Genomic DNA, 57,398 nt, shown 5'->3' with positions numbered 1-57,398 from the left:
GCCGGCAGCATGTTCGGGGAGAAGGCGCAGGCCGAGATCTTCAGTGGCGGCGACTTCATCGCGCCCCTCGTCAACGCCCCGCACGGCACAGCCCGGCGCGCCGCGGACGGCGGCTGGATCCTGAACGGCGTCTGGAAGTACTGCTCCGGCGCGCCGTACGCGACCCACCTGATCGGCAACACGATGATCGTCGACGATGACGGGAAACCGCCACGCCCACTGTTGTTCATCGCGCCCCGCGATCAGTGGGAAATGCTCGACGACTGGGGCTGGCAGCTGGGCCTCAAGGGCAGCGGGTCGCACAGCATCCGGATCTCCGACGGACACATCCCCAGCCACTTCGGCCTGGAGGTCAATTTCGAGGAAATCTCGGTGACCGGCGGCACCCCCGGGCGGGACCTGCACGAGCACCCGCAGTACGGCGGCGCGCCGGCCAGCTCGATGGCCCTGGAGGGCGCACACATCGCGGTCGGCATGTGCCAGGGCGCGCTTGACGCGTACACGGAGTTGATGTTTTCCCGCCCCACGATCCTCCCGCCGTTCCCGCCCAGGGTGGATGACCCCGACTTCCAGCTCTGGTACGGGCAGGCCAGCAGCATGATCGACGCCGCCGAGACGCTCGTGCTTGCCACGGCGCGGCGCTGGCACGAGCTGTCCGAGCAACCGCTCGGAGCGTTTACCGCCGAGGAGGACCTGCGGATCGCGTTGACCTGTCGAGAGGCCACGTCGCTGGCCTGGCGGGCCGTCGACGAGATCATCCAGCCGACGGGCGGCAGCACGTCCGTGCGTGAGGGGGAACGTCTCGAACGGGTCTGGCGGGACCTCTCCACCGGACGCACCCACGTCAGTTCCGCCGTGCTGCTCACCACCATGGCCAACCGCGCCTACACCCAGCTGCGGCTGCAGAGCGAGCGCCGGTGACGGCGATCGTGGCGCTGAGGTCCGTCCAGGGCGGCCGGCCCCGGACATCGCCCGCCTGCTGAGGCGACCGGGCGGGGCGCACCGGATCGACGACACGGATCCGCGACTGGATCCGTGTCCTCGCCCGGTGCGCCCCCGTTTGCCCGGCCGCTGAGCGTGCGTCCCCGCCGCGGCCGTGCCTCGCACACCCGGTGCGACCACGGTCCACCTGCATCCGCAACCAGGGCGTGCGGCACATGCCTGCCGGGCTGGACCTGACCATCGGGCGATGGCCCGTCAGCACGGGTTGGTGAGCATCGCACCACCCTGCGCCCGCTCCTTCGCCCTCGGCGGCGCCGGCAGGTCGGAGGCGGCGGTCGGCCGGGCCGGCCCGCGCTGGTCGGGGGCGCGGGCGCGCCGCCACGCTCGGGTCATCGACGTCCTGCTAACCAGCACGCCGTGGCGAAGGACGTCGTCCATACCGGAAAAGCCGCCAGCCGCTGCCTTCGCTCAGGAAGACAGCGGCTGGCGGCGTGGCCGCGGGCCTGGTCCCGGTGCTGGTCCTCGACGACCGGGACGGTTGGTCAGGCGCCGATCCGTAACCGCTCCGGTTCCGACTGCGGCAGCGCCTGCGCCGCCTGGCCGTCGTTGGCGGTGCCCGAATCCACCCGTCGCGCGTACTCGTCAAGCAGTTGCTGAGCCTGGTCGTTGGCCTGGCTGAATCGCGCGACCAGGTCCGCGCCGTCGACCAGCACGTCGTGCATGGCCTGCACACCCGCGCTCTGGATGGGCAGGAAGTTGCCCAGCACCGCGCCCCGGGTGGCGGGGGAGTCGGGGCTCATGCGGAGCTGGTCGATGGCGGCCCGCTCGTGCGGGTTCCGGTCGTACCAACCCTCGCTGGCGAGCAGGTCGATCGACGCCTCGGTGGAGGGGATGAACGTCCGCCCGTGGTCGTAGATGCCGCGGGCGTTGCGCGGGCTGTTCAGGAACTGCATGAGGGCCAACGCGCCGTCACGGGTCCGTTCGTCCAGCCCGTCGCGCAGCCACAGCGACTCACCGGCGATGACGCTGCCCGCGTAGCCGGCCCGCTCGTTGTGAGGCATCGGGCCCGCCTGCACGCGGAACCCGGCCCTGCGGGCCGCCCGGATGATGGGCCCGGCCTCGACCGAGGTGCTGACCAGCATCGCCGCGTCCCCGGCGGCGAACGTTTCCATGCAACCCCACCAGTCCGACGACTTGCCGGTGTAGAGGTAGTGGCCCGCCCGGTGCAGGTCCCGCCACCAGGCCGCGTAGGCCAGCATCTCCGGAGACGTGAAGTACACCTTCTCGCTACGGCCCGACCGGCCGTTGTCGTGGTCGGCGAGCAGCCCGCCCTGCTGGGCCACGGACTGCTGGAACAGCCAACCGAAATTGGGCCAGGTGATCCCGCCGCGACGCGCGCCGTCCCGTCCGGCCACGGCGGCGCACGCGGCCTCCACCTCCGACCAGGTGGCCGGTGGTTCGGCGATCCCGGCGGCCTGCAGCGCGTCCATGTTGGAGAACAGCAGAAGGGTGGAGGTGTTGCGCGGCATCGAGCGCAGCTCGCCGTTGAACGTGTGGTAGGCCCGCATGTTGGACACGATGTCGTCGAGGACCACGGGCTCACCGAGGATCTCCGCCCGCCCGCCCACCGCCTCGGTGACCGAGGTGAAGAACGGCCGCCCCTCCGGGTCGCGGAGGTCCTGGACCTCCTGCAGATACGTGTACTGGTACGAGGCGATGTGCGGCGCCGTTCCCTCGCGCGCGGCCCGCGCCATCTCCCGGGGGAAGGCCCCCACGTTGACAGCTTCGACGACAGCCCGGTACTGCGGGTGCCTGCGGTTGAACTCCTCCGCCTGTCTCCGGATCGGGTCGACGAGCTGTTGCCACATCGGCCAGCGATTCAGCCAGAGCTTGATCGTGAGCTTGTCGGCTGATTCCTGCATCAGTCCTGCCACCTCAGGTCGGCGCCGGGGATATTCATACGGTTCTCATGCTCTGCGCCGTCACCGGCGGTCGCATCTCCTCGCTTGCTTCGGAACTCCCGCAGGCGGGCACGCGTGAAGAGGACCTCCCCCGGCGCCGCGGGCCAGACTTCAGGTCCGGAGGCCGGACCGTAGTGGAGGTGTCCGCCATGACCGCACCCGTTCTCGCGCCCGGCGCGCCGGTGCACCTGCTCGTCAGGCGCCGCGCCGAGGCCGCGCCCGAAGCCACCGCCATATCGTGGGGTGACAACGCCGTCTCCGCGCGCGATCTCGACCGGCACGCCGCACGAATCGCCGCCGCGCTGACCGGCCTCGCCGGCCGCCCGATCGCCGTGCGAGTGCCCCCCGGGCCCGACCGGTACGCGGCACTGCTCGGGGTCCTGCGCGCCGGCGCCTTCCTGCTGTGGTCAGGCACCGGCGCGGCCGGCGAGCGCGGCCGCGCCATCCTCGACGCGGTACGCCCGGCTGCCGTGCTGACCGGCGGTACCGGCGACGAGCTGAGCGACTGGCACACCGAACACACCGGCGTCCCGCAGATCGACGTGACCGCCCTGCCGGACGTGACATCAACCGAACCGGACGTCTCGCCCCAGGACTGGGCCTACCTCGCGCACACCTCGGGCTCCACCGGCCGTCCCAAGGGCGTGCCACAGACGCACGCCGCGCTGGCACAGTTCAGCAACTGGTTCGCCACCGAGTTCGGGCTGGCCCCCGGCGTGCGAGTGGCGCAGTGGGTCGCCCCCGACCACGACCCCGCGCTGTGCGAGACCTTCGCGACGCTGGTGGCCGGCGCGGTGCTCTGCCCCGTGCCGGATCCGGTCCGCGCCCACCCCGGCCGCCTGCTCGCCTGGCTGGTCGCAGAGCGGATCGACGTCCTGCAAACCGTGCCGAGCTTCGCCCAGCAGCTGCTCACGGAGAGCACCGAACGATCCCGGGTGCCCCTGACTCTGCGACGGCTGCTGCTGATGGGCGAGGCCGTCCCGGAGAGCCTGGTCCAGGGACTCCAAGCCGCGGCGCCGGGAATGGCCCTGGCCAACATCTACGGCCCGACCGAGACCGTCGCCGCGACCTGGTACCAGATTCCGCCCGCCAGCCAGGGCGTCGTACCCATCGGGCGGCCGATTCCCGGCCGGGACGTGCTGCTACTCGACGAGCTGGACCGCGAGTGCCCGTCCGGCGTGGTGGGCGAAATCGTGGTCCGCAGCCCGTACGTGACCCCGGGCTACCTCGGCGATGAACCCGGCGATCCGGCCTTCCGCGCCGTGCCCGGCCGTGGTCCCGGACCCTGGTACCGCACCGGCGACCTCGGCCTGCGCCGCGATGACGGGCTGCTGGAGTTCCGTGGCCGCCGTGACCAGCAAGTGAAGATTCAGGGGCATCGGCTGGAACTGGCCGAGATCGAGTCCGTGCTGCTCGAGCACGGCTCCATCGCCGAGTGCGCCGTGCTCGCCGTGACCGGCGCCGACGGCATCGTCACCAAGCTGGCCGCGTACGTCGTGCCGCATGACGGGCCGAGCCCGGCCCACTGGCGCGCCCACATGCGGCAGCGCTTCGGCGACGTGATGCTGCCGATGGTCTTCCGGGTTGTGCCGCGCGCGCTGCCCCGCAACGAGACCGGCAAGGTCGACCGCCGCCTGCTGGCCGAACTGGGCCAGCAGGCGACGCCGCCGGCCGACGGCCAAGACAGCAGCTCAGGAGATGCGTCGCAGTGACCCCAGCGGCCAGAGTCACACCTAACGGCGTTCGGACCCGAGGAGAATCAATGGAAACAGTCACCACGCTGCCACGAGCGGAGCTGCTGCGGCGCGCGGTCGAGCTCGGCCCCCTGCTGAGGAACAACGCGCAGGCGTCGGAGGAGCAGCGGCGGCTCAGCATCGAGACGCTCGAAGCCCTGGGCGGCTCCGGCCTGCTGCGCATGCGGGTGCCGCAGCGCTTCGGCGGCTACGAGTCCGACATGCGGACCGTCACCGAGGTGCTGGCCGAGCTGGCGCGCGGCGACGGCTCCACCGCCTGGACCGCGTCGGTCTGGCTGATCAGCAGCTGGATGGTCGGCCTGTTCCCGGACTCCGTGCGCGAGGAGGTCTTCGCGGAGCCGGACGTGCGGATCAGCGGCATCCTCAGCCCGAGCGCCATGGCGGTGCCGGTCGACGGCGGCTACCAGGTCAACGGCAAGTGGTCGTTCAACACCGGCTGCCTGCAGAGCGCCTGGAACGTCAACGCCGCCGTCCGGCCCACCCCCGACGGGCAGTTCGAGCCCGTGATGGTCCTGATCCCGATGACTGACCTGCAGGTCATCGACGACTGGCACACCACCGGGATGCGCGGCTCGGGCAGTGTCTCGACGGTGGCCGAGAACGTCTTCGTGCCCGAGGACCGGCTGCTGCCGATGGGCCCGGTGATCGGCGGGGCGCACCCGCTCCAGCAGGATCCGTCGGCTCCGATGTGGCGGGCGCCGTTCATGCCGATCGCCTGCACCACGGTGGGCGCGGTCGCCTACGGACTGGCGCAGGCGGCCCGGGACGCGTTCCTCACCCGGCTGCCCGGTCGCAAGATCACCTACACCGACTACGACGAGCAGAGCGCCGCGCCGCTGACCCACCACCAAGTCGCCGGCGCGACGATCCGGGTGGACGAGGCCGGCTTCCACATCCTGCGGACCGCCGACCAGATCGACACGAAGGCGGCCACCGGCGAGCCGTGGACGCTCGAGGAGCGGGCCCGGGCCCGGCTCGACCTGGGCGCCGTGTGCCTGCGCGCCAAGGAGGCCGCCGACCTGCTGGCCGGCGCTAGCGGCGGCACCTCGCTCCAGCTCAACGTGCCGATCCAACGCATCGAGCGCGACATCAAGGCGCTGAACCTGCACGCGATCATGCACCCCGACACCAACTTCGAACTGTACGGGCGGGTGGCCTGCGGGCTCGCCCCCAACACCCAGTACCTCTGATCTCCTGCCAGGAGGAGCGACATGACCACTCAGCAGCAGCCGGCCACCGCGGACATCGCCCAGCGGGTCGCGGCTATCTGGACGGATGTCCTGGGCGATCAGCCGGGCACGTTCTTCGAGCTCAACGGGCAGTCCATCGCCGCCGTGCAGATCGCCGCGGCGGTCGAGGAGCAACTGGGTGTCACCCTCGACATCGGCGACCTGTTCGAGGACCCGGACCTGGAGACCCTCACCCGTAACATCCTGGCCCGCGTCGAGGGGTGAGGGGGATGGCCGAACTGACCCACGTCACCCCGGCCACCTCGCTCGACGACGTCGTGGAGATCCTGGAACGCGACGGAGCGGTGATCGTCGAGGACTTCGTCGACGCCGAGACCCTCGCCGGGCTCCGGGCGGACCTCGGGCCCGGCCTCGAGGCTTCGGCTTACAGCGAGAGTGGTTACGACGGGCAGAAGACCAAGCGGCTGTCCAGCCTGTTCCACCGGTCACCGCGCCACATGACCAGCGTGGTCACTCAGCCGCAGTACCTCGGCGCGGCCCGGCGCCTGCTGCAGCAGCCCACGCACATGTGGATCGGCAAGGTCCGGATGGAGGTGACGCCGAGCATTCAGATCAGCTTCACTCAGGCGATACGCATCGATCCGGGCCAGGGCCGGCAGCCGTTGCATCGCGACGATGCGATGCATCTGTGGCGGCATCCGGGACCACCGTGCCGGCTGCAGCTGATGCTGGCCATGACCGACTTCACCGCGGCGAACGGCGCGACCTTGGTCATCCCCGGCAGTCACCACTGGGACGACGAGCGGGCGCCGGCGTACGCCGAGACGGTCCCGGCCGTCATGCCCGCCGGTTCCGCGCTGCTCTGGCCGGGCGGTGTCTACCACGGCGGCGGAGCCAACACCACGGACTCGTCGCGGATGAGCCTCTCCGTCGCGCTCGACCTGGGCAACCTGCGGCAGGAGGAGAACCAGTATCTCGCGGTCCCGCGGGAGACCGTGCAGACCCTGCCGGAGGAGGTGCAGCGGCTGCTCGGCTGGGACCGCTGCCCGCCGGGCCTCGGCCAGGTCGAGGCGCAGGACCCGCACCTGCTGCTGGAGCGGACGCTAGAGGAGTTGGCCGTCCGGCCGCGTGGTGCGAATCCGTTGATGTAGCGCCCGCCCGGGGTCTCACCCGACCCGGTCGGTTCCGGCGGCGCGCCGATCGTGAGCCGGTCCGCGCCGTCACCAGGCGCAGCCGGTGCGCTCTGCGAGAGCAGGCGCACCGGCTGCGGCGTGTGACGCCCGGCGGATCTCGGCGGGCACGGCCCCGTCCGACGGTCGGACGGGGCCGCTCGCGACGTGTCGGGGTCGGCTCATCGATCCATTGACGGACCCGCCACGCTTTCGCAGCCGAGGCGTTCCCGCTCGGCGACGTACGCGGCGTTCAGGCGCTCGAAGGGGCCCGGGCCGTGACACGGCTTCGGCGGGGCGCCCAGGTGGCGGACCCGAAGCTCGTCCATGAGTTCCTCGATGAACGCCGGGCCCGCATCGCGCATGAACTGCTGCCGGCTGCGGAGCGCGTCGCCGCCCGGGCGCCAGTCGAGGCCCCAGTTGCCGAGCGCGTAGATGATCGGAAGGGTCTGGATACCAATTTCGGTGAGGCTGTAGCGCGCGCGCTGCCCCCGCGCGGCGGTGCCGCGGGTGAGGATCCCCGCCTCGACGAGCCGCACCAGGCGGTCGGCGAGGATGTTCGACGCGATGCCCTCGATCGACCCGGTGAGCAGCGCCCGGAAGTAGCGGCGGTCGCCGAAGATGACGTCGCGAAGCACGAGCATCGACCAGCGATCTCCGAGCACCTCGACGGCAGCGTTGATCGGACACCCGGACCGTGGTTCCACGCTTCCTCCTTGACAGGTATGTCGCCCTCCATATAGTAGTTGCAGAGCGCAATCACTATGGGAAGAGAAGACGATGGGCCGCTTCGTGTACTGGATGAACGTGTCCCTCGACCTGCGCATCGAGCAGGTTCCCGGGGACAACGGCGCCGGCGAGTGGCTGCGCATCGACGAGGAGCTGCACCGCGAGTTCAACGCGCAGGCGCGCGCCCTCACGCTCATGGTCCAAGGGCGCGTCATGTACGAGATCATGGAGGAATACTGGCCACGCGCCCGCGGGGACGTGTCGCTGCCGGACTTCCTGCGTGAATACGGCGAGATCTGGACCGCCAAGCCCAAGGTGCTCGTCTCCCGCACCCGCCACGACGCCGGTCACGACACCCGGATCATCGGCGGCGACGACGCTATCGAGCAACTCGCCGCCCTCCGAGCCACCACCGACGGCACCATCGGTGTGGGCGGCGCGATGCTGGCCACGCAGCTGCTCCGGGCGGGCCTTCTCGACGAACTGCTGCTCTTCACCCACCCGGCGATCCTCGGCTTCGGCCGGCCGCTCTTCGACGACTACGACGTTCCCATCGAGCTCGACCTGATCGAGCAGCGGTCGTTCAAGCAGGGCGTCACGATGCATCGCTACGCCATTTGCGACGCGAGCGAGACGAGCCCGTGACGAGGGTCCCGCCGGGTCTGCCGGGCGATCAATCGCGCGTCCCAGCAGCCTGATCCACCCTTCCGGAGAGACCGAGGTCGGCGGCGCGGGTGAGGTGGTCCCGGGTCCGGGCATCGCTCAGCAGCGGCTCGTCGAACTCCCGGGAACCCGATCCGGCAGCCTCCAGCACCCGGGTCAGGAACAGGAGCATGCTGTCGGCCGGCGGAAGCTGGTGAGACTCGGCGGTGCCGTGGACGGCCACGCGCACGGTGGGGGAGAGGTCGGGCGGCGCCGAGAACGGGCGCTCGAAGTCCACACCGGCGTCGGGGCCCAGCAGGTGCAGGGCGTTGCGATAGCCCGTGGTGAAACCGAACTGGCCGATGACCGTGCGGTCGCCGGGATAACCGGCCAGCACGCTGTAGGAGAGTTCCAGGCCGTCTGGAGCCCGATCGCCGACGATGACCTGGACGCGGTCCGGCTCGGCGCCCCACAGGACACGGCCCAGGGACGCGAAGTAGGGGCCCGTGTCCAGGAAGGCCCCGCCGCCCCGCGAGCGATCATGGCGGAAATCGGTGGCAGGCACCGGTGGGGTGAAGACGGCGACGGCCTTGGTGAACGTGGCGTCCAGTGCGCGGGCCCAGGCGAACATCGGATGGTACGAGTAGCAGGTCGCCTCGGCCAGGACCAACGACGACTCTCGGGCCAGGGCCATGGCCGACCTCGCCTCGGGCAGGGTCAGGAACGCGGGCTTGTCGACCACCACGTGGTTTCCGCATCTCAATGCCCACAGCACGGCCTCGGCGTGCTCACCGTTGGCCAGGGAGACGTAGACCAGGCCGGGCTTGCGGCCGGCCAGGGCGCGCCAGTTCGTGCCGTCGCGGCGGCTCGCCACGGTGATCGAGTCGAAGGGGAGCGCGGCAGCGGCGGGCAGGACCCGCCGCTGCGCGAAGCGCGACTTGCCGATCAGGAGGAAGTCCATGCGGCTCCTAGAGAAGGCAGGCCATCAGGCTGCGGGCCTCGACGTTGACGTAGTAGCCCATCGACACCAGGCGGTCCAGCAGGCCCAGCGTCATCCAGCGGTGGGTGGGCGGAACGTCCACCTCCTGGCCGGGCGGCAGTTCGATGACCACGTGGCGGGTGTCGGCTCGCAGGAAACGGCCGCCGTCCTCCGACTGCACCGAGTTGTGCCGCACCTGTGACCGCGCGTCGGAGAGGTATTCCACCAGCGGAGGGAGATCGGACGGGCTGCGGTAGCCGGGGGCCAGCTGGATGGTGGCGGCCAGCTCCAGCTTGTCTGTCAATCCGGGCTGCACCAACGCCTGCACCAGGAACTCGAGCGCGCCGGCCCGGCGCCGGCAGAGGAATGCGACAAGGTTGCCGGGCACCGGCTCCAGCATCGGCTGCGTCCAGCTGCTGACTTCGCGGCTGGTCGCGGTGACCTTCAACCCGACGATGCGGAAGTAGCCGCCGTCGCGGTGGCGGATGCCCTCGTCGTCGGCGATCCATTCGTCCATGTCGGACAGCGCGGTGCGGCGGACGTCGAGCGTGTAGACCTCCTTCTGGTCGATCATCCACGTCATGGCGTCGGCCAGGTCGGCGTCCGAGCGGTTCCGGCGATGCGACGCGACCACGGCCGCGTGGAAGTCGTTCTCGGGATCCGGGCCATCGCCACCGGCATAAGAAATACAGGCCAGCACCGTGCGGGCGTTCATGTTTACGTGTCCCGCGGCCAGTTGTCCCCGGATCTGCCCGAGGGTGAGCCAGGCGAAGTCGTCGAGCCGTGGCACGTCCACGTCCGGCGGGATCTCGACGATCATGTTGCGGTTCCGCTTGTGCAGGTACCACGACGCGTGCTCGGAGAGCAGCCGGTCGACCAGCACCCGGCCGCGCGAGGGGCGCAGGAAGTACTCCAGGTACGGTGTGGACCGGCCGCCGTGCACGCGCTGGTAGTTGCTCTGCGTGGCCTGCACGGTCGCCGCGTACTGGACCAGGCTGGTGTTGCCGGGCTCCATCTTGACCTGCATCAGGAAATGCGGCACGCCGTTGAACCGCTTGACCAGGATGCCCAGGATGCCGATGTCGGGCTGCACGATGATCGGTTGGTGCCATCCGGGCACGGGACCGAAGTTGGTACGGATCGCCAGGCCCTCCACGCTGAAGAAGCGACCCGAGGTGTGGACCAGCCGGTCACCCAGGCGCCACTCGGCGAGCGACGACAGCGGCACCTCCGTCACGTCGTACGTGGCGGAGGCGGACCGCTGCTTGAGGAACAGGTCGGCGTCGACCGGCCCCTCGGTGACGAGCGCCGAGGCGAGAAACCCGGCCTGCATCAGATCGGCTCCGACAGCGACGGCAACGGAAAGATGAGCTTCCCGCCGGCGGCGACGAACTCCCGCTCCCGCTCGATAAAGCCCTGTCGGTGCACCCAGGGCAGCACGAACAGCTGGTCGGGGCGGCGGGCCTTGGCGTCCTCCTCGGAGACGATCGGGATGCCGGAGCCGGGCGTGACCGCGCCGTGCTTCTCCTCGCTGACCTCGCCGATGCACGGCAGGTCGTCGGTGGTCAGGCCGCAGTACTGGAGAATGACGTTGCCCTTGGTGGATGCGCCGTACCCGATGGTCTGCAGGCCGGCCTTGCGCGAACGGTCGAAGAACGCGCGCACCTGATCGCGGTGGCCGGCGACGCGGCGGGTGAACGCCTCGTACGGCTGATCGGTGTCGAGCCGCAGCGCCGCCTCGCGCTGCCGGATGCGTTCGATGCCGGCGTGGTCGACCCGGTGCTTCGACGGGTCTTTGACCAGCGTGACGCAGAGGCTGCCGCCGTTCACGTCGGTGATCTCCGCAGTGGTCAGGGTGAGCCCGGCACGTGCCGCCATCCACTCGATCTGGCGCAGCTGGTAGTACTCCAGGTGCTCGTGACAGATGGCGTCGTACGCGGGAATCTCCAGCAGCGGCAGCGCGTAGCTCATCTCGATCATCCACACGCCGTCGTCGGCCAGGATGTCGCGTACCTCGGTCATGAAGCCGAGCGGATCGGGCAGGTCGTAGAACATCGCGATCGCAGTGACGATCTTCGCCTTGCGATCGCCGTACCGTTCGGTGAAGGCGTCCCTGGTGAAGAAGTCGGGGATCAGGGCGATGTCGTCCGGGTAGAACTCGCGCCACTTCTCGCCGGTAGGGTCGATGCCCACCCGGGTGACGTTCGACGGGTACGCCTTGAGCAGCGTCGCGTCGTTGCTGCCGATGTCGAGCACCAGGTCACCGGGGCTCAGCTCGACCATGCCGGTGAGCGTGGCTACCTTGCCGTTCAGGTGGTTGACCATGAACGGACGGATGCTGGAGCGGTAGCCGTAGTGCTCGCCGTACATCAGCGACAGGTCCGCGGTGTGCCGCATCTGCAGGAGTCCGCAGCCGCTCGGATCGCAGCGCACCAGCTCCAGCGGGGCGATCTGCACGTCCTCGCCGGGGCGGGGGAAGATGCCGGTGAGGGCCTGCATCCCCAGGTTCAGCACCGGCACCAGATTGGGGTTGCCGCAGATCCGGCAGGCGGTGCATTCGGTGACGACCGTGTCGGCGCCGATGGTCATGATGCCTCCGTTGGTGAGTGGCGGGCGGTCAGCCGATCGAGGGCCGAGACGATGTCGTTCGGGGTTGGGCAGTTCGTCGCAGCGGTCGCGTGGCGGGCGAATTCCGCACCCGCTGGAGCCTGGCGTGCGGCAGGCCGACGGTCAGGTAGCCGGCCTCGCCTACATGCGGGCCGGCGCCCCCTCTCAGGCAGCCACGACCGGCGTGCGCCGTTCGACCGCCGTGCGGAACAGCCGGGCCACCTGCTCGACCTCGGCGTCGGTGAGTGCTTGGTGCAGCGGGAGCAGCAGGGTGTTCGCGGCGGCGGTGTCTGTGCCGGGCAGGCGGGCGTCCGAGCCGTAGAGCGGGACGCGGTGCAGCGGCGGATAGCGGAACGTCGTGTAGACACCGTTGTCCAGCAGCTCCTCGGCGATGCCGTCGCGCAGCGCCGGGTCGACCTGAACCCAGTAGAAGTAGTGCGTGGACACGTGCCCTTCGGGCGGCCGCGGGCTGAGCCGCACACCCGGCAGGCCCGCCAGCATCCGGTCGTAGGCCGCACAGATCTCGCGGCGGCGCGCGACAAAGCCGGGCAGGCGGCGCAGCTGGACCTGGCCGATGGCCGCGGTCATGTCGTTCCCAATGAGCCGCTGGCCGACCTCGTGGATGGTCTGGTCCCACCAGCGGCGCGGATCGCGGGCCATCGCCGCGAAGGCGCCGCGGTCCTGCATGCCGTGGTAGGCTAGGCGGTGGGCGCGGCGGGCCAGCTCGGGATCGCGCAAGTAGATCATTCCGCCGTCACCGGTGGTGATGATTTTGCGCGAGTCGAAGCTCCAGATGCCGATGTCGGCGAAAGTGCCGCAGGCCTTCCCGTCCACCCGGGAGTAGACCGCGCAGGCAGCGTCCTCGACGAGCGGGATGCCGCGCTCCCGGCACAGCTCGGCGATCCCCACCACCTCGCCCGGGTGGCCGCCGTAGTGCAGGATCGTCACCGCCTTGGTGCGCGGGGTGAGACAGGCGGCGATGTCCCCCACCGACGGGTTCAGGGTGCGCGGGTCGACGTCGCAGAACACCACGCGGGCACCGGTGGCGGCGATCGTGTTGGCGTTCGCCACGAAGCTCACCGACGGCACCACGACCTCGTCACCCGGACCGAACTCGAGCAGCTTGGCGGTCAGGCCCAGCGCCGAGGTGGCCGAGTTGAGGAACAGCAACGTCTCCGGCGGTACGCCGACGTGCTCGCCGAAGGCGCGCTCGAACTCACGCGTCCGGGGGCCGTAGCCCAGCCAGTTGCTGTCGAAGGCCTCGCCGACGGCCGCGAGCTCCTCGGCGCCCACGCTCGGCTGAAACACGTTGATCATCGGCGTCCTTTCCGGCGTACTCGTCCAGCTGGGCCTGCGCCTCGGCGGTGGCCCGGGTGAAGCGGGCGGCCGGGTCAGTGGCTTCATGCTCTGCGACGGCGGCCGGCGGTCGCATCTTCGTCGATGCCGTCCGCGCCAGGACCGGGTCGCGAAGACCATGTGCATGTCGGTGCCGGCCAGCCGCGCCTTCTGCCCGACGGCGAGGGTGAACCCCTTGCCGCGCAACAGGTCCACGGCGGCGGCAGCCGGCCCTCCAGGTCGTGCACCTCGATGACCAGCTCCCCTCGGGTGCGCGCCGAACACCACCAGGGCAAGCGAAGAGGTGCGGCACCCGGTCCGCCGGTGATGGCATCGATGCGCAATCAGGCGTCCTGTCATCACACCTAATCGGGAGCTGCACATGACCACGGTGGAAACCGATGTCCGAGTCGAGTTGGACGGCGAGACGCTCGACGTGCCGCGGGTGCGCCAGGTTGCCGAGGAGCACGTGCCGGTCGTCCTCGGCCCGCAGGTGCTCAGCCGCGCCGCCGCGAGCCGTGAGCAGTTCGAGGAGACCGTCCGCCAGAACATCCCGGTGTACGGGGTGACGACCGGCTACGGCGAGATGATCTACATGCTGGTCGACACCGCCAAGGAGACGGAGCTTCAGACCAACCTGGTCCGCAGCCACAGCGCCGGCGTCGGCCCCCTGTTCGCCGAGGCGGAGGCGCGCGCCGTGGTCGCCGCCCGGCTGAACGCGCTGGCCAAGGGGCACTCCGCGGTGCGGCCCGAAGTGCTCGAGCGCCTCGCCCTCTACCTCAACGAGGGCCTCACCCCAGCCGTACCGGAGATCGGCTCGCTCGGCGCCAGCGGAGACCTGGCCCCGCTCGCACACATCGCCAGCACGCTGATCGGCGAGGGCTACCTGCTGCGCGACGGCGTCAAGACGCCGACCGGCCCGGTGCTGCGCTCGCTCGGCATCGAGCCGCTGCGGCTGCGTTTCAAGGAGGGCCTCGCCCTGATCAACGGCACCTCGGCGATGACCGGGGTAGGCGCCCTGCTGGCCGAGTACGCGCTGGCCCAGGCCCGGCACGCCGAGATCGCCGCCGCGCTGGTCATCGAGACGCTGCAGGGATCGATGAGCCCGTTCCAGCCGGAGGGCCACGACATCGCCCGGCCGCACGCGGGGCAGATCGCCAGCGCCGCCAACATGCGCACGCTGATGGCCGGCAGCAAGCTCACCGTCGAGCACGCCGACCTGCGCAAGCAGGTGGCAGCCAGCAAGGAGAACGGCAACGGCAACGGCGGGAACGTCTACCGCTCCGAGGTCTATCTGCAGAAGGCGTACTCGCTGCGGGCCATCCCGCAGGTCATCGGCGCGGTGCGGGACACCCTGTCGCACACCCGGCTCAAGCTCGAGATCGAGCTCAACTCGGCCAACGACAACCCGCTGTTCTTCCCCGGCAAGGAGATCTTCCACGGCGCGAACTTCCACGGCCAGCCGGTCGCCTTCGTGATGGACTTCCTGACCATCGCGCTCACCCAGCTCGGCGTGCTCTCCGAACGGCGCAGCAACCGGCTGCTCAACCGGCACCTCAGCTACGGCCTGCCGGAGTTCCTGATCAAGGGCGAGCCCGGCCTCAACAGCGGCTTCGCCGGCGCGCAGTACCCGGCCACCGCGCTCATCGCGGAGAACCGCACGATCAGCCCGGCCAGCACCCAGAGCGTCCCGTCCAACGGCGACAACCAGGACGTGGTCAGCATGGGCCTGATCGCCACCCGCAACTGCCGGCGCGTGCTGCGCAACAACAACATCATTCTCGCCCTGGAGTTCCTCGCCGCCGCGCAGGCCGTGGACGTCTCCGGCCGCCGGGACCGGCTCAGCCCGGCCGGCCGGATCACCTACGACACCATCCGGTCGCTGGTGCCCACCCTCGACGACGACCGCTACATGGCCGACGAGCTCGAACTCGTCGCCGCCGAGCTCGAGCGCGGCACGGTACTCAAGGCCCTCGGCGACGCCGGCGTCAGCCTGCACTGACAAGGAGAGATTCGTGACCGGCACGCGGACCGCGTATCGCACCTGCCCGCTCTGTGAGGCCGTTTGCGGCCTGCGCCTGACCCTCGACGGCGATCGCGTCACGTCGGTGACCGGCGACAAGGACGACCCGTTCTCCAAGGGCTACATGTGTCCGAAGGGCGCCACCCTGGGCCGCCTCGACGAGGACCCGGACCGGCTCACCGGCCCGATGGTGCGCGAGGGCGAGTCGTGGCGCCGGGCCGACTGGGACGAGGCGTTCGCGATCGTGGCCCGCGGCCTGGACAGGGTCATCGCCGAGCACGGGCGGGAGGCGCTGGCGCTCTACTACGGCAACCCGACCTTCCACACCATGGCCGGCATCCTCTATCGAGGCCCGCTGGCCATGGCGCTGGGCACCCGCAACGTGTTCTCGGCGAGCACCGTCGACCAGATGCCCAAGCACGTGGCGTCCGGGCTGATGACCGGCGACCCGTGGGCGGTGGCGGTGCCCGACCTCGACCGCACCGACCACCTGCTGATCATCGGCGCCAACCCGGCGGTGTCCAACGGCTCGCTCTGCGCCGCGCCGGACTTCCCCGGGCGGATGCGGCGGCTGCGCGAGCGCGGCGGGCGGATCGTGGTGATCGACCCGCGACGCACCCGGACCGCCGAGCTGGCCGACGAGCACGTGTTCGTGCGGCCCGGCAGCGACCCGGCGCTGCTGTTCGCCATGGTGCACACGATGCTGGCCGAGGACCGGGTCACGATCCGGGTGCCGGTGGCCGGCCTCGACCGGCTGCGCGAGCTGGCCGCCCCGTTCACGCCCGAGCTGGTGGCCCCGTTCTGCGGCGTCGAGGCGGAGACGATCCGGCGGCTCGCCCGGGAGTTGGCCGCCGCGCCCACCGCCGCCGTCTACGCCCGCATCGGCACCTGCACCGCCGAGTTCGGCACCCTCGCGCAGTGGTTGGTGGACGTGCTCAATGTGCTGACCGGCAACTTCGACCGGGCCGGCGGGGTGATGTACGCCAAGCCGGCCACCGCCGAGGTGCACAAGAGCCCCGAGCCGTTCACCGCCGGGCGCTGGCACAGCCGGGTGCGCGGCTTCCCCGAGACGCTCGGCGAGTTCCCGGCCGCCACCATGGTCGACGAGATCGAGCAGCCCGGTCCCGGTCAGGTGCGGGCTCTGGTCACCATCGCCGGCAACCCGGTGCTGTCCACCCCGGACGGCGGCCGGCTCGACCGTGCGCTGGACGGCCTCGAGTTCATGGTGGCGGTCGACCCCTATCTGAACGAGACCACCCGGCACGCCCACGTGATCCTGCCGCCGCCGCGCACCCTCCAGATGCCGCACTACGACTTCCTCATCTCCACCATCCAGGTGCGCAACTATGCCCGGTACTCGCCGGCGGTGCTGCCACTCGGCCCCGAGCAGCGCAGCGAGGCCGAGATTTTGGAGCGGCTCACACTGATCGCGATGGGACTGGGCGCGCAGGCCGACCCGTCCGGGCTGCCCGAGCAGATGCTGAGCCAACTGCTGTCGGCCATCCCGGTGACGACCCGCGCCGAACTGGACGGCGACGACGGACCGGATCTGCTGCTCGACGCCATGCTGCGGATGGGCCCGTACGGCCTGACCCGCAAGAAGCTGCTCGACTACCCAAACGGCATCGACCTGGGCCCGCTCGAACCTCGGTTGCCCGAGATCCTCAAGACGCCGTCCGCGCGGGTCGAACTCGCCCCCGAGCCGCTCGCCGAGGACACCGGCCGGCTGCGCGCCGCGATGAGCCGCCCGCCCGCGCCGATGGTGCTGATCGGGCGCCGGCACCTGCGCTCGAACAACAGCTGGATGCACAACGTGCCCGCGTTGACCGGCGGCACCAACCGCTGCACGCTGCAGATCCACCCGGACGACGTGGCCCGGCTCGGGCTCGGCGGGCGGGCCCGGATCAGCTCGGCCTCGGGCGAGCTGGAGGTGGAGCTGGAGCCGACCGACACGATCATGCCGGGGGTGGTGAGCCTGCCGCACGGGTGGGGGCACCGGCGCACCGGACAACGGGTGGCCGCGGACCGGGCCGGGGTCAACGTGAACGAACTGACCGGCGGTGCGGTGGACGTGCCCTCCGGCAATGCGGTCTTCAATGGCGTGCCGGTCACCGTGGAGCCTATTCCCGCAGGAAAGCAATCTGGAAGATATTAGGCCGCGATTTGCGAACATAGAATCCCGCTCACAAACCGAGTGGGGGGGAAATAGCGATGAGAAGACGGGCGATCCTGGTTGCGGGCGGATCGGTGGCGGGCGCGGTGCTGCTTTCCCGGGGGGCGGCCGCCACCACCACCGAGCCGGCCACATCCACTGCGGCCCACAAACATGCGCACGGCCCGGCCGGGGCCACGCCGCGCAAGGGGGCGCCGCTCACTGTCGCGCCGTTCCAGACGCGCATGCCGGTGCCACCGGTCGCGGCGCCGATCCGGCAGACGGCGGAATACGACGAGTACGAGATCGCGGTGCGGCCCGCTCAGCTCGAGCTGGTGCCGGGCCTGACCACCGAGGCGCTCACCTTCGGCGGTGGCTGGGTCGGCCCGACCATCCGCGGCTGCACCGGCCGGCCGGTCAAGGTGACCTACCGCAACCAGCTCGACACGCACACCAACGTGCACCTGCACGGCGGTCACGTGAAGGCGATCGACGACGGGCACCCGATGGACATGATCCTGCCGGGCGCCGCCAGGACCTACTACTACCCGAACAAGCAGCGCGGGGCCACGCTCTGGTACCACGACCACGTGCACGGCGACGAGGCCGAGCACACCTACCGCGGGCTGCACGGCTTCTACCTCATCGACGACCCGGCCGAGAGGGACCTGGGGCTGCCGACCGGCTCGTACGACGTGCCGATCATGCTCACCGACGTCGAGCTGGACGCCGACGGCTCGCTGATCTGGGGCTTCCCGACCGACCGCAACAACGTCGTGGTCAACGGGAAGGTCAAGCCGTTCTTCCCGGTCGCCGCCCGCAAGTACCGGTTCCGTGTCCTCAACGCGACCAACGAGGGCACCTACACGCTGAGCCTCGACAAGGGGCAGATGTGGCAGATCGGCTCGGACGGCGGCCTGCTGCCCGCGCCGGTGGCCCGCACCTCGGTCTCCCTCAGCTCGGGCGAGCGGGCGGACCTGGTCGTCGATTTCACCGGCCTGCCGGTAGGCACGTCGGTGGTCCTCAGCGACGCCGACAAGGGGCCGGTGCTGCGTTTCGACGTGGGCTTCACCGGCACCGACCGCAGCAAGCTTCCGCTCCGGTTGCGGCCGCTGCCCGCGTTGCCCGCGGCCACCCAGCAGCGTGAGGTGCACCTCCGGTTCGATTTCAGCAGCGAAGAACCGCGCCCTATGATCAACGACCAGCAGTTCGACCCGAACCGGGTCGATTTCACCATCAAGCGCGGCACCACCGAGATCTGGACCGTCTACAACGACGACGTCGAGGCCGGCATCGCCCACAACTTCCACCTGCACCTGACGCAGTTCCGGGTGCTGAGCCGCACCGGCACGCCGATGACCCCGGACGACGCGGGGCTCAAGGACACCGTACGGGTGCCGGCCGGCACCTCGGTGCGGCTGCAGGCGACCTTTACCGACTACGTGGGGCGCTACGTCTACCACTGCCACTTCCTCGAGCACTCCAGCATCGGCATGATGGCGCAGATGGAGATCGTGCCCTGAGCCGGTCGGCCACCGTGGCCGCCCGTCGCTGAGCATCGGCGGAGATGCCGTGCCGACCACCCCGGTGTGAGGCTGTCGGCATGACCGTCATCTCGAACGTGGGTGAGCCGGGCGTCACGCCGCCGGCACCCCCTTCCGCCCCGACCGAGTTGATCGAACGAGCCCGGGCCATGGCGCCCGGGCTCGTCGCATGGCAGCGTGCGGACGGCGGCCTCCAGCTGATCCACGGTGCGACCGCCCCGCTCGCCCGGCGAGGCGGAGCAGGGCGATGACCCGGCCGCTGACCGGGGAGGAGTACGTCGAGAGCCTGCGCGACGGCCGTGAGGTGTTCCTCTACGGCGAGCGGGTCAAGGACGTCACCACCCACCCGGCCTTCCGCAACCCGGTGCGGATGACCGCCCGGCTGTACGACGCGCTGCACGACCCGGCCCACCGTGACGTGCTGACCGCGCCCACCGACACCGGCTCGGGCGGCTTCACCCACCCGTTCTTCCGCACCCCGCACACCGTCGACGACATGATCGCCGACCAGCGCGCCATCGCGGCCTGGGCGCGGATGAGCTACGGCTGGATGGGGCGCAGCCCCGACTACAAGGCGTCGTTCCTCGGCACGCTCGGGGCCAACGCCGGCTTCTACGCGCCGTACAGCGACAACGCCGAACGCTGGTACCAGGAGTCGCAGGAGAAGGTGCTCTTCTGGAACCACGCCATCGTGCACCCGCCGGTGGACCGCAACCGGCCGCCGGACCAGGTGGCCGACGTCTACATCCGGGTCGAACGGGAGACGGACGCCGGTCTGATCGTCAGCGGCGCCAAGGTGGTCGCCACCGGGTCGGCGCTGAGCCACTACAACTTCATCGCCCACTTCGGCCTGCCGATCCGCAAGAAGGAGTTCGCGCTGATCGCCACCGTGCCGATGGGCGCGCCCGGGGTGAAGCTGATCTGCCGTCCGTCGTACGGGGCGAACGCGGCTGCGGTCGGCACGCCGTTCGATTACCCGCTCTCGTCCCGGCTCGACGAGAACGACACCATCCTGGTGCTCGACCAGGTGCTGGTGCCGTGGGAGAGCGTGTTCGTGTACGGAAATCTCGGCAAGGTGCAGATGTTCGCCGGCCAGTCCGGCTTCTCCGAGCGGTTCACCTTCCACGGCTGCACCCGGCTCGCGGTCAAGCTCGAGTTCCTCGCCGGCCTGCTCGCCAAGGCCCTGGAGCTGACCGGCACCAAGGACTTCCGCGGGGTGCAGAGCCGGCTCGGCGAGGTGCTCGCGTGGCGCAATCTGTTCTGGGGCCTCTCGGACGCCGCCGCCCGCAACCCGGTGCAGTGGAAGAACGGCGCGCTGCTGCCCAACCCGCAGTACGGCATGGCGTACCGCTGGTTCATGCAGATCGGCTACCCGCGGGTCAAGGAGATCATCCAGCAGGACGTGGCCAGCGGGCTCATCTACGTGAACTCCAGCGCCGACGACTTCCGCAACCCGGAGATCCGGCCCTACCTCGATCGGTACCTGCGCGGCTCGGACGGCTCCGACGCCGAGCAGCGGGTCAAGGTGATGAAGCTGCTCTGGGACGCGACCGGCACCGAGTTCGGTGGCCGGCACGAGCTCTACGAGCGCAACTACGCCGGCAACCACGAGAACACCCGGGTCGAGCTGTTACACGCGCAGACCGCGACCGGGCTGATCGACGGCTACAAGGCCTTCGCCGAGCAGTGCCTGGCCGAGTACGACCTGGACGGCTGGACCGCCCCCGACCTGTGGACCCCGGAACGCTGATGGGCGCCTTCTGGCGGACGGCCCGTGCTGATCCGTCCGGCACGCTCCCGGCCCGGCGTCGTCACCCGGCCAGCCAGCGCAGCACCGGCTGACCGGACTGCTGCTCGGCCTCCCGATATCGGGGCAGGATCGAGGACGCCACCACCCCGCCGGACAGCGCGAACAGCGCCGTCGAGGCGCTCAGCCGCTCGAGCCGGGCAGTGCCGACCGACACCGGCACCCCGGCGGCGGCACACACGTCGGCGACGTTGGCGCCGTCCTGGACGGCGTCCAGCAGCACCAGATCGAGCGGGGAGACCAGATAGGACGGCAACAGCCCGCCGCAGAGGTGGTCGAGCAGCCAGGTGGTGACCTCGTCGCCCGGCCCGCGCGGCAGGTCGAGCTCACGGTGCCGGCCGGTCAGAATGGCCACCTCGGCCTCGGCGATGCGGCGCCGTCCGCCGGAGACCAGTGCGGCCAGGCCGGCGATGCCGAATTCGCGGTAGAGCAGCGCGGCCTGCCGGAGGTGCCCGGAGCGGACGCCCGGCCACGACGGTGCGGCGCGGTGCCGGTCATGGATGAGGATCGACCGCAACACCGTGCGCGGCACGACCGTGGCCGCCGCGTAGCAGAGCCCGAGCACCTCGGCGAGCCCTTGCTCGAGGCCCCGGTCGGACCCGTCCGACCCCGCGGCTGCGGCGGCGTGCACCAGCCCGCGCGCGGCGTGGGTGATGCTCAGGAACGGGCGCAGCCGGGGCAGTCGCAGATAGACACCGGACTCAAGCTGATGCCGGGCGGCCTGCGACGCGCCGAGCGAGATGGACGCGCGCTCCGACGCGGCGTACGGCTCCGGGAAGACCGACCCGACCGTGACGGTCATCGCGGCCACGTCCACGCCGGCCGCGGTGAGCCGGTCGCGCAGCGGCCCAGCCGCGGCGATCACCGCGTGCTCCGTCCCGCTGCTGCCGAGCATCAGTGGGGCATCCGCCAGCTCACGAAGCTGGGCCGCGGTGAGCTGGCGGGCCGCGGTGACGTCGTCCGCGCAGCCGCCGTCGCCGTCCAGCGATGCGGCGGCCCGGCGCAGCATGTCGGTCGCCACCCCGACCGGTACGACGTCGTCCAGGGGCAGGTAGGGCTCGACACCGGAGACGAATGCCTCCGCGTTCGCGAAGCGGCAGGGCGCCAGGTAGATACCGGCGAAGAGCCAGTCCCGCATCGTAGGTGTCATCGCCGCCTCTTTGCCGTCATTTCCCTTCAATTGTGAAAAGAACGGTGCGCGGAGCAACTTGCATCGTGCTCTTTCACCGGCGGGCACGCGCGGAGTAGACCGGCGGCCTGGGTAGTGCACATCGTGCGCTGCCCCCTCCCGGACGTGCCCCCGCCAACGGCGGGGGCACGTCTCGTGCTGCGGACAGGAGACGCCCGCACAGAGAGGGCCCGTCGTGCGGGGGGATGCACGACGGGCCCGGTCCGGACCGGCGGGGCTCAGCTCGACTGGGCGAGGGTCGGCTGACGCGGCCGGTCGGTGGGGGAGGTCCGCGCGAAAGCGCCGCGCAGCACGCGCCACAGCGTCGCGGGGCGCATCAGCGACTGCGGGGTGTCGACCATGCCCGCGGCCCGTAGGTACGCCGTGGTGACCTTCGGGTCGCGGGTCGCCGCCGCCTGCACGAGCCGCAGGTACCGCTGCACCATGCGCATCTTGAGGGAACGGTGGCCGGGCACGTCCGGGAAGTTCAGGTCGACCGTCGTGGTCATCTCCCACGGCGCATCGATGCAGTCGCGGGCCAGGTCCCGGAAGTACGCGGCCGGGTCGGGCTCGCCGTGCCGGCTCAGGTGACGGCGGATCGTCAGGGCGGCGACCGCGGCCACCGTCATGCCCTGCGCGTACACCGGGTTGAAACTGGTGACCGCGTCGCCGGTGACCAGCAGACCGGCCGGCAGTCGGGACATCCGCTCGTAGCGCCGGCGCAACGTGACCGGGTAGTGGAAGGGGACGGGCTCGTCGATCGGGCGGGCCGACTTGAGGGCGTCGGCGATATCCGGGATCGCCAACGACCGGATGAAGTCGTAGAAGCCCTCCTGGTCGGTCGGCGGGTGGTCGCCGAGCAGGCCGTAGGTGGTGAGCTCCACCTTGCCGTGGTCGGTCTGGGTGAAGATCGCGCCGCGCGGCGAGGCGGGGAACGCCACCGGGATGATGGCCAGGTCGCCGTCCCACGGGTCGTCGTCCAGTTCGTAGTGCTGCGTCACGTACCCGAGGTTGATCTTGATGCGCTCCTCGGGAACCCGCTCGTAGCCGAACCGCTCCAGCATCGCCGGGGTCCGCGAGCCGCGCCCGGTGGCGTCGACGACCAGATCGGCCTCGATCACCTCGTCCCGGTCGTTGTCCAGATCGCGCAGCCGGGCGCCGGTGATCCGCGAACGGTCCGGCGTGGCCTCCAGCCCAACGATGTCGCGGCGTTCGACGAACCGCACGCGGGGCAGCTGCTCGACGCGCTCCCGGAGGTGTCGTTCCATCAGCGGGGCCGTGGCCGGCACCGCGATGTAGCCGATGTCCTCGCGGACCAGCGGCTTGCCGTTGAAGTACCAGCGGCACGAGCCGGCGTAGTCGCCGGTCGGGCAGCCGTCCGCGATGAGCTCCTCGATGAAGCCGGGGAACAGCTCCTCGGTCACCTGCAGGCCGCGGACGTGCATGGCGTTGATGTGCTTGCCTTGCGGGCGGCCGCGGCGCGGTCCCCGCTCACCGACCAGCTTGTCCCGATCGACGATCAGGACCTCGTCGTACTGCTCAGTCAGCACTCGCGCGGCGAACAGGCCGGCGTAGCTGCCGCCGAGCACCAGCGCCCGGCGTGGTTTCTTCCCCATCGGTGGATCCACCCTTTCTCTGTGCGATTCGGCTGCTTGGTGGGTCAGCCGGGCATCTGGGTCATCGGGACGGAACCGAGCGGGCCGTCCTCCACGGAGGTCCTGGCCGGTGAGATACGCCGAGCGGGACGATAGGAGGGAACAGCACGGCCTCGGACACGTCGGCGGGGTCACCGAACGGGACCAGCGCTCCCTGGCTGCGAACAGCTCAGCCATCGGGATGAGCGTGGCAGTCAGACGGGCGGGCTCACATCTCCTCGCTTGCCCTCATGCGGCTCGAGCCGGCCGGCGGTCCGACGGGCCGCGGCGAACGCCGCCCAGGCGGTCAGTTCGATGAGCTGCGCGTCGTCCGAGCGACACTGCGCGACCAGTTCCGGGGTGATTCGGTAGGACGCGTACGCGGTCAGCATTGCCACCCGCGCGGCCGGTCGATCCGCCGGAGGCAACGGCCGGACCGTCCCGTCCAGCCACGCGCGGGCGCTGATGCCGGGCCCCTCGAAGTCCGGGTCGTCCAGCCGGGCCTCGACGAGTTCCCGCACGCGGGTCGGGACGCTTCGTTCGCCGGCGGCGGCGATGGCGGCACCGCCGCGGTTCAAGGCCTGGGCGATGTGCGGCACGGTCGCGGCCCAGGCGGTGCCCTCCAGCGGGCCGGCGTCGGGCAGCAGGTCCAGCGACGAGCCCGCCGCGACCTGGACCCGGCCGAGCCGGCCCAGCACCGACGCCGCGGTGCGCCGCAGGACCCGCTCGGCCGGCCTCGGCACGGCTGGGAGCGGTGAGTCCCGCAGGAACACGTTGACCATGCGGTTTATGTAGTGGAAGATCAGCGCGACCCCGGCCAGTTCGGGCCGCTGCGCGGGTGGGAACGGCTCCGGTCCCTCGCCGGTCCGCGCCCAGCGGACCAGGGCGCGCAGCCGGGGGTCGCTCACCTCGTCGGTCCCACCGGCCGCGATGCGGGCGGCGTCCGGGCCGGCGAGCAGGCCCGTCAGCGCGGCGCCGTGCACGTCCAGGCAGTACGGGCAGCGGTTGGCCACCGAGACGGCCGCGGCGACCGCCTCTTTGTCGGCGCGGCTTGCCCGGCCGGGCACCAGCAGCGTCTCGCGCAGGATGCTCCAGCACGCGGCGAGCACCGGTGGTGCCGGGGCGTGCAGCGCCACCGGCGGGGCCAGCATCCCGAAGTCCGCCTCGACCTGGCGGTAGACCCGCGCGACCGGTTCGGCGGCGGTCTCCGGCGGCACCGGCCGGACGTACCGGATGTGGGCCGGCGCGATGCGGCGGGTCGCCGCTCTCAGCAGTCTTCCCATCGTCGTCCTTAATCGAGTGCGTAGGCGATCTCGGTGAGGTAGCGGCCGTAGTCCGACTGGCGCATGCCGGCGCCGAGCTCGTAGCAGGTCTCGGCGTCGATGAAGCCCATGCGCAGGGCGATCTCCTCGAGGCAGGCCACCCGCACCCCCTGCCGCTCCTGGATCACCTGCACGTACTGGCTGGCGGCGAGCAGGCTGGCGTGCGTGCCGCAGTCCATCCAGGTGTAGCCGCGGCTCAGCGGCACCAGCCCGGCCCGGCGCTGCCGCAGGTACTCCTGGTTGACGTCGGTGATCTCCAGTTCGCCGCGATCCGACGGGCTCAGGCCGGCGGCGATGCTCACCACGTCGTTGTCGTAGAAGTAAAGGCCGGTGATCGCCTGGTTGGAGCGCGGTCGGCGGGGCTTTTCGGAGATCGAGATCAGCCGGCCGTCCGCGTCGGTCTCGGCGATGCCGTATCGCTCGGGGTCCGAGACGGAGTAGCCGAACAGCGTGCAGCCCTCGACCGAGTGGGCCTCCCGCTGCAGCAGGTTGTAGAAGCCGGCGCCGTGGAAAAGGTTGTCGCCGAGGATCAGCGCGGACCGGTCGTGCCCGATGTGGCCGGCGCCGATCAGGAACGCCTCGGCGATGCCGCGCGGCTCCTTCTGCTCGGCGTAGCTGACGTTCAGGCCCAGCCGAGACCCGTCGCCGAGCAGGTGCCGCATGTGCGGGACCACGTCCGGGTTCGAGATGATCAGGATGTCCCGGATGCCGGCCAGCATGAGCACCGAGAGCGGGTAGTAGAGCATCGGTTTGTCGTAGACGGGCAGCAGCTGTTTGGACGTCGCCAGCGTGAGCGGGTATAGCCGCGTACCGGTGCCACCGGCGAGAACAATTCCCTTCACCATCGGGTCCGTTCGTCGAGTCGGATCTGCCGGAGCACCAGTATGTGGCGGGCGACCGGCGCCCCAGGTCTCCTGAAATGCGGTGCGCTCGGCCCTCCCGCGAGTGGCCCGGCGGTGCGCATTCTCAAAGGCGCAACCGCCCGGGAAACGGCGAATACTCCAGTTCGCCGGGCCGTTCGGGCTCCGCTCATCCAGGAGGTCGGTAACAGTGACTGTCGATCACGACACGGAGATTCTGGCCGGATTCCGGTCCGGTGACGCCAACTTCAAGTTGACGCTGTGGGATCCGCGGGCCAATGGGGTTCGTTACCTCAAAGCGCTGCTGTACCGCGTCAGCGGCCGGCTGAGCCCGCTGGACCGCGAGCGGCTGCGCCGAACCCGGAACCGGGACGTCGGCAATCCGATCACCGTCCGGCACGAGGGCGACGAGATCGACATGGACTACCTGCGGGCGGTGCAGGAGGTCGGTTTCCTTGCGGACCGGGTGCGGCTGGATGGCGCGCGGATCGTCGAGATCGGCGCGGGGTACGGCCGTACGTGCCACGCGCTGATCGCCAACCACGACGTCGCGGAGTACCACATCGTGGAGCAGGAGGGCTCGCTGCGGCTGGCCCGCGCGTACCTGCGCGCGGTGCTCGAGCCCGCGCAGTTTGCCAAGGTGTCGTTTCACGCGGCCGCCGATGCCGTGCACGCGTTCCCGGCCGACGTTGACCTGGCGATCAACATCGACTCGTTCGCCTGCATGGAGCCGGAGGTGGTCCGCGGCTACCTGAAGCTCATCGACGAGCGGAGTCACGCGTTCTACGTCAACGGCCCGGTCGGCAAATATTTGGACAAGACGCTGGACGACCACTCGCAGGGCACCGAACAGGTGGCCACGGCGCTGCGCTCGGGACTGCTGACCGAGGTGATCGACATCTTCGACAGCGAGGCCGTGCACAAGCAGTCCCGCCGGTTCGTCTCCGCCTATACGCCGGGGGACCGCTGGGAGTGCGCCGCCGAGGCCGGCACTCCGGTGTGGAGCCACTACTGGCAGGCGCTGTACCGTTCCTCCAGCGCGCGGCAGGCTGCGTAGTCCGGGAGCAGGCCGGCGTCCAGGGCTTCGGCGAGACTGGGCGCCGCCCGGTCGCGCGGCGAGAGGATGGGATCGATGTCCTCCGGGATCGGCAGCGCGAGCTGCGGGTCGAACGGCGCCAGCGCGAGCTCGTTCTCCGGCCGGTACTCCAGCGACAGCAGGTAGTTCATCACCGTGTCGTCCTCGAGGGCGACGAAGAGGTGACCGACCCCGAGCGGGAAGTACAGCGCCGGGCACCGCTGCTGGTCGAGTTCCACGGCGTCGTACTGCCCGAACGTCGGCGAGCCCACCCGCAGGTCGACGACGATGTCGAGGGCGCGGCCGTGCGCGCAGTAGACGTATTTCGCGGTGCCCGGCGGGGTCGCGGTGTAGTGCAGGCCGCGTACCGCGCCGCGGCGCGAGACGCTGAAGTTGACCTGGGCCACGGGGAACAGCGGACGGCCGATCACCGAGGTGAACGCCGACGACTGGAACGGCGTACGGAAGACGCCGCGCTCGTCCGGGAAGGCCGGCGTGGCGAAAGCCAGGGCGCCGGCGACCAGCGTGGTGGGTGCGGTCGCGATAGTCACGGCACCAGGGTCGCCGAGCCGCCCGGGGCGGGTCCACTTCCCGGTTGCGGCTTCGGTGCTACCAGCCGCCGCCTGAGAGGAGGGGACCTGTCGCTCCGGCCGCCAGCGCAACGGGCGCCTGCGCGCGCTGGGCGACGATCTCCATCGCCAGTTTGCGGACGTCCATGAGGGCCAGCAGGACCGGCGGGTCGAGCAGGCCGGCGCTGTTGAACTCCAGTTCGGAGCGGACCACCGAGCGGGGCGTGACGGTGATCGGACCGAGGCTGGCTACCGACACCGACTCGTTCACCTTGGCCTGATAGCCGTCCGGGTGGCTGCACGATCCCGGCACCGACTGGGCCAGCAGGTACCACGTGCCGGCGGGCACGTCGTCGAGCTCGAGGTGCTCCGGGTCGGCGAGCACCGCGCAGCGCACCGGGCGGCCCTGCGGAATGCGCTCGGAGAAAAGGCCGGCGAAAATCAGCCGCGGCTGGTCGTCCTGCGGCATCCGGATACGGCATTGGACGCGACCGCCGGTCGGTGCCGCCGTGCTCTCGTCCGTTTCCGCGACGATCTGCAGGGCGAATCCGGACTGGAGCCGGTATTCGGTGGGGGACATGCCCACACTGCGGCTGAATCGGGTACTGAACGTGCCGACGCTGTTGTAACCCACCCGCTGGCTGATGTCGGCTATCCGCAACGGGGTCGAGACGAGCAATTGCTGGGCGTGCTGCAGCCGCAGGGCGGAGAGGAAGCGGCCGGGAGAGATCCCGGTGACCCGCTGGAAAACTCGAGTGAAGTGGAATTTGCTGAACATGGCCGAGCGGGCCATGTCATCAATGGTTAGAGGTTGGCCGAGATTATCGCGCATGGTCGTCACCGCGCGTTTGACCGCTACCTCGATTGCCTGCTCCATTGCGCCCATTCCGGCCAATTCCGAATGCTGGCGGCCTTTGTGATGTCCGTCGCTCTGCCCAGAGGCTAGCGGAGGGCGCGAGCGGATGCAATCCACCGGGCCGCCACTTACCCGATCACCCGAATCAATCCGTGATCTAGCGTGGCGGCCCTGGTCGGAGCGTTGCTGAGGTGGCCGGAATGTAGATAGTAGAACGCACTGCTGCAGGCAGGGGAATCAGTTGTAGGGCATCGTCGGAAACCATCCTAACCCGAAAATAGCGGGCACCCGGACGTCCCTATACCGCACCGTGAGGACGCCGAGCGCGACGAGCAGGGCCGTTAGTCGGGGGCCCCATGGGTTCCTCGGAGTGGGCGGCGCGGAGAGAGCTCAGGCGACGACCCCGTATTCCTCGGTGGGCCGGCTCTGCTCGGCCAGCCGGCTCAGCGCATAGGTGCGGACGTCGAGCAGCGCGAGCAGCACCGGCGGGTCGAGGGCCCGGTTCGGCCGCAGCGCCAGCTCGGTCGAGATCGACTTGCCCGGCCGGATGGTGATCGGCCCGGCGGTGGCGACGGCGACCGGCCGGTCGGCGTGATCGCGGCACAGCCCAGGCGGGCACCGGTCGGCCGACACCGACTGGGCGAGCAGGTACCACCGGCCCAGCGGCGCGTGGTTGAAGGTGAAGTGCCGCGATTCGCGCAACACCGCGCAGCGGACCGGGCGGCCCTCGGGCACGCGCTCGGGGAAGAGGCCGACGAACGTCAGCGTGTTCTCGTCGCGGCCGGCCGGGTGCACCTCGCAGGAGAGGCTCGCGTCGCTGAGGCGTACGCCGTCGGAGTCGGCGCGGATCTCGCTGGCGTAGCCGGCGCGCTGCCGGAAAATGGTGGGCGACATGCCGACGCTCCGGCTGAACCGTGAGCTGAACGTGCCGACGCTGTTGTAGCCGACGCTGACGCTGATGTCGGCGACATTCATCGGCGTCGAGACCAGCAGTTCCTTGGCCCGCTGCAGGCGCAGCGCGGAGAGGAAGCGGCCCGGTGAGACGCCGGTGACCCGCTGGAACATCCGTGTGAAGTGGAACTTGCTGAACATGGCGGCGCGCGCCATGTCGTCGACCGTCAATTGCTCACCAAGGCGTTCGTGCATCGTCGCGATGGCGCGCAGCACTGCCTTTTCCGACGTATCCTGCATTATTGGCTCCCCCAGGCATAAGCCACGCCGCAAAAGAACGATTCTGGCCCTTTGAACCGATCCGGTGCGGCGGACAATAGAATGCGCTTTGAACAGCGCATCCCCACGTTCATTCTCCTCGTCAGGCTAACCACGGCCGAGTTGGACGGGCAACCCGCGGGGCCGACCAGCTTGGCCAGCGCAACATTGAAGTAGCAATTAGATACCGGAGATATTCAATCACAGGTCTCCGCGGGCGAATATTTTTTCAGGATTGCTGCCCTCGCCTCAGGCACGGGCTTTTGACGCCCCCATCTGCTGATACTGGCCACTCAAGCGGAAGGAGTCGTCATGATCGTCAGCCGCGTCGCAGCCTCAGTCGTGCAACGCCAGGTCCGCCATGTCACACCGGTTCCCGCACTCTCGGCGAGCGGCCTGGTCGACCGGGTGTACCAGCAGGTGGCGGACGAGATGCGACTGGTGATCCCGCCGGCGCTCATGCACTCGCCGTCCCCCCGGGCGCTTGCCGCCTACTGGATGCTCATGCGCGAGCCGCTGCTGGTCAGCGGCGCTGTTGACCGCGCCTCGAAGGAGGCCGCCGCGGCGGCCGTCGCGGTCGCCACGATTTGCCCGTACTGCGTGGACATGCACTCGGTCAGCATGTACGAAATGGCCGGAGAGTACGACGCGGACAAGCTCGCCGCCGACCGTGCCGGCGACATGCGCGACCCCCGGCTGCGCGAGATCAGCCAGTGGGCGCGCGGCGCGCAGGAGTCGCCGGGCGGCCTCCCGGTGCCAATCTGGCTCAACCCCGAGCAGGGCGCGGAGCTCGTCGGCACGGTCACCGCCATGCACTACCTGACCCGGATGGTGAACGTCTTCCTCTCCAGCTTCCTGCTCCCACCGGGCCTCACCGGGCGGGCGCGGCAGCGGATGAAGCAGGGCCTGGGCCGGCTGCTGCGCGAGACGCTACGCGCGCACCGCGAGCCCGGCCGCTCCCTCGAACTGCTGCCGGACGCGCCGGTGCCGGCCGACGCCGCCTGGGCGGCAAGCAGCCCGAGCATCGCCGGTGCGATGGCCCGGGCCGCCGCGGTCTTCGACGCGGCCGGCGAGCGGTGGCTGACCCCCGCGGTCCGCGCCGTGGTGCACGAACACCTCGACAACTGGCGCGGCGCGGACACCGGGATCTCCACGGCCTGGTGCGAGGACCTGCTCGCCGGGCTCGGTCCGGCCGACCGCGCGGCCGGACGGCTCGCGCTGCTGACCGCGGTGTCATCACACCAGGTGGGCGACGAGGTGGTCGCCGAGTTCCGACGCCACATGCCCGGCGACGAGGTCCTCGTGGAGGTCGCCGGCTGGGCGTCCTTTGAAGCCGCCCGCCGCATCGGGGCCCGGCAGCGTATCGCTGCGCACGGCGCACACCAGGAGACGCGAAGGCCCGGCATCGCGTAACACGATGAAGTCTCACCCGCACATCCCGTGAGGGAGCTTCCCCGATGTCCACTGTCCTAGGTTCACTGCGCCGGTTGGTTCTGACGCCGTCGTTCGGCGACGTGAGCTTCGCCGGCCGCGGCTTTCCGGTCACCCCCACCGACGCCACCCGCGCCCTCGAGGCCATCCCGCAGGCCGTCGTCTGCGGCTTCGAGTGGGGCATCGACCTCAAGGACCAGTGGGGGCTGGAGCGCCGGCTCGACATGGTCGACGCCGAGCTGCGCGGCTTCGCGTACGAGGGCGCGACGATGGCGCTGACCGTACGCGACGCGATGGCCGCCGGCCGCGGCACCCGCACCCGGGAGCTACTGCGCGGACCGGGTTTACCGCACACCTTCCTCACCTACATCGGCATCGGTTTCGCGATGGCCCGGCTGCCCCGCCCGTTATGGCGCGGCGTCCTGCCCGACCTGACCGGCACGCCGTACTTCCCGACCATGAGCTGGCTGGCCGTCGACGGCTATGGCTTCGACCGCGCCTATTTCGACACCGGTGACGTGGTCGACCGCCAGCAGCGCCCGGCACCGTATCCGTGGCAGGGCCGCGCCGACTACTTCCCGCGCGCGGTCGACCAGGGCATCGGGCGGGCGCTGTGGTTCATCCACGGCGGCATCCCGCACCACGTCGACGCCGCGGTGCGCGCCTTCGCCGCCGAGCGGCACGCCGACCTGTGGAGCGGCGTCGGCCTCGCGGCCACGTTCGCCGGCGGCTGCGACGAGACCGGTCTGACGGCGCTGCGCCGCGCGTCCGGCGAGCACTGGCAGCACCTGGCGCAGGGTGCCGTGTTCGCCGCCAAGGCCCGCGACTTCTCCGGCTTCGTGCCGGAGCACTCGGCGGCGACGTTGCACACACTGACCGGCCTCACCGTGCCGGCCGCGGCGACGCTCGCCGACGACGTCAGCCTGAGCCAGCCCGACCCGGCCGGTCCGCCCGACTACGAGTCCTGGCGCCAGCAGATCCGCGACCACCTCGGTGCGCTCGCCCTCTCCCACCCCCAGCGGAGGCCGTGACATGACAGCCTGGCACAACCTGCGACGGCGCGTCCTGACGCCGGACATCTCGGAGACGAAGGTCGCCGTGCGCGGCTTCCACGCCAAGTCCGCGGCGGCGGTGGACCGGCTGGAGACCGTCGGCAAGTCCTTCCTCACCGGTTACGGCGCCGCCGCGGCGACCGGCCGGCCGGCCGACGTCGCGGCGGAGCTCGAACACCTGCCCGAGCTGTACCGCGGTTTCGCCTACGAGGGCGCCGGCATGGGCATGGCCGTGCTCGACGGCCTACCCACCGGGCGCCGCGGACACGTGCGGTCGCTGCTCGAGGGGCCCGGCGCCGACCACGTCTACATGGTCTACGTCGGTGTCGGCTGGGCGATGGCCCGCCTACCGAAGTTCCGCTGGTCCACGCTGTACGCCCCGGATCCGCTGCTGCGCTGGCTGCTGCTCGACGGCTACGGCTTCCACCAGGCCTATTTCAGGACCCGCCAGTACGTCCACGAGCAGTACCAGGCGCCCCGGGCGCCGGCCGTCGTACGCGGCCCGGCCTGGCACGTCAACCAGGTGATCGACCAGGGGATCGGCCGGGCAAGCTGGTTCGTCTGCGGCACCGACCCGGAGCGGGTCGCCGCGCTGTTCGCCGCCTTCCCCGAGTCGCGCCGGCCGGACCTCTACAGCGGCGCCGGTTTGGCCGCTACGTACGCCGGCGGCGTCGACCGCGCAGAGCTGGAATGCCTCGCCGAGCTCGCCGGCCCGTACCGGGGTCAGCTGGCCCAGGGCGCCGCGTTCGCCGCGCAGGCCCGGCTGCGCGCCGATCTCGTCGTCCCGCACAACCAGCTGGCCACCGAGGTGCTGTGCGGCACGGACGTCGCGACGGCCGCCGCGGCCACCGACCACGCTCGCGAGGGCCTGCCCGCTGACGGCGCAGTGCCCGCCTATGCGACCTGGCGTCAGCGCATCGCCGACGCGTTCTCGGCACACACCGGGGTGGGCCGGCGCCGCTGACCCTGTCTCGTGCGCTCGTCCGCCAGTCCATGTGAGGAGACCCCGATCGCCCATGTCCAGAATCGCGCTGGTGGGAATGGCGTGCCGATATCCTGACGCCACCACCCCCAAGGAACTCTTCGACAACGCCGTCGCCGGTCGGCGGGCGTTCCGCCGACTGCCCGACGTCCGGATGCGGCTGGAGGACTACTGGGACCCCGATCCCCGTACTCCGGACCGCTTCTACGCCCGCAACGCGGCGGTCATCGACGCGTACGAGTTCGACCGGATCGCGTACAAGGTGGCCGGCAGCACGTACCGTTCCACCGACCTGACGCACTGGCTGGCCCTCGACGTGGCCGCCGGAGCGCTGGCCGACGCCGGCTTCCCGATGGCCGAGGGGCTGCCCCGGGAGCGCACCGGCGTGATCGTCGGCAACACCCTCACCGGTGAGTTTTCCCGCGCCAACCAGCTGCGGCTGCGCTGGCCGTACGTGCAGCGCACGGTGAGCGCGGTACTGCGCGAGCGTGGTTTCGCCGACGAGGACCTGGGCGCTCTCCTCGACGACCTGGAGCAGGCGTACAAGAGCCCGTTCCCGGCCGTCGACGAGGACACCCTGGCCGGCGGCCTGTCCAACACCATCGCCGGGCGCGTCTGCAACCACTTCGACCTGCAGGGCGGCGGCTACACCGTGGACGGCGCCTGCTCGTCCTCGTTGCTCTCGGTCGCCACCGCCTGCAAGGCGCTGGCCGACGGCGAGCTCGATGTCGCGGTGGCCGGCGGGGTGGACCTGTCGATCGACCCGTTCGAGGTCATCGGGTTCGCCAAGACCGGGGCGCTGGCCACCGGCGAGATGCGCGTCTACGACCGCGGCTCGAACGGGTTCTGGCCCGGCGAGGGCTGCGGCATGGTCGTGCTGATGCGCGAGAGCGACGCGCTGCGCGGCAACCATCGCATCTACACCACGATCGCCGGCTGGGGCATCTCCTCCGACGGGCGCGGCGGCATCACCCGCCCGGAGACCCGCGGCTACCACCTCGCACTCAACCGGGCGTACGCCCGCGCCGGCTTCGGCATCGAGACCGTGTCCATGTTCGAGGGCCACGGCACCGGCACGAAGGTAGGCGACTCCAACGAGCTGACCGCGCTGAACCAGAACCGGCTCGCCGCCGGCCCGGGCGCCCCGCCCGCGGCGATCGGCTCGGTCAAGGCGATGATCGGGCACACCAAGGCCGCGGCCGGTGTGGCCGGGCTGATCAAGGCGTCGATGGCGATGCACAACGAGGTCATCCCGCCCACCGTCGGCTGCGTCGACCCGCACGAGGTCTTCGACTCCGCAAACGCCGCGCTGCGCGTCGTGCGCCAGGCCGAGCCGTGGCCGGACGACCGTCCGGTGCGCGCCGGCGTGACCGCCATGGGCTTCGGCGGCATCAATACCCACCTCGTCCTGGACCGCGGCGAGCCGGCGCGCAAGGTGCGCTACGGCAGCCGTACGCGGGCCATCGCGACCGGCGCGCAGGACGCCGAGCTGCTGCTGTTCGACGCGCTGACTCCGGCCGAGCTGCGCGACCGGCTGGAGCGGGTGGCCGAATTCGTGCCCTCGATCAGCTATGCCCAGCTGAGCGACCTGGCCTCGACCCTGCACGGCGAACTGCGCGAGCTGCCCTGGCGTGCGGCCGTCGTGGTGCGCTCGCCCTCGGACGCGACGAACCGGCTGAACGCCGTGCTCGCCGCCCTCGACGCCGGCGAGCCGCAGCTGTTCGCCGACGAGGGCCGCACCTGCTTCGGCGAGATCGGCGACGGCGAGATCGGCTTCCTGTTCCCCGGGCAGGGCTCCGGCAAGGGCACCAGCGGTGGCGCGCTACGCCGGCGCTTCGCCGAGGCCGACCAGGTCTACCGCGCCGCCGCGCTGCCCAGCAGCGGCGACATGGTCGCCACCGAGGTGGCACAGCCGCGCATCGTCACCGGCTCGATCGCCGGCCAGCGCGTGCTGCGGGCCCTCGGACTGGAGGCCACCGTGGCCGTCGGGCACAGCCTCGGCGAGCTGACCGCGCTGCAGTGGGCCGGGGCGATGGACGACGAGACGGTGCTGCGCCTGGCCGCCCTGCGCGGGCGCACCATGGCCGAGCACAGCGCCTCGGGCACGATGGCCGGCCTCGCCTGCGGACCCGAGCAGGCCGAACGGCTGATCGCCAGACTGTCCGCGGTCGTCGGCGGGTACAACGGACCCGGCCAGACCGTGATCACCGGTGCCGTCGATGCCGTCGAGCAGGCCTGCCGACGGGCCGAGGAGGCCGGTGTCGGCGCGACCCGGCTCGCGGTCTCGCATGCCTTCCACTCGTCGCTGGTCGCCGAGGCCGCGGACGCCTTCGGCGGCCTGCTGCGCCGGGAGTCCTTCGGCCGGCCCGCCCGGCGCGTCGTCTCGACCGTGACCGGCGAGGAGTTGCCCGCCGACACCGACCTGGCCGGTCTGCTCACCCGGCAGATCACCGAGCCGGTGCTGTTCGCCCAGGCGGTCGCGCTGGCCGCCAAGGACGTCGACCTGCTCATCGAGGTCGGCCCCGGCCGGGTGCTCAGCGGCCTGGCGAGCGGCGTGGTGGACGTACCGGCGGTCGCGTTGGACACCGACGACGAGTCGTCGGCCGGCCTGCTGCGGGTGCTCGGGGCCGCCTTCGTGGTGGGCGCCACCAACGTCGACCCCGCGCTGTTCCACGGCCGGCTGGTGCGCCCGTTGGCGCTGGGCACGGAGTTCCGCTTCTTCGCCAGCCCGTGCGAGGCCGCGCCGCAGGTGCCGGCGCGCAGCCGTAGCGGGGCCCCGGCGGTGCCGTCCGACGCGCCCGAGGCGACGCCCGCGGCCGGCCCGGCCGGCGAGTCGGTCGCCGACCTGCTGCGCCGGATGGCCGCGGAGCGTGCGGAACTGCCGCCCGAGCTGGTCGACATGAACAGCCGCCTGCTCGACGACCTGCACCTGAGCTCGATCACGGTGGGCCAGATGGTGAACAAGGTGGCGCAGAGCATCGGCATCCCGCCGAGCCGCACGCCCGCCAACTTCGCCAGCGCCACCCTCACCGAGCTGGCCGAGGTCCTCGAAGGGCTGCGCGGGTCGGAGACGGCCCCGGGCGCCCCCGAGGCCGCGCCGGTCGTGACCGGCGCGGCCGACTGGGTGCGGTCCTGGCGGGTCGACCTCGACGAGCGCGACGTGCCGGCGGCCGCCGGCATCGAGCAGCGCGGCAGCTGGCAGGTGCACGCGCCGGCGGACCACCCGCTGGCCGAGCCGCTGCGGGCCGCGCTCGAGCGCGGCAACGTCGGCGGCGGCGTCCTCGTCCTCCTGCCGACCGACTGCGTGGAGGCGGATCTGGTCGAGGCGCTCGCCGGCGCCCGGGCCGCGGTGACCGGCGCCGCTGGTGGCCGGTTCGTCCTGGTCCAGCACGGGCGGGGCGCGGCCGGCCTGGCCAAGACCCTGCACCTGGAGGCGCCGAACATCCGCACCACGGTCGTGCACATCGCGCCGGAACCCGACGCGGTGGACCGGATCGTCGCCGAGGTCGCCGGCACCACGGCCTTCACCGAGGCGTGGTACGCGGCCGACGGCACCCGCCGGGTGCCGGTGCTGCGCCCGCTGCCGGTGAGCGCGGAGCGCACCGAGGCGGCGCTCGACGAGTCCGACGTGCTGCTGGTGACCGGCGGCGCCAAGGGCATCACCGCCGAGTGCGCCCTGGCGATGGCCAAGGACAGCGGCGCCCGGCTGGCCCTGCTCGGCCGCTCCGACGCGGCCACCGACCCGGAGATCTCGGCGAACCTGGCCCGCATGGCGGAGCAGGGCGTCACGGTCCGGTACGCCCGGGCCGACGTCACCGACCCGGCCCAGGTGCGCGCGGCTCTCGAGACGCTCAGCGCGGAACTCGGCGGCCCGGTGACCGCGGTGCTGCACGGCGCCGGCCGCAATGAGCCGACCGCGCTCACCAGCGTGCACGAGGACCTGGTCCGCCGCACGCTGGCGCCCAAGGTGGACGGCCTGCGCAACGTCCTCGACGCCATCGGCGACGGCGGGCTCAAGCTGCTGGTCGCGCTCGGCAGCATCATCGGCCGGGCCGGTCTACGAGGCGAGGCGCACTACTCGATCGCCAACGAGTGGCTCGACGAGCTGGTCACCGGCTACGGCACGGACCACCCGGACTGCCGCACCCTGGTGCTGGAGTGGTCGGTCTGGTCGGGCGTGGGCATGGGCGAACGGTTGTCCGTGGTCGAGGCGCTGGCCCGCGAGGGCGTCACCGCCATCACCCCGGACCAGGGGCTGGCGACGCTGCGCCGGCTGCTCGCCGACCCGTCGGTGCCGTCCACCGTGGTGATCAGCGGTCGCACCGAGGGCATTCACACGGTCGAGCGGGAGAACCCACCGCTGCCGCTGCTGCGGTTCGTGGACCGGCCGCTGGTGCGCTACCACGGCGTCGAACTGGTGGTGGAGACCGAGCTGAACGCCGGCACCGACCCGTACCTCGCCGACCACCTGCTCGACGGCAATCTGCTGTTCCCGGCGGTGCTGGGCATGGAGGCGATGGCGCAGGTGACCCAGGCGCTGACCGGCTGGACCGAGGCGCCGACAATCACCGACGCCCGATTCGCCCGGCCGATCGTGGTGCCGCCCGGTGGCAGCACGACGATCCGGATCGCCGCGGTGCGCACCGAAGACGACGCGGTGGACGTGGTGATCCAGAGCGAGGAGACCGCGTTCGCGGCCGAGCACTTCCGGGCCCGGCTGCTCCGGCGCGACACCGGACCGGCCGACGGCGCTCCCGATCAGGTCGGCGAGGGGCTGCCGCCGGTGGCCCTCGACCCGGCCGCGGACCTCTACGGCGACGTGCTCTTCCAGGGCGGCCGGTTCCAGCGGCTGCGCGGCTACCGGCGCGCGCAGGCCCGCGACGTGGACGTCGTGGTCGAGGCGCTGCCGCAGACCGACTGGTTCGCCGCCTTCCTGCCCGGCGCGCTCGTGCTCGGCGACCCGGGTGTCCGAGACACACTGATGCACGGCAACCAGGTCTGCGTGCCGGACGCGACGCTGCTGCCGGTGCGGGTGGACGAGCTCCAGCCCGCCGGCGACCGGCTCAACCGGGCGGGCGAGCTCCGCTACTGCGCTACCGAGCGCAGCCGGGACGGCGACACGTACGTCTACGACATCGTCCTGCGCGACGCGGCCGGCATGGTCATCGAGCGCTGGACCGGACTGCACCTGCGCGCGGTACGCAAGCGCGACGGGCGCGGCCCGTGGGCGCCAGCGCTGCTCGGGCCTTACCTGGAGCGCACGATCGGCGACCTGGCCGGCATCCGGGCGGCCGTGGTGGTCGAGCCGGACGACCCGGGCGACGACACCGGCGATCACGTCGGCACCCGGCGGGTCCGCACGGCCCGCGCGGCCGGCCGGGCGATGAATGCCCCGGTGAACGTCCGGTACCGCCCGGACGGGCGGCCCGAGCTCGACGGGAACCTGACGCTGACCGCGGCCCACGGCGCCGGTCTCACCCTCTGCGCCGTGGGGGAGGGGCAGCTCGGCTGTGACGTCGAGCCGGTCACCGCCCGGACGGAGGGCGACTGGCAGGGCCTGCTCGGCCGGCACCTCGACGTGGCCCGCCTGATCGCCGAAACCTGTTCCGAGCCGCTGAACGTGGCGGCCACCCGGGTCTGGTCGGCGATCGAGTGCCTGCGCAAGGCGGGCTGCTCGGCCGACGCCCCGATCACGCTCACCGGAACCGAGCGCGCCGGCTGGGTCACCCTCGCCTCCGGTGACAACCGCATCGGCGCCCTGGCGGCGACGGTACGCGGCGGCGGCGTCGAGCCGGTGGTGTTCGCCGTACTCGCAAAGGAGGGCCAGTGAAATACTTCGAGTATCGCCACACCGTGGGCTTCGAAGAGACCAACCTGGTGGGCAACGTCTACTACGTCAACTACCTGCGGTGGCAGGGCCGGGCGCGCGAGCTGTTCCTCAAGGAGCGCGCTTCGGAGGTGCTCGCCGATCTGCAGGACGACCTGAAGCTGTTCACGCTCAAGGTTGACTGCGAGTTCTACGCCGAGATCACCGCATTCGACGAGGTGTCGATCCGGATGCGCCTGGTCGAGCTTGGCCAGACCCAGCTGCAGTTCGGCTTCGACTACGTGCGGCTCAACCCGGGTGGCGGCGAGACGCTCGTCGCCCGGGGGATGCAGCGGGTGGCGTGCATGCGCGGCCCGAACACCCGGACCGTGCCGTCACGGGTGCCGGAGGCGCTGGTGCGCGCGCTGGAGCCGTACACCCATCAGTTGGCGAGGGCCCGCTGATGACCGAGCTGCAGGTCGAACGCGGCCCCGTGCCCCAGGTGCAGGACACCACCCTGCTGCGGCGCACCTTCGGCTCGTTCGCGACCGGGGTGACCGTGGTGACGACCGGCGGCGACCAGCCGCACGGTATGACGGCGAACAGCTTCACCGCGGTGTCGCTGGAGCCGCCGCTGGTGCTGGTCTGCGTCGACCGCAACGCGAACATGCACAGCGCCATGGTGCGGGCCGGCGCCTTCGGGGTGTCGGTGCTCAGCGCCGGTCAGGAGCGGGTGGCCCGGCACTTCGCCGGGCGCCGACCGATCGGCGCGGCGGAGTTCGCCGGCACCGACTGTCTCAGCGGCGCCTGGTGCGGCGCCCCGCTGATCGCCGGCGCGGCTGCCCACTTCGAGTGCGAGCTGTGGCGCACCTACGACGGTGGCGACCACAGCATCTTCGTCGGCCGGCTGCTCAGCATGGCGGGCAGCAGCGACGAGGACGTGCTGATCTTCCTGCGCGGCCAGTTCGGCCGCCTCGAGTCGGACACGGCCGACCGGAGGGCGGCATGACCGCCACCGTCACGCCCACCGGCGCCGCGTCGCGCGGGCGGGTCCTGCCCGGCCCGTCCCGGCTGTCGGCCTTGCGGCTGCTCGCTCAGATGAACCGGGACCGGCTGGCCATGATGACCGACGCCGCCAAGAAGTACGGCGACGCGGCCCGGCTGCCGGTCGGGCACAAGGCGCTGTACTTCTTCAACCACCCGGAGACGGCCAAGCATGTGCTGGCCGGCAACGCCTCCAACTACCGCAAGGGCATCGGCCTGGTGCACGCCCGGCGGGCGCTCGGCGACGGCCTGCTCACCAGCGAGGGCGAGCTCTGGAAGGAACAGCGCAAGGTGATCCAGCCGGCGTTCCAGAGCCGGCGGATCGCCGAGCAGGCCGGGGCGATCGCCGCCGAGGGAGCCCGGCTGGTCGACCGGCTGCGTAGCCGGATCGGCGCCGGCCCGGTGCAACTGGTCGACGAGCTCACCGGCCTGACCCTGGGCGTGCTGGGCCGCACCCTGCTCGACGCCGACCTGCACGCGTTCGACGGCATCGGCACCGACTTCGCCCGGGTGCAGGACCAGGCCATGTTCGAGCTGGAAACGCTCAGCATGGTGCCGATGTGGATCCCGCTGCCGCACCAGATGCGGTTCCGCAAGGCCCGGCGCCGCCTGGAGGTCGTCGTCGACCGCCTGGTCGCCGAGCGGCGCGGGCGGACCACCGACGCCGACGACGTGCTGTCTCGGCTGATCGTGTCGGCCGATCGGGAGGCCGACCCCCGCGTGGGGCAGCTGCGGCTGCGCGACGAGCTGGTGACGCTGCTGCTGGCCGGGCACGAGACCACGGCCAGCACGCTGAGCTGGAGCCTGCACCTGCTGGACCGGCACCCGGAGGCCTGGCAGCGGGTGCACGACGAGGCCGTCGAGGTGTTCGGCGGCCGGGCGCCCGAGTACGACGACCTGCGACGGCTGACTTACACCTCGGCGGTCATCTCCGAGGCCATGCGGATGTTCCCGCCCGTCTGGCTGCTGCCCCGGATCGCGATCGAGGACGACGTGGTGGGCGGCTACCGGGTGCCCGCCGGAGCGGACGTGCTCGTCTCGCCGTACACCCTGCACCGTCACCCGGCCCTCTGGCCGGAGCCCGACCGTTTCGAACCGGAGCGCTTCCTCGGCGACGCCGGGACGGACCGGCCGCGGTTCGCCTACATCCCCTTCGGAGCCGGCCCGCGCTTCTGCGTGGGCAACCACCTCGGTCTGCTCGAGGCGGTGCTCGTGCTCGCTCTGCTCTGCCGCGACCTGCGGCTGACCGGACTTCCCGGCCGACCGGTCGTCGCCGAACCGATGCTGTCGCTGCGCATCCGCGGCGGACTGCCGGTGACGGTGCAGGCCGCCTGACCACCTGAATGGAGAGTCTTTTGTCTACCCCCAAGACCGGACGGGCACGGCGGATGTTGCCGGCCCTGTTCGCGATCCTGCTGGTCGGCGGCCTCTACGCCATCGCCCGCGCACCGTCCGCCTCGGCCTCGGAACGGGCCGCCGTCTCGTCCCGCTACCACTTCACCGAGCTCCCGATCGCCCTGCCACCCGGTCTGCCGAACAACACCGTCCGCCGAGTGAACGAGGATTACGAGCACATCCGCGCCTGGATCTCCTCGGTCGGCGCGGGCATCGCGATCAACGACCTCACCGGGGCCGGCGTCGCCCAGGACCTTTGCCTGGTGGACACCCGCAGCGACTCGGTCATAGTCACTCCCGTACCCGGAACCGGCGACCGCTATGCGCCCTTCGTGCTGGATCCTGCGCCGCTGCCGAGCGGCCCGGGGGTCGCTCCGATGGGCTGCACGCCCGGCGACTTCAACCAGGACGGCCGGATGGACCTGCTGGCCTACTACTGGGGCCGCACTCCGATCGTCTTCCTCAACAAGCAGAGCGGCACCTCGACGTCCCTCAGCAAAGCCACCTACCAGCCGACCGAGCTGGTGCCGCAGGCGCCCGCCGCGGACGGCAGCTACCACGGCCCGCTGTGGAACACCAACGCGGTGGCGGTCGCCGACTTCGACGGTGACTCGCACCCGGACATCGGAGTGTTCAACTACTTCCCGGACAGCGGCGTGCTCGACCCGGACTCGGCGCGCAACGTCGAGATGAACCACTCGATGTCGCGGGCGGCGAACGGCGGCGGCGCGCACGTGCTGCGCTGGACCGGCGCGACCGGCGGCGACAAGCCCTCGGTGAACTACCAGGAGCAGCCCGGCGCCGTGCCGCCGGAGCTGGCTTCCGGCTGGACCCTGGGAGCCGGCTCGGCCGACCTGGACGGCAACCTGCTGCCCGAGCTTTACCTGGCCAACGACTTCGGCCACGACCACCTCCTGCACAACGTGTCCACCCCAGGAAAGATCAAGTTCGCCGGTACGGAGGGACGCCGCGGCGCTACCACCCCGAAGTCGATGGTGCTGGGCCACGACTCGTTCAAGGGCATGTCGGTCGACTTCGGCGACCTGATGGGCACCGGCCGGTTCGACATCTTCGTCAGCAACATCACGTCCGAGTGGGGCATCGAGGAAAGCAACTTCGTCTGGCGCAACAACGCCGCCACCGAGGAGGAGGCAGGCAGGAAGCTTCGTCGCGGCACCGCGCCGTTCGACCAGAAGGCCGCCGAGCACGACATGGCCTTCACCGGTTGGGGCTGGGACGCCAAGATGGCCGACTTCGACAACAGCGGCCACCTGGCGGTGGTGCAGGCGGACGGCTTCGTCAAGGGCACCATCAACCGCTGGCCGTGGCTGCAGGAACTGGCCATGAGCAACGACATGATGCTGCAGAACCCGCAGATGTGGCCGAAGGCCGAGCCCGGTGACGACATCGCCGGGCACCAGAAGCTGGCGTTCTGGGCGCCGGGCAAGGACGGCAAGTTTCTGAACATCAGCGAAGACCTGGGCCTCGCCGTGCCGGTGCCGACCCGCGGGATCGCGGTCGGTGACGCCGACAACGACGGCCGCCAGGACTTCGCCGTGGCCCGCCAGTGGGACGCGCCCGCCTACTACCGCAACGACAAGGCCGGCAACGGGGACTTCCTCGGGCTGCGGCTCTTCCGTCCGGCGCTGGACGACGACCAGGCCCGCACACCCGCGTACGGCGCGCAGGTTCGCATCACCACGGCCGACGGCCGGACCCAGATCTCGCAGCTCGACGGCGGCAGCGGGCACAGCGGCCGGCGCAGCTTCGACGTCTTCTTCGGGCTCGGCGACGCCGACTCGCAGCCCGTCTCAGCCACCGTCAAGTGGCGTGACTCCGACGGGGTCGCCCGCAGCCAGACGCTCAACCTGACCCACGGCTGGCACGACGTACTGCTCACCGAGCAGGCAATGGAGGTAGCAGGACGATGACCGACACCGAGGTTCGGACCGCGATCAAGACCCGGCCGGCAGAGCCGTTGGTCTCACCCCCCGCAGCCGCCGGCGAGGCGGCGCGCAAGCCCGCCCGCGTCGACCGCAACGACCCCCGCTACAAGGCGCTGCGCAACTTCGCCATCTCGATGAGCATCTTCAACATCCTCGGCTACACCCTGCTCGGCTTCGAGCAGCCGTGGCTCTGGCCGCTGCTGGCCCTGGCCGTCGGCTACACCGCCGAGATCGCCATCGAGTCGGTGGCGGCGTGGGCGAACGGCCGCCGGCCGGAGTACGCCGGCAACGGCGCGTGGGGCCTCTACACCTTCCTGCTGCCCACCCATATCACCGCGCTGGCCTGCAACATGCTGCTCTACGCCAACGTGCACTTCTGGCCGATCGCGTTCGCCGTCGTGGTGGCGATCGGGCAGAAGTACGTCTTCCGCGCCCCGATCAAGGGCCGGATGCGCCACTTCCTGAACCCGTCGAACTTCGGCATCACGATCACCCTGCTCGCCTTCTCGTGGGTGAACATCGCGCCGCCGTACCACTTCACCGAGTCGGTGCCGGACGCCGTCTCGTTCTTTGTCCCGTTCGTCATCCTCACCGCAGGTACCGTGCTGAACGCCATGCTGACCAAGAAGGTCCTGCTGATCATGGGCTGGGTCGGCGGCTTCGTCATCCAGGCGCTGCTGCGGCACTGGATCTGGGACGTCTCGCTGTGGGGCGCGCTGGTGCCGATGACCGGCGTGGCCTTCGTCCTGTTCACCAACTACATGATCACCGATCCGGGCACCTCGCCCTCGACCGGCCGGTCGATGTTCATGTTCGGCGCCTCGGTGGCCGGCGTCTACGGCATCCTGATGGCCTTCAACGTGGTCTACACGCTGTTCTTCGCGGTCACCATCGTGTGCGTCATCCGCGGCGCGTACTGGTGGGTGCGTTCGTACCGGGAGAACCACCGGCAGCAGCCGGCGCCGGCCCTGGCCTAGCGCGCAGGCGAATACGCCGCCGGTGGAGGACCACCGGCGGCGTATTCGGTTTACCGACAGGGAAATCAGGAACGGTCGCGCGGGCAATTCTGGTAGACCGCGAGCACCCAGTTGTCGTTCTCCTTGACCAGGATCCACGACGCCCGGATCGCGTTCTCCGGCGCCAGCTCCTCGGCGCCGGCGTCGATCACCCCGCCCTCGGTCAGCAGCGCCACGGCGCCCGGGCCGAGCGGCCGGATCGCGATCGGCGTCCCGGTGACCGTCGTCCCGCGGTACGGGCCGGCGTACGCGTTCGCCATGAACTGCCTGATGGCGTCGCGTCCCTGAACGAAGACGCCGGGCAGGATCAGCGTCCCGTCCTCGGCGAACAGCCCGGCGAAGGCGTCGGCGTCGTGCTCGCGCCACGCGTTGACCATGCGCGCCGGAACCGCGGCGACGGCGGCCTGCTCGGAGCGATCCACGTCGGTGGAGGCGGTAGTCGAAGTCATCGGCTCTCTCTTTCTCGACGGTGACGTAAAACGGATGCCTTCATCGTGTCCAAATTCCTGCCTGCGCAGCGTCTCCAAGCGTGCGCAGCGTCGCGCCGCAAGCCCAGAGATGACCCCGAACGGCGGCGCGAATGACCATGGGAATTCGAATGGAAATGCGGAGAAAGGCGGTGCCGGATGCCATCGGAAGCCACGCGACTGACCGTTTCCGAGGTGATGACACTCGAGGCCTTCGCGGACACCATCATCCCGGGCGAGCGGCGGTACGCCACCGACCGTGCCGTCGCCGGTGCGGCCGACGGCGGGGGCGCGGTCGCGGCCGGCGCCGTCGATCTGATGGCGTCCGAAGAGGGCGGGCTCGGCGGGCTGCTGCCGACGCTCGTGATCGGGCTCAACGACCACGCGCGGGCGTACGCCGAGAAGCACGACCGGACGCTCGACGACAGCGTCCCCGCGTTCGTCGCCCTGGACTTCGACGACCGAACCGCGCTGGCCGCCGCGCTGATGGCGCCCGGCACCGACGAGCAGGACCTGTGGGTGCCGCTCGCCATGTTCAGCGTAATGGCCTGGGACACGGGCGCGTCGGTGCACACCACCGAGGCCCTGGCGGCCGGCCATCCGGGCCTGACCACGATGGGCTTCACCGAGCCCGACGCGGACGGCCTGTGGCGTTTCCCGGACTTCTCCTACCGCCGGGTGCTGGCCTCCCCGCACCCGCACACCACACCCTCGGGAGATCCCGCATGACAGCGATAGAGACCACCGACGTCGTGGTCATCGGCAGCGGCTTCGGCGGCGCGATCCCGGCCTACCGGCTCGCCGCGGGCGGCGCCCGCGTCGTCGTGCTCGAGCGCGGCCCATGGCTGACCGGCGAGGACTTCGAGCACGACTTCAAGTTCGGCAGCTCGAGCACCCGCGCCTTCGAGTTCACCATGGGCGACGGCATGAACATCCTGGGCGGCAACTGCGTCGGCGGGGGCAGCGTCGTCTACTTCGCGGCCATGCCACGGGCGCCCCGGTACGCCTTCGAGCGGCTCGGCGGCGCGGGACGGCGGATGTGGCCGGCGGCCATCGACCGTCCCGCCCTCGACCCCTGGTACGACAAGGTCGCCGAGTCGCTGCCGATCAGCCGGCAGGACTGGAACGACGTCACGTATTCGGGCGGCCTGTTCGGGGCGGCGTGCGCGCACGCGGGCCGCACGGCCAACCCGGTGCCGGCCGCCATCGACCGGACCAAGTGCACCAACTGCAACTGGATGATGTCCGGCTGCCGGTTCGACGCGAAGCGGTCGCTGCTGCTGAACTACCTGCCGGGCGCGCTGGCGCACGGTGCGCAGATCCGTGCCCTGCACGAGGTGCAGCGCCTCTCGCGCATCGACGGCGGCTACCGCGTGCACTTCAACACCGTGGACGACGTGGACTACCGCGAGGTCACCGGCAGCGGCGCGATCGACTGCAAGGTGGTGATCGTGGCGGCCGGCGCCGCCGCGACCCCGGCGATCCTGCAGCGCTCCGAGGAGGACCTCGGCACGATGCCGGCCGCGGTGGGCCGATACTTCTCCGGCAACGGCGAGCGGCTCAACACTGCGGTCGTCGACGAGAACCGAGTGCGCGAGGTGCTCGGCCTCTCCCGGCCCGATGGACGGGCCTACGAGGCCTACCAGATCGGCAAGGGCCCGGTGTGCGCCACCTGGGACTGGCTCGACGAGAGCCTGCCCGAGTTCCACCGCTACTCGCTGGAGCAGTTGTACTTCCCGCCCGGCTTCGGCACGATCCTGACCCAGGTGCGCGACGCGACCGGGCCCACCTGGTTCGGCACCGAGAAGAAGGAGATGCTGCGCCGCTGGCGGTCGTGGCTGACCGTCTTCATCATGTCCGAGGACGACAACGAGGGCGTCTTCGGCCCGCCGCCCGAGACCGGCAACGCCGACCGCATCTCGCAGCAGATGCTCAGCCGCGGCCCGCTGCGCTACGACCCGACCGCGAACACCCGGGCCGCGTGGGCGCGGGCCGACGCGGACGTGCGGGACATCCTGGAACGCGACGGCCTGGCCAAGGTGATGCCGTGGAGCGACGAGGTGATCGGCGCCTACACGGTGCATCCGCTCTCGTCCTGCCGGATCGGCGACGACCCGGAGACGTCCGCCCTGGACGACACGCACGAGCTGCGCGACCACCCCGGCATCTTCGTCACCGACGGGTCGTCGGTGCCCGGCGCGCTGACCGTCAACCCGGCCTTCACCATCGCGGCGCTGGCCGAGCGGGCAGTGCCCGGGATCGTCGAGGCGGTCGCGCGGCGCGGGGTGCCGGTGCGGTATGTGGCCGAGCCACCCGAGGCGGTCAGCAGCAGCCGCCGTCCCTTCCTCGCCCAGGCGTGAAACGGCCGGGTCCGCCACGGGCGGACCCGGCCTCCACCGGCTCAGGGCCTGGGCACGTCGAAGAGGGCGGGGAACTTGTTGACCAGTCCGAGGTCGCCGCGGGCCTTCAGCTTGCCGCGCAGGAAGAGCATCCGGGCGTTGGCGTTGCCGGTGGTCATCTTGACGAAGTTGACCGCGTCGAGGCGCAGCACCAGCCGCGGCGTGCGGTCCGGCCGCGGGGACACCGTGCACCGGCCACCGGCGATCTCCAGCTCGAAGACGTCGTCGTTGCCGTCCGCGCGGCCGGTGACGTGCCAGTGCACCACCGCCTCGAGCGAGCCGGCGCGGTCGGGCCGGAACACGTCCGGCATGCCGGCGACCAGGTCGCCGAGCACCGCCGTGCGCCGGTCCCCGGCGACCAGCTCGCGCAATTCGGCGTCCGAGGCCGTCTTGACCTGCCGCGCGAAAGCGGCCGGGCTTTCCGCGGGATTCAATGTGATGGTCATGCGTTACTCCGTTCCGGTGGAAAAAGAGATGTTTCACTTTTTCGGCGGCGCCGACCGCCGGCCAACTCCCAGAATGCGTGGAGGTGCGGCATGACATTTCTGATCACCGGCGGGTCCGGTTTTCTCGGTTCGCACATCGCGGCGGAACTGCTCCGCCGCGGAGCCCCGGTGCGGTTGCTCGTACGGGATCCGCGGCGGGCCCGGCGGGCGCTGGAGCCGCTCGCCGGCGGCGTCGAGGTACCGATGGCGCTCGGTGACGTCACCGACCCGGTGGCCGTGGCGGCGGCGGTGCGGGGCTGCACCGGGGTGCTGCACGCGGCGTCGGTCTACAGCTTCGACCCGCGCCGGCATGCCGAGATGCGCGCGGTCAACCGGCGTGGCACCGAGGTCGTGCTGGCCGCCGCCCGCGACGCCGGGGTGGACCGGGTCGTGCACGTCTCGACCTTCGGCGCGCTGCTGCCGGCGGCCGGGCCGATCACCTCGGACGCGCCGGTCGGCGCGCCGCGGGAGCCCTACCTGGCCAGCAAGGCGGCGGCCGAGACGGTGGCCCGGCAGCACCGGCGGGACGGGCTGCCGGTGGTCATCACGTACCCGCCGGCCCTGCTCGGGCCGCACGACCCGCGGCTGGGCGACCAGACCAGGCGCCTGCGCGACATGCTGCGCGGCCTCATGCCGATCTGGCCGGACGGCGGCTTCCCGATCGGCGACGTCCGCGACGTGGCCGTCCGGCACGCCGACGTGCTGACCCGGGGCGGGCCCGCCCGCATCGCCGCACCGGGCCGGTTCGTGGGGACCCGGGAGCTGCTGCGGGCGCTGCGCGAGGTCACCGGCCGCCGGCTGCCGGCCGTGCACCTGCCGGCGGCCGCGCTGCTGCCGGTGGGCTGGCTCGCCGGGCTGGCCCAGCGGGTGCTGCCCGTGCACGTCCCGGTCGAGTACGGCGCCATCTACGCCTGCAAGGTGGCCCGTCCGCTCGACGATGCCCCGGTCGCGCGACCGCTCGTCGACACCCTGGCCGACACCGTCCACTGGCTGCACGAGGCGGGTCACCTGAGCGCGGCCCAGGCCGGGCGGGCGGTGACCCGCAGACCGATCGGAGTCTGAATTCCGCACAACAGAAGAATGATGGTCTTCAGTGCGCCGATAGCGTGATTTCTCGACGCCGTCACACCGGAGGAGACAAATCATGCGACAGAATTCCGGAGTGCTCGCCCGCATCAATGGGCGCTATCACCGGGTCATGCTGCGACTCTTTCTCATCGTCGTCGTCGCGCATTGGGCCGAGCATCTCGTGCAGGCTTATCAGATCTGGGTGCTGAACAAACCGCGCCCCCAGGCCCGCGGTGTGCTGGGGCAGTTCTGGCCCTGGCTGGTCACCTCCGAGTGGCTGCACTACGGCTACGCCATCGTGATGCTGGTCTTCCTGTTCCTGCTGCTGCCCGGCTTCTCCGGGCGTTCCAAGGTGTGGTGGGGGATCGCGCTCGGCCTGCAGTTCTGGCACCACATCGAGCACCTGCTGCTGCTGATCCAGGCGCAGACCGGCACCTTCTTCTTCGGCGGCACGGTGCCCACCAGCGTCGCCCAGCTGGTGATGCCGCGGGTGGAGCTGCACCTGTTCTACAACTCCGTCGTCTTCATCCCGATGGTGATCGCGATGTACCTGCACCTGCGGCCGACCCCGGCCGAGCGGGCGAACGTCACCTGCACCTGCGCGGCTCCCCAGACGAGCTTCTCGCAGCCGGTTCCGCGTGCGACGACGGCCTGACATGTTGCGGCTGCTCCGGATCGTGCTACTGCCGCTCGTCGCGGGATCGGTGCTGCTGCTCGCGCCGGCTGCCGCGGCGGCGGCGACGGTCAGCAACCCGGCCGACGGCGCGGCCCTCGCCGCCGCGCCGCGGCAGGTCACGCTGACCTTCACCCGCGAGCCGGTCGCCGAGGCGTCGCAGGTGAGCGTGCTGTCCGCCGACGGCCGCCCGGTCGGCCAGTCCGCACGGCCGGTCCGCGCCGGGCTCAGCCTGACGCAGCCGGTCGGCATCGCGCGGGCCGGCGACTTCACCATCGTCTACGCCGTGAAGTTCGCCGATGGCGGGCACGAGCAGGGCACCCGCCGCTTCCGCGTGCTCACCGACCCGGCCCCCGGCGGCACTGACGTGCACGCCGGGCACACCGCGCACGGCGTCGACCCGGTCAGCGCCACCCTGCTGGTCGTCGACGGCCTGGTCGTCCTCGTCGTGGTGTTCCTCCTGATCCTCCGCCGGCCCGGCGCCGACCCCGTCGCCTGGCGTCTGCCCTCCGCCGAAAGGAAGTCCGATGACCGCACTGCCTGACGTCTACGTGCAGCTCACCGCCCAGGGCGAGGAGGTCGACCGGCTGGTGGCCGACCTCGACGCCGCGAGCTGGGACCGGCCCACGCCGGCCCCCGGCTGGACCGTCGCCCACCAGATCGCCCACCTGGCCGCCACGTTCCGGATGGCCGAGACCGCGGTCTCCGCGCCCGACGACTTCCGCGCGTTCATGGAGTCACTCGGCGGCGACTTCAACGCCAACGTGCAGCGCGCCCTCGGCGCCTACCTCACCGAACCGCGCGACGTGCTGCTCAAGAAGTGGCGGGCCGAGCGCGCGGCGGTCGACGCGGCGCTGGCCAAGACCCCGCCCATGCAGATCGTGCCGTGGCTGGTGCGCCCGCTGCCGGCCGCGGTGCTCGCGGCCGCGGGCACGATGGAGCTGTTCGCTCACGGCCAGGACGTCGCCGACGCGCTGGGCGTGCGCCGCACCCATGGCGACGGGATCCGGCACCTCGTCGAATTCGTGTCCCGCACATGGGATTTCGGATACCAGTCCCGCGGGCTGGCGACGCCTGACGTCCGGCTGCGGTTCGAGGTGACCGCGCCGTCCGGCGACGTCTGGACGTATGGCGCGGACGACGCGACCGACGTGATCAGTGGTCCCGCCGTGGACCTGTGCCTGCTCGCCACCCGGCGCCGGCACCGCGCTGACCTGGCCTTAACCGGAACCGGCGCGGAGGCGGACCGGTGGCTGGACATCGCCCAGGCGTACCGCGGGCCGGCCGGCGAGGGCCGCCGGCCGGGCCAGTTCGACCACTGAAACCGGCCCCGGCCACACCGGCCGACCATGCGAATACCACAGTGGACAATGCCATGGGTGCAAAGCGCACCCAGTGGCTTTGCCTGGGCGATCGTGGCAGACTCACGGAGAGGGATCACTCGGCGACGGGGGTGGGTTTGCGCATCTCGGAACTAGCCCGGCGGGCCGGCATGCCGATCCCCACGGTGAAGTTCTACCTCCGTGAAGGCCTGCTGCCACCGGGCACGCCCACCGCGCGCAACCAGGCGCGATACGAGGAGAGCCACCTCGAACGCCTGCGTCTGATCCGCGCACTCACCACGGTGGGCGGGCTCGAGATCGGAGCCGTACGCGGCCTGCTGGCCGTGCTCGAAGATCCCGGTGTCACACTCGCCGGGGTCTACGCCGGCCTCGAGAAGGTCGGGTTCACCGCGCTGCCCTACCCGGCCGACTTCGACGGCGTCGACGCCGCCCGGGCCAACATCGACGCCCTGGCCGACAAACTCGGCTGGGACGACGAAGCCACCCGCTCCGGGCGCGAGTCGCTCGTCCAGGTGCTCACCACGCTGCGGGTTCTCGGCTGCGACGCCGACGCCAGGTTCTTCCTGGCCTTCGCGCACGCGGCCGGCAGCGTGGTGGACGCCGAGATGAGCTTGATCAAGGAGACCGACGACGCCAAGGCCGAGGCCATGGTACGCAGCGTGTTGTTCGACGTACTGATGTCGGTCATGTTGCGAACAGTGCGCCAGCATCAGGTGGCCGCGCGATTCGGCGACTGACCGCCATGCTGCGGCGGCCCCTCCCGCTCGCCGGAGCCGGCGAGCGGGAGGGCATTGACCTGCCCCGAGCCCGGCGCGTCGACCTTCGTCGACTGCACCTCCCGTGCAACTCGCCGGCCGCTTGAAGTGCGGAATTACGGCTGGTGGGCTGCTGGCTCTGACCCGACTCATGAAACGCGCCCTAGCCGCCGTCGGCGACCATCCGTTCATCTAGGACGTCGCAGCGGCCGCGTCGCGTCCCCGAGCGCGCGCAGGGCGCGGACGCAATGCGGAAGATGCCTGCCCAGCAGCTCCAGCTAAACAATGGACTCTCGGCGTTCCAAGGACGGGAGGGGCCACGATGCTACCCGGCGCGACGGAACTGGACATGCTTGGGAGACCCGGAATGAGGCACGCAGATAGCACCGACGTCAGCCGAGGGTTCTCACGATGAGTGCGCCGGCGATCGAGACCTCGGGCCTGGTCAAGTCATTCGGTGCCAACCGCGCGGTCGACGGCGTCGACCTGACGGTGCCCGCCGGCACCGTCTACGGCCTGCTCGGCCCGAACGGGGCCGGCAAGACCACGGTGGTGCGCATGCTCGCCACGCTGCTGCGACCCGACGGCGGCAGCGCCCGCGTCTTCGGCAAGGACGTGGTCACCCAATCCGACGCGGTCCGCAGCCACGTCAGCCTCACCGGCCAGTACGCCTCCGTCGACGAGGACCTGACCGGCGCGGAGAATCTGACTCTGCTGGCTCGCCTACTCGGCCACTCCCGGGCTGGTGCCCGCACCCGGGCCCAGCGGCTGCTGGAGGCGTTCGGCCTGACCGACGCGGCCGACCGGCAGGTGAAGAAGTACTCCGGAGGCATGCGCCGCCGCCTGGACATCGCCGCGAGCATCCTGAGCACCCCCGATCTGTTGTTCTTGGACGAGCCGACGACCGGTCTCGACCCCCGCAGCCGCAACCAGGTCTGGGACATCATCCGACTGGTGGTCGCCAACGGCACCACGGTGTTGCTGACCACCCAGTATCTGGACGAGGCCGACCGGCTGGCAGGCCGGATCGCCGTAATCGACCACGGCCGGGTGATCGCCGAGGGCACGCCGGGGGAGCTGAAGTCGTCGGTGGGCGCGGGGACGATCCACGTCCGGATCCGCGACGCCGCGCAGCGACCGGCCGCCGAGCGCATCCTGGCCACCACGCTGGAGACATCAATCAATCTGGACGCCGACCCGGTGGCGCTGACCGCGCGCACCGCAGGCTCCGTACAGGGCGCCACCGAGCAGGCGTCCAGCGCCCTGGCGGCGCTGGCCAGCGCCGGGATCGTGGTCGACGACTTCGCCCTCGGCCAGCCCAGCCTGGACGAGGTGTTCCTGGCTCTCACCGACCGGCCGGCCCACGAGGAGGTCAGCGCATGAGCACCGCGACGAGCACACCCGAAGCGCCCACGGTCTACACCCCGTCGGCGGAGACCCTCACCGCGGTGCTGACCCGCGGTGAACGCCCGCCGCGCCCGAGCTCTCTGTCGGCCTCGCTGACCTTCGGCTGGCGGGCCATGCTGAAGATCAAACACGTCCCTGAGCAGCTCTTCGACGTGACGGCCTTCCCGATCATCATGACGCTGATGTTCACCTACCTGTTCGGCGGGGCGCTGGCCGGCTCCACGGGTGATTATCTGCAGTTCTTCCTGCCCGGCGTCATGGTCACCAGCGTCGTGATGATCACCATGTACACCGGCGTGGGCCTGAACATCGACATCGAGAAGGGCATCTTCGACCGATTCCGCACCCTGTCGGTCTGGCGCCCCGCGCCCCTGGTCGGCATGATCTTCGGCGATGTCGTGCGCTACATCCTGGCGGCCGTGGTCATCATGTGCGTCGGCCTGGTCCTCGGCTTCCGCCCCGAGGGCGGCCCGATGGGCGTGGCCGCGGCGATCGGCCTGCTCGTGGTCTTCTCCTTCGGCTTCTCCTGGGTGTGGACGATGGTCGGCCTGCTCCTGCGCTCGGACAAGTCGGTGATGGGCTTCAGCTTTCTGGTCCTGATGCCCCTGACCTTCCTGAGCAACGTCTACGTCGACCCCCGCACGATGCCGGGCTGGCTGCAGGCCTTCGTCGACCTGAACCCGATCAGCCACCTGGTAACCGGCGTCCGCTCCATGATGGCCGGCAACTGGAACATGGCCGAGATCACCTGGACGCTCATCGCGAGCGCGGCGCTCACGCTGATCTTCGGCGCCCTGACCATGCGCCTCTACAACCGCCGCTAACCCACCCCGACCCGGCCCCCAGACGGGGCAGGCCGCGGGGCACCGCCGCCAACAGCGTGCCCGGGCACGACGTGAGGAAAACCACGGATCGTGGGGTTCGTCCTGCATCGCCAGCCGAGCAGTTCCGCTTCCAAGTCACGGCACCGCCAGGCGCGGAGTGGACGCTCAGCCCGGCGGCCATGCGACCCAGTCGATCACCGGCTCTGCGGTCGACCCGTGCCGCTCACGACCCGACGCCGCCATCGCAGCGACCTCTGCCTCGTTGCCACCAGCGCCGATGCTCACACGCGGGATCAGGGTGGCGCAGGCCTATCGCGGCCCAGCCGGCAAGGGACGTACGCCCGGTCAATTCGCCAAGTCCAAGTTGCCCGCCTGACGGCGCGCAACACCCCCACCTGGCCGGTTTCCGGCGGGGACGCGCCGGCAGCAGGACAGCAGCAGCGGCGCTCCGCTGCCGCCCACAGTAAGGGCTCGCCGACTGGCCGCCGCGACGGATGAGGAAGCGCTCATGTCCAGTGCGATGCGCATGTCGGAACTCAGTGCTCGCAGCGGTGTCCCAATCCCTACGATCAAGTTCTACCTGCGCGAGCGGCTGCTGCCGCCGGGCGCGACCACGGCGCCCAACCAGGCGGCCTACAGTCACGAACATCTGCTCTGGCTCCGGCTGATCCGGGTCCTGACCGGAATGGGTCATCTCAGCATCGCCGCCGTGCGGGAGGTACTGCAGGCATTGAACGACCCCGCCGTGTCGACCTTGGAGCTCTACCGTGTCCTTGGCCGGGGCCGGGAGGGCAGACCGTCCACCACCGAGTCACCGGCCCCCAGCGCCGCGCACGCCCGCGTCGACGCACTACTGGAGCGCCGCGGCTGGCACATCGAGCCAGACAAACCTCAACGGGACCTCCTCGCTCATGCCGTCGCGCTGCTCGACGGCGCTGACCTCGACGCGCTTGCCGCCACGGCCGAGCAATCCGGTGCCCGGCTGATCGAACTCCTTCCCGCCTACACGGCACAGTTGTCCGCGCGGCCGTTCGACCGGGCAATGCTCGTCGCTCGTCTGGTGGCCCTCGACGCGGCGTTCGACGCCTTGCGGCGCCTCGCCGTAGAACACCACCTCACGATCCGCGCGCTGCAGACCACCTCCGCGACTCCGTAGCCTGGCACCGGCGGAGTGCGGGCAGGGTGGGCGACGGCTCGATCGGCCGTCGCCCACCGGCCCGTCCGGAGCCTCAGCTCGACCCGGCCTCAGCCGAAAAACGACCTCAGGTGCTGGATGAGCACCTGGGGCTGCTCCTCAACGAAGTAGTGCCCGGTGTTGGCGATCTGTACCAGCTGCACGTTGGTGGCCTGCTGGGTGAGCGTCGCAGCAAAGCCCGGGTAGAAGATGTCGTGGGCAATGCCCAGGACCGGGGCGGTCACCGGCGCGTATGTCTCGTTGTCGATGATGTCCTGGCCCAGCGCCTGGTACCAGCCGTTGCCGCCCCGGATGGCGTCCGGAGTCGAGTAGGCCTGGGCGTAGACGGCCCGGTCGAAGTCGTTGATGGCTTCCTTGTTGACCAGGAGGTTGTCGAACATCCAGTCGACGAGGTAGCGGGACCGGCCCGTGATGAGCTGCTCCGGCAGCTGTGCCACCTGGTTGAAGGCGAACCACCAGGGGTGGAACGGGGCACCCGGCGCCGGCAGCATCCGGAACTCGTAGTAGCTGCTGTTCGGGTGGGCCACGTCCAGCATCGCGATCTTGTTGACGACTGCGGGGTGGTTCGCCGCCATGCTGTAGGCGACCATCGCCCCCATGTCGTGACCCACGACGTTCACCTTGGTGTAGCCCAGCGCCCCGGCCAGCGCCGCGATGTCCGCCGCCATGGTCTTCTTGTCGTACCCGGACGCCGGCTTGCTGGAGCCGCCGGCACCGCGCAGGTCCACGGCGATCACACGGTACCGGGTGGCCAGCGCGGGCATCACCTTGTGGTACTCCCACCAGGTCTGCGGCCAGCCGTGCAGCAGGATCAGCGGCTCCCCGCGCCCACCGGCCACGTAGTGCAGCCGGACTCCGTTGACCTCCGCGTACCTGCTGGTGAAACCCCCCGGAAGGCTGGCTGCGAGGTCGGCGGCGGACGGGGCGGTGGCCAGCGCGCCGCCGGTGGACGGTGCGGCCTGTGCCCCGGTGCCGGTTGCCGCGGCGGCGACCGCGCCAGCGCCGAGCGCGATCAGCTTCCTTCTGTTCATCGAAGACACGCATGCTCCAGTTCTCTAGACGGTGGCATGGATCTTTACCGATTTTCGGTTAGCGCAGGGTTGTGCCAAGGTCACGGATGCCCGATGGTTTATCGGGATTGACCGATGGGATGTAATTTCCTGTGCTCGCGTCCGATGGCCGGGACTGCCGTCAACGGGATAGCCGACAGTCCTAAGAACTCCCAACTTTTGAGGATCGGAGCCGTCGCCGGCAGATGAGGGCGCAGGCGAGGGTGAGGACGACTTCGTGGATGTCGCGGATCCCCCAGCGGATGGGTCGGCGACGGAACCAGGCCCCTGTCGCGGAGTTGGCGACGGTAGATGTCGTGGTCGTAGCCGCGGTCGACGTAGATCCGTCCAGGTCGCTGCCGAGTCGACCGTGGCTGCCCGTGATCCTGGTGGTTGAACGTGGTGCGCAGACCGCATCCGGCTGACCACACCCACCAGCAGAACCCGGTGCCTCGACCACTGGCCACAAACCCCGTCCACCGCACAAACACGACTGGAGCAAGCCGACCAACGATCGGCGGCTCCCACACACCGGTGCCTGCTCGGCGAGCGGTTGGGGTAGTGGCCGCCGCCCGCCACGGCGCGCCCGGGCGGTCCGACAAACGCACGTCAGAAGAAGACATCAGGCGAAACAGCGATGCATAGTGAATTAGCCGGCTAAAGGTGGTTTCTTCCGCGAACTGCCGTCGTAATCCGGAAACGGTGGCGTTCGGTCGAAATGCAGCGGGGGTGGTCGTCGGACAGGTCCTGATGCGGCGGTACTCGAGGGCGTACCGCGTCTTCCTTGATCCATTCGTCGACGAGCGAAGGGTTTTTGTAGATGAGTTCAGGCGCAATGATTCGACTTGCAAGGGCGGGCCTCACCGTGGCGGGCGTCGCGGCGCTGTCGTTCTTCGCGGCTGCACCGGCGCTGGCCGATCCCGCCGCCGAACCGTCGGTCTCCGTCAACCCGTCCACCGATCTGAAGGACGGCCAGAGCGTCACCGTCAGCGGCGCCGGCTACACCGCCGGGCAGGACTTCTATGTCGTGCAATGCGGGGAGCTGCAGGGCACCGAGGTCTGCGATTGGGTCTATGGACCGGCTGGCGTCGTGGACGCCGACGGCAAGGTCGCCGCCCTGCTCAACGTAAAGGCCACCTTCATCGGATACGACGAGAACGGTGACGAGGTCGGCCCCGTCGACTGCACCGCCGCAGGCAGCGCTTGCACCGTGGGGGTCTTTGAACTGCAACCCGCCGTCCGCTACGGCGCGACATCCATCTCGTTCGCGGCACCGGCCTGATCCTCGGGCCGTTCGGCACCCGCGCCACGTCGGGCGGATGCCGATCCGCGCGGTGGAATGCCGTCACGACGAAGCGTCGGGTGAGCAGCACGAAGCGGCATAGACGCGCAGACTGACGCGCAGAGGCCCCGTCAAGATCCTTGACGGGGCCTCTGATCCGGTGGGGTGGCCGGATTTGAACCGATAACCTCTTCGGCGGGTTGCCGCCCAGGCCCGATCCGGTCCGGCGAGGGCGCAGCGTCCCTGATCAGC

At 70.8% G+C, this 57,398-nt stretch carries 48 protein-coding genes (1 of these 48 running past the window's edge); 31 read left to right on the top strand and 17 right to left on the bottom strand.

The features are described 5' to 3' along the window. Window positions 1-921: the 3' portion of an acyl-CoA dehydrogenase family protein gene (locus tag ACY34I_RS25470; protein ID WP_462757539.1), read on the top strand. The gene continues 321 nt to the left of window position 1, outside the view; 921 of the gene's 1,242 nt are visible here — the last part of the coding sequence; its start codon lies off the left edge, out of view; the stop codon is at window positions 919-921. A 276-nt stretch (window positions 922-1,197) separates the two neighbouring features. Here the strand turns inward: ACY34I_RS25470 and ACY34I_RS25465 are convergent, their stop codons facing one another. Further along, window positions 1,198-1,335, bottom strand: coding sequence for a hypothetical protein (locus ACY34I_RS25465; RefSeq protein ID WP_462757538.1), 138 nt, complete (start codon window positions 1,333-1,335; stop codon window positions 1,198-1,200). 149 nt (window positions 1,336-1,484) lie between these two features. Further along, window positions 1,485-2,864, bottom strand: a complete 1,380-nt coding sequence (locus ACY34I_RS25460; RefSeq protein WP_462757537.1) for an extracellular solute-binding protein — start codon at window positions 2,862-2,864, stop codon at window positions 1,485-1,487. 188 nt (window positions 2,865-3,052) lie between these two features. On the opposite strand from ACY34I_RS25460, the gene ACY34I_RS25455 reads away from it, so the two are divergent. Genes ACY34I_RS25455 through ACY34I_RS25440 form a run of 4 tightly spaced genes read left to right on the top strand, consistent with a single transcriptional unit; the run spans window position 3,053 to window position 6,998 of the window. Then, on the top strand, window positions 3,053-4,615 hold the full coding sequence (locus tag ACY34I_RS25455; RefSeq protein WP_462757536.1) for an amino acid adenylation domain-containing protein: 1,563 nt from the start codon (window positions 3,053-3,055) through the stop codon (window positions 4,613-4,615). A gap of 50 nt (window positions 4,616-4,665) precedes the next feature. Further along, on the top strand, window positions 4,666-5,847 hold the full coding sequence (locus ACY34I_RS25450) for an acyl-CoA dehydrogenase family protein (RefSeq protein WP_462757535.1): 1,182 nt from the start codon (window positions 4,666-4,668) through the stop codon (window positions 5,845-5,847). A 21-nt stretch (window positions 5,848-5,868) separates the two neighbouring features. Further along, window positions 5,869-6,111 carry a phosphopantetheine-binding protein gene (locus ACY34I_RS25445; protein ID WP_148801213.1) on the top strand — a complete coding sequence of 81 codons (243 nt, stop codon included), beginning with the start codon at window positions 5,869-5,871 and terminating at the stop codon, window positions 6,109-6,111. Between the two features lie 5 nt (window positions 6,112-6,116). Then, a complete protein-coding gene (locus ACY34I_RS25440; RefSeq protein ID WP_462757534.1) occupies window positions 6,117-6,998 on the top strand; it encodes a phytanoyl-CoA dioxygenase family protein in 882 nt (293 codons plus the stop codon). A gap of 200 nt (window positions 6,999-7,198) precedes the next feature. On the opposite strand, the gene ACY34I_RS25435 is transcribed toward ACY34I_RS25440, so the two are convergent. Beyond that, window positions 7,199-7,723 (bottom strand): winged helix-turn-helix transcriptional regulator, encoded by a 525-nt coding sequence (locus ACY34I_RS25435; protein ID WP_462757533.1) that lies wholly within the window; start codon window positions 7,721-7,723, stop codon window positions 7,199-7,201. A gap of 73 nt (window positions 7,724-7,796) precedes the next feature. Here ACY34I_RS25435 and ACY34I_RS25430 point away from each other — a divergent pair, with 73 nt between their 5' ends. Continuing rightward, window positions 7,797-8,390: a dihydrofolate reductase family protein gene (locus tag ACY34I_RS25430; protein WP_462757532.1), complete on the top strand. Its 594-nt coding sequence runs from the start codon at window positions 7,797-7,799 to the stop codon at window positions 8,388-8,390. A 28-nt stretch (window positions 8,391-8,418) separates the two neighbouring features. On the opposite strand, the gene ACY34I_RS25425 is transcribed toward ACY34I_RS25430, so the two are convergent. The 4 genes from ACY34I_RS25425 to ACY34I_RS25410 form a co-directional block, all read right to left on the bottom strand. Beyond that, window positions 8,419-9,348 (bottom strand): Gfo/Idh/MocA family protein, encoded by a 930-nt coding sequence (locus ACY34I_RS25425; RefSeq protein ID WP_462757531.1) that lies wholly within the window; start codon window positions 9,346-9,348, stop codon window positions 8,419-8,421. Between the two features lie 7 nt (window positions 9,349-9,355). Then, window positions 9,356-10,699, bottom strand: coding sequence for an NDP-hexose 2,3-dehydratase family protein (locus tag ACY34I_RS25420; protein ID WP_462757530.1), 1,344 nt, complete (start codon window positions 10,697-10,699; stop codon window positions 9,356-9,358). Beyond that, the gene (locus ACY34I_RS25415; RefSeq protein WP_462757529.1) at window positions 10,699-11,955 is read right to left on the bottom strand and encodes a class I SAM-dependent methyltransferase; all 1,257 of its coding nucleotides are present in this window, start codon (window positions 11,953-11,955) and stop codon (window positions 10,699-10,701) included. The genes ACY34I_RS25420 and ACY34I_RS25415 overlap by 1 nt, the downstream gene beginning before the upstream one ends. Window positions 11,956-12,138: 183 nt before the next feature. Further along, window positions 12,139-13,290, bottom strand: a complete 1,152-nt coding sequence (locus ACY34I_RS25410) for a DegT/DnrJ/EryC1/StrS family aminotransferase (protein ID WP_462757528.1) — start codon at window positions 13,288-13,290, stop codon at window positions 12,139-12,141. Window positions 13,291-13,690: 400 nt separating this feature from the next. Between ACY34I_RS25410 and cmdF the strand changes: the two genes are divergently transcribed. The 4 genes from cmdF (at window position 13,691) to ACY34I_RS25390 (ending at window position 20,777) form a co-directional block, all read left to right on the top strand. Continuing rightward, window positions 13,691-15,310 (top strand): tyrosine 2,3-aminomutase, encoded by a 1,620-nt coding sequence (gene cmdF, locus ACY34I_RS25405; protein WP_462757527.1) that lies wholly within the window; start codon window positions 13,691-13,693, stop codon window positions 15,308-15,310. Between the two features lie 13 nt (window positions 15,311-15,323). Then, entirely contained in the window at window positions 15,324-17,486 is a 2,163-nt protein-coding gene (locus ACY34I_RS25400; protein ID WP_462757526.1) for a molybdopterin oxidoreductase family protein, read from the top strand. Window positions 17,487-17,542: 56 nt separating this feature from the next. After that, entirely contained in the window at window positions 17,543-19,006 is a 1,464-nt protein-coding gene (locus ACY34I_RS25395; protein WP_462757525.1) for a multicopper oxidase family protein, read from the top strand. A 268-nt stretch (window positions 19,007-19,274) separates the two neighbouring features. Further along, window positions 19,275-20,777 (top strand): 4-hydroxyphenylacetate 3-hydroxylase family protein, encoded by a 1,503-nt coding sequence (locus ACY34I_RS25390; RefSeq protein WP_148801202.1) that lies wholly within the window; start codon window positions 19,275-19,277, stop codon window positions 20,775-20,777. 61 nt (window positions 20,778-20,838) lie between these two features. On the opposite strand, the gene ACY34I_RS25385 is transcribed toward ACY34I_RS25390, so the two are convergent. From ACY34I_RS25385 to rfbA, 4 genes are all read right to left on the bottom strand, one after another. Continuing rightward, complete coding sequence (locus tag ACY34I_RS25385; protein ID WP_462757524.1) at window positions 20,839-21,984, bottom strand: hypothetical protein; 1,146 nt, start codon at window positions 21,982-21,984, stop codon at window positions 20,839-20,841. Between the two features lie 257 nt (window positions 21,985-22,241). Then, the gene (locus ACY34I_RS25380; RefSeq protein ID WP_462757523.1) at window positions 22,242-23,618 is read right to left on the bottom strand and encodes an FAD-dependent oxidoreductase; all 1,377 of its coding nucleotides are present in this window, start codon (window positions 23,616-23,618) and stop codon (window positions 22,242-22,244) included. 233 nt (window positions 23,619-23,851) lie between these two features. Next, window positions 23,852-24,919 (bottom strand): carboxymuconolactone decarboxylase family protein, encoded by a 1,068-nt coding sequence (locus tag ACY34I_RS25375; protein WP_462757522.1) that lies wholly within the window; start codon window positions 24,917-24,919, stop codon window positions 23,852-23,854. 8 nt (window positions 24,920-24,927) lie between these two features. Further along, window positions 24,928-25,800 (bottom strand): glucose-1-phosphate thymidylyltransferase RfbA, encoded by an 873-nt coding sequence (gene rfbA / locus ACY34I_RS25370; RefSeq protein WP_148801228.1) that lies wholly within the window; start codon window positions 25,798-25,800, stop codon window positions 24,928-24,930. A 208-nt stretch (window positions 25,801-26,008) separates the two neighbouring features. Here rfbA and ACY34I_RS25365 point away from each other — a divergent pair, with 208 nt between their 5' ends. Continuing rightward, window positions 26,009-26,875, top strand: coding sequence for a putative sugar O-methyltransferase (locus tag ACY34I_RS25365; RefSeq protein WP_462757521.1), 867 nt, complete (start codon window positions 26,009-26,011; stop codon window positions 26,873-26,875). On the opposite strand, the gene ACY34I_RS25360 is transcribed toward ACY34I_RS25365, so the two are convergent. The 3 genes from ACY34I_RS25360 to ACY34I_RS25350 form a co-directional block, all read right to left on the bottom strand. Continuing rightward, entirely contained in the window at window positions 26,827-27,444 is a 618-nt protein-coding gene (locus ACY34I_RS25360; RefSeq protein WP_462757520.1) for a dTDP-4-dehydrorhamnose 3,5-epimerase family protein, read from the bottom strand. The two genes, ACY34I_RS25365 and ACY34I_RS25360, sit on opposite strands and share 49 nt — an antisense overlap. 58 nt (window positions 27,445-27,502) lie before the next feature. After that, window positions 27,503-28,339, bottom strand: a complete 837-nt coding sequence (locus tag ACY34I_RS25355; protein ID WP_462757519.1) for an AraC family transcriptional regulator — start codon at window positions 28,337-28,339, stop codon at window positions 27,503-27,505. A gap of 369 nt (window positions 28,340-28,708) precedes the next feature. Beyond that, entirely contained in the window at window positions 28,709-29,509 is an 801-nt protein-coding gene (locus ACY34I_RS25350) for a helix-turn-helix domain-containing protein (RefSeq protein ID WP_462757518.1), read from the bottom strand. A gap of 330 nt (window positions 29,510-29,839) precedes the next feature. Between ACY34I_RS25350 and ACY34I_RS25345 the strand changes: the two genes are divergently transcribed. From ACY34I_RS25345 to ACY34I_RS25305, 9 genes are read left to right on the top strand one after another with little or no spacing between them, the layout of a single operon-like run. After that, window positions 29,840-30,940: a carboxymuconolactone decarboxylase family protein gene (locus ACY34I_RS25345; protein WP_462757517.1), complete on the top strand. Its 1,101-nt coding sequence runs from the start codon at window positions 29,840-29,842 to the stop codon at window positions 30,938-30,940. Window positions 30,941-30,984: 44 nt separating this feature from the next. Then, entirely contained in the window at window positions 30,985-31,989 is a 1,005-nt protein-coding gene (locus tag ACY34I_RS25340; protein WP_462757516.1) for a DUF1702 family protein, read from the top strand. A gap of 1 nt (window position 31,990) precedes the next feature. Next, complete coding sequence (locus ACY34I_RS25335; protein ID WP_462757515.1) at window positions 31,991-32,974, top strand: DUF1702 family protein; 984 nt, start codon at window positions 31,991-31,993, stop codon at window positions 32,972-32,974. 52 nt (window positions 32,975-33,026) lie between these two features. Next, window positions 33,027-38,822, top strand: coding sequence for a type I polyketide synthase (locus ACY34I_RS25330; RefSeq protein WP_462757514.1), 5,796 nt, complete (start codon window positions 33,027-33,029; stop codon window positions 38,820-38,822). After that, entirely contained in the window at window positions 38,819-39,262 is a 444-nt protein-coding gene (locus ACY34I_RS25325) for an acyl-CoA thioesterase (protein WP_148800913.1), read from the top strand. The genes ACY34I_RS25330 and ACY34I_RS25325 overlap by 4 nt, the downstream gene beginning before the upstream one ends. Next, window positions 39,262-39,807, top strand: coding sequence for a flavin reductase family protein (locus ACY34I_RS25320; RefSeq protein WP_462757513.1), 546 nt, complete (start codon window positions 39,262-39,264; stop codon window positions 39,805-39,807). Before ACY34I_RS25325 ends, ACY34I_RS25320 begins: the two co-directional genes overlap by 1 nt. Further along, window positions 39,804-41,177: a cytochrome P450 gene (locus ACY34I_RS25315; protein WP_462757512.1), complete on the top strand. Its 1,374-nt coding sequence runs from the start codon at window positions 39,804-39,806 to the stop codon at window positions 41,175-41,177. The genes ACY34I_RS25320 and ACY34I_RS25315 overlap by 4 nt, the downstream gene beginning before the upstream one ends. A 53-nt stretch (window positions 41,178-41,230) precedes the next feature. After that, window positions 41,231-43,168: a CRTAC1 family protein gene (locus tag ACY34I_RS25310; RefSeq protein WP_462757548.1), complete on the top strand. Its 1,938-nt coding sequence runs from the start codon at window positions 41,231-41,233 to the stop codon at window positions 43,166-43,168. Beyond that, complete coding sequence (locus tag ACY34I_RS25305) at window positions 43,165-44,160, top strand: enediyne biosynthesis protein (RefSeq protein ID WP_462757511.1); 996 nt, start codon at window positions 43,165-43,167, stop codon at window positions 44,158-44,160. The genes ACY34I_RS25310 and ACY34I_RS25305 overlap by 4 nt, the downstream gene beginning before the upstream one ends. A gap of 65 nt (window positions 44,161-44,225) precedes the next feature. On the opposite strand, the gene ACY34I_RS25300 is transcribed toward ACY34I_RS25305, so the two are convergent. Further along, entirely contained in the window at window positions 44,226-44,648 is a 423-nt protein-coding gene (locus ACY34I_RS25300) for an SgcJ/EcaC family oxidoreductase (RefSeq protein WP_462757510.1), read from the bottom strand. 216 nt (window positions 44,649-44,864) lie between these two features. Here ACY34I_RS25300 and ACY34I_RS25295 point away from each other — a divergent pair, with 216 nt between their 5' ends. Together ACY34I_RS25295 and ACY34I_RS25290 are read left to right on the top strand one after the other, a co-directional pair. Next, entirely contained in the window at window positions 44,865-45,395 is a 531-nt protein-coding gene (locus tag ACY34I_RS25295) for a DUF5987 family protein (RefSeq protein WP_462757547.1), read from the top strand. After that, window positions 45,392-47,026, top strand: coding sequence for an FAD-dependent oxidoreductase (locus tag ACY34I_RS25290; RefSeq protein ID WP_462757509.1), 1,635 nt, complete (start codon window positions 45,392-45,394; stop codon window positions 47,024-47,026). The genes ACY34I_RS25295 and ACY34I_RS25290 overlap by 4 nt, the downstream gene beginning before the upstream one ends. Before the next feature lie 41 nt (window positions 47,027-47,067). On the opposite strand, the gene ACY34I_RS25285 is transcribed toward ACY34I_RS25290, so the two are convergent. Further along, entirely contained in the window at window positions 47,068-47,376 is a 309-nt protein-coding gene (locus tag ACY34I_RS25285) for an SCP2 sterol-binding domain-containing protein (protein WP_370518024.1), read from the bottom strand. A 225-nt stretch (window positions 47,377-47,601) separates the two neighbouring features. On the opposite strand from ACY34I_RS25285, the gene ACY34I_RS25280 reads away from it, so the two are divergent. The 8 genes from ACY34I_RS25280 to ACY34I_RS25245 all read left to right on the top strand — a co-directional run bounded on the left by ACY34I_RS25280 (window position 47,602) and on the right by ACY34I_RS25245 (window position 54,776). Continuing rightward, window positions 47,602-48,612 (top strand): NAD-dependent epimerase/dehydratase family protein, encoded by a 1,011-nt coding sequence (locus ACY34I_RS25280; RefSeq protein WP_462757508.1) that lies wholly within the window; start codon window positions 47,602-47,604, stop codon window positions 48,610-48,612. Between the two features lie 82 nt (window positions 48,613-48,694). Then, window positions 48,695-49,273: a hypothetical protein gene (locus tag ACY34I_RS25275; RefSeq protein ID WP_462757507.1), complete on the top strand. Its 579-nt coding sequence runs from the start codon at window positions 48,695-48,697 to the stop codon at window positions 49,271-49,273. Between the two features lies 1 nt (window position 49,274). Continuing rightward, window positions 49,275-49,835, top strand: coding sequence for a copper resistance protein CopC (locus ACY34I_RS25270; RefSeq protein ID WP_462757506.1), 561 nt, complete (start codon window positions 49,275-49,277; stop codon window positions 49,833-49,835). Beyond that, window positions 49,819-50,613, top strand: coding sequence for a TIGR03084 family metal-binding protein (locus ACY34I_RS25265; protein WP_462757505.1), 795 nt, complete (start codon window positions 49,819-49,821; stop codon window positions 50,611-50,613). The genes ACY34I_RS25270 and ACY34I_RS25265 overlap by 17 nt, the downstream gene beginning before the upstream one ends. Window positions 50,614-50,654: 41 nt before the next feature. Beyond that, window positions 50,655-51,371: a MerR family transcriptional regulator gene (locus ACY34I_RS25260; RefSeq protein ID WP_462757504.1), complete on the top strand. Its 717-nt coding sequence runs from the start codon at window positions 50,655-50,657 to the stop codon at window positions 51,369-51,371. Window positions 51,372-51,800: 429 nt separating this feature from the next. Next, window positions 51,801-52,772, top strand: coding sequence for an ATP-binding cassette domain-containing protein (locus tag ACY34I_RS25255; protein ID WP_462757503.1), 972 nt, complete (start codon window positions 51,801-51,803; stop codon window positions 52,770-52,772). Beyond that, complete coding sequence (locus tag ACY34I_RS25250; RefSeq protein ID WP_148800899.1) at window positions 52,769-53,620, top strand: ABC transporter permease; 852 nt, start codon at window positions 52,769-52,771, stop codon at window positions 53,618-53,620. Before ACY34I_RS25255 ends, ACY34I_RS25250 begins: the two co-directional genes overlap by 4 nt. A gap of 508 nt (window positions 53,621-54,128) precedes the next feature. Then, window positions 54,129-54,776 (top strand): MerR family transcriptional regulator, encoded by a 648-nt coding sequence (locus ACY34I_RS25245; protein ID WP_462757502.1) that lies wholly within the window; start codon window positions 54,129-54,131, stop codon window positions 54,774-54,776. A gap of 89 nt (window positions 54,777-54,865) precedes the next feature. Here the strand turns inward: ACY34I_RS25245 and ACY34I_RS25240 are convergent, their stop codons facing one another. Further along, on the bottom strand, window positions 54,866-55,846 hold the full coding sequence (locus ACY34I_RS25240) for an alpha/beta fold hydrolase (protein WP_462757501.1): 981 nt from the start codon (window positions 55,844-55,846) through the stop codon (window positions 54,866-54,868). An 838-nt stretch (window positions 55,847-56,684) separates the two neighbouring features. Here ACY34I_RS25240 and ACY34I_RS25235 point away from each other — a divergent pair. Then, complete coding sequence (locus ACY34I_RS25235) at window positions 56,685-57,146, top strand: enediyne antibiotic chromoprotein (RefSeq protein WP_462757500.1); 462 nt, start codon at window positions 56,685-56,687, stop codon at window positions 57,144-57,146. Window positions 57,147-57,398 lie beyond the last annotated feature (252 nt).

The organism is Micromonospora sp. RTBAU3-60 (assembly GCF_054963695.1).
This window is presented reverse-complemented; position numbering and strand designations above follow the sequence as displayed.

What these genes read in the sequence shown, in the direction of transcription:
- ACY34I_RS25350 (WP_462757518.1), bottom strand. Translation starts at nt 29,509, where the DNA reads ATGCAGGATACGTCGGAAAAGGCAGTGCTGCGCGCCATCGCGACGATG.
- ACY34I_RS25375 (WP_462757522.1), bottom strand. Translation starts at nt 24,919, where the DNA reads ATGGGAAGACTGCTGAGAGCGGCGACCCGCCGCATCGCGCCGGCCCAC.
- ACY34I_RS25345 (WP_462757517.1), top strand. Translation starts at nt 29,840, where the DNA reads ATGATCGTCAGCCGCGTCGCAGCCTCAGTCGTGCAACGCCAGGTCCGC.
- cmdF (WP_462757527.1), top strand. Translation starts at nt 13,691, where the DNA reads ATGACCACGGTGGAAACCGATGTCCGAGTCGAGTTGGACGGCGAGACG.
- ACY34I_RS25330 (WP_462757514.1), top strand. Translation starts at nt 33,027, where the DNA reads ATGTCCAGAATCGCGCTGGTGGGAATGGCGTGCCGATATCCTGACGCC.
- ACY34I_RS25465 (WP_462757538.1), bottom strand. Translation starts at nt 1,335, where the DNA reads ATGACCCGAGCGTGGCGGCGCGCCCGCGCCCCCGACCAGCGCGGGCCG.
- ACY34I_RS25420 (WP_462757530.1), bottom strand. Translation starts at nt 10,699, where the DNA reads ATGCAGGCCGGGTTTCTCGCCTCGGCGCTCGTCACCGAGGGGCCGGTC.
- ACY34I_RS25425 (WP_462757531.1), bottom strand. Translation starts at nt 9,348, where the DNA reads ATGGACTTCCTCCTGATCGGCAAGTCGCGCTTCGCGCAGCGGCGGGTC.
- ACY34I_RS25460 (WP_462757537.1), bottom strand. Translation starts at nt 2,864, where the DNA reads ATGCAGGAATCAGCCGACAAGCTCACGATCAAGCTCTGGCTGAATCGC.
- ACY34I_RS25430 (WP_462757532.1), top strand. Translation starts at nt 7,797, where the DNA reads ATGGGCCGCTTCGTGTACTGGATGAACGTGTCCCTCGACCTGCGCATC.
- ACY34I_RS25245 (WP_462757502.1), top strand. Translation starts at nt 54,129, where the DNA reads ATGTCCAGTGCGATGCGCATGTCGGAACTCAGTGCTCGCAGCGGTGTC.
- ACY34I_RS25450 (WP_462757535.1), top strand. Translation starts at nt 4,666, where the DNA reads ATGGAAACAGTCACCACGCTGCCACGAGCGGAGCTGCTGCGGCGCGCG.
- ACY34I_RS25295 (WP_462757547.1), top strand. Translation starts at nt 44,865, where the DNA reads ATGACACTCGAGGCCTTCGCGGACACCATCATCCCGGGCGAGCGGCGG.
- ACY34I_RS25235 (WP_462757500.1), top strand. Translation starts at nt 56,685, where the DNA reads ATGAGTTCAGGCGCAATGATTCGACTTGCAAGGGCGGGCCTCACCGTG.
- ACY34I_RS25300 (WP_462757510.1), bottom strand. Translation starts at nt 44,648, where the DNA reads ATGACTTCGACTACCGCCTCCACCGACGTGGATCGCTCCGAGCAGGCC.
- ACY34I_RS25315 (WP_462757512.1), top strand. Translation starts at nt 39,804, where the DNA reads ATGACCGCCACCGTCACGCCCACCGGCGCCGCGTCGCGCGGGCGGGTC.
- ACY34I_RS25280 (WP_462757508.1), top strand. Translation starts at nt 47,602, where the DNA reads ATGACATTTCTGATCACCGGCGGGTCCGGTTTTCTCGGTTCGCACATC.
- ACY34I_RS25310 (WP_462757548.1), top strand. Translation starts at nt 41,231, where the DNA reads ATGTTGCCGGCCCTGTTCGCGATCCTGCTGGTCGGCGGCCTCTACGCC.
- ACY34I_RS25335 (WP_462757515.1), top strand. Translation starts at nt 31,991, where the DNA reads ATGACAGCCTGGCACAACCTGCGACGGCGCGTCCTGACGCCGGACATC.
- ACY34I_RS25340 (WP_462757516.1), top strand. Translation starts at nt 30,985, where the DNA reads ATGTCCACTGTCCTAGGTTCACTGCGCCGGTTGGTTCTGACGCCGTCG.
- ACY34I_RS25445 (WP_148801213.1), top strand. Translation starts at nt 5,869, where the DNA reads ATGACCACTCAGCAGCAGCCGGCCACCGCGGACATCGCCCAGCGGGTC.
- ACY34I_RS25320 (WP_462757513.1), top strand. Translation starts at nt 39,262, where the DNA reads ATGACCGAGCTGCAGGTCGAACGCGGCCCCGTGCCCCAGGTGCAGGAC.
- ACY34I_RS25355 (WP_462757519.1), bottom strand. Translation starts at nt 28,339, where the DNA reads ATGGAGCAGGCAATCGAGGTAGCGGTCAAACGCGCGGTGACGACCATG.
- ACY34I_RS25410 (WP_462757528.1), bottom strand. Translation starts at nt 13,290, where the DNA reads ATGATCAACGTGTTTCAGCCGAGCGTGGGCGCCGAGGAGCTCGCGGCC.
- ACY34I_RS25285 (WP_370518024.1), bottom strand. Translation starts at nt 47,376, where the DNA reads ATGCCGGACGTGTTCCGGCCCGACCGCGCCGGCTCGCTCGAGGCGGTG.
- ACY34I_RS25440 (WP_462757534.1), top strand. Translation starts at nt 6,117, where the DNA reads ATGGCCGAACTGACCCACGTCACCCCGGCCACCTCGCTCGACGACGTC.
- ACY34I_RS25275 (WP_462757507.1), top strand. Translation starts at nt 48,695, where the DNA reads ATGCGACAGAATTCCGGAGTGCTCGCCCGCATCAATGGGCGCTATCAC.
- ACY34I_RS25385 (WP_462757524.1), bottom strand. Translation starts at nt 21,984, where the DNA reads ATGACACCTACGATGCGGGACTGGCTCTTCGCCGGTATCTACCTGGCG.
- ACY34I_RS25290 (WP_462757509.1), top strand. Translation starts at nt 45,392, where the DNA reads ATGACAGCGATAGAGACCACCGACGTCGTGGTCATCGGCAGCGGCTTC.
- ACY34I_RS25380 (WP_462757523.1), bottom strand. Translation starts at nt 23,618, where the DNA reads ATGGGGAAGAAACCACGCCGGGCGCTGGTGCTCGGCGGCAGCTACGCC.
- ACY34I_RS25455 (WP_462757536.1), top strand. Translation starts at nt 3,053, where the DNA reads ATGACCGCACCCGTTCTCGCGCCCGGCGCGCCGGTGCACCTGCTCGTC.
- ACY34I_RS25305 (WP_462757511.1), top strand. Translation starts at nt 43,165, where the DNA reads ATGACCGACACCGAGGTTCGGACCGCGATCAAGACCCGGCCGGCAGAG.
- ACY34I_RS25415 (WP_462757529.1), bottom strand. Translation starts at nt 11,955, where the DNA reads ATGACCATCGGCGCCGACACGGTCGTCACCGAATGCACCGCCTGCCGG.
- ACY34I_RS25390 (WP_148801202.1), top strand. Translation starts at nt 19,275, where the DNA reads ATGACCCGGCCGCTGACCGGGGAGGAGTACGTCGAGAGCCTGCGCGAC.
- ACY34I_RS25265 (WP_462757505.1), top strand. Translation starts at nt 49,819, where the DNA reads ATGACCGCACTGCCTGACGTCTACGTGCAGCTCACCGCCCAGGGCGAG.
- ACY34I_RS25240 (WP_462757501.1), bottom strand. Translation starts at nt 55,846, where the DNA reads ATGAACAGAAGGAAGCTGATCGCGCTCGGCGCTGGCGCGGTCGCCGCC.
- ACY34I_RS25250 (WP_148800899.1), top strand. Translation starts at nt 52,769, where the DNA reads ATGAGCACCGCGACGAGCACACCCGAAGCGCCCACGGTCTACACCCCG.
- ACY34I_RS25395 (WP_462757525.1), top strand. Translation starts at nt 17,543, where the DNA reads ATGAGAAGACGGGCGATCCTGGTTGCGGGCGGATCGGTGGCGGGCGCG.
- ACY34I_RS25270 (WP_462757506.1), top strand. Translation starts at nt 49,275, where the DNA reads ATGTTGCGGCTGCTCCGGATCGTGCTACTGCCGCTCGTCGCGGGATCG.
- ACY34I_RS25255 (WP_462757503.1), top strand. Translation starts at nt 51,801, where the DNA reads ATGAGTGCGCCGGCGATCGAGACCTCGGGCCTGGTCAAGTCATTCGGT.